At 62.8% G+C, this 57,671-nt stretch carries 48 protein-coding genes, 1 tRNA gene and 3 pseudogenes (1 of these 52 cut by a window edge); 28 read left to right on the forward strand and 24 right to left on the reverse strand.

Annotated features, from left to right (window positions below):
- The 5 genes from ACOGXC_RS00905 to ACOGXC_RS00925 all read right to left on the reverse strand — a co-directional run.
- Positions 1-708 carry the 5' portion of an alpha-E domain-containing protein gene (locus tag ACOGXC_RS00905; protein ID WP_419918861.1) on the reverse strand. Its footprint begins 348 nt before the window's first position, so only the first 708 of its 1,056 coding nucleotides appear in the window; the start codon lies at positions 706-708; its stop codon lies off the left edge, out of view.
- A 135-nt stretch (positions 709-843) separates the two neighbouring features.
- Positions 844-2,319, reverse strand: coding sequence for a circularly permuted type 2 ATP-grasp protein (locus tag ACOGXC_RS00910; protein ID WP_419918862.1), 1,476 nt, complete (start codon positions 2,317-2,319; stop codon positions 844-846).
- A 161-nt stretch (positions 2,320-2,480) separates the two neighbouring features.
- Positions 2,481-2,555 (reverse strand) — tRNA-Pro (locus ACOGXC_RS00915).
- 76 nt (positions 2,556-2,631) lie between these two features.
- A complete protein-coding gene (locus ACOGXC_RS00920) occupies positions 2,632-3,117 on the reverse strand; it encodes a CarD family transcriptional regulator (RefSeq protein WP_419918863.1) in 486 nt (161 codons plus the stop codon).
- Between the two features lie 18 nt (positions 3,118-3,135).
- Entirely contained in the window at positions 3,136-3,270 is a 135-nt protein-coding gene (locus ACOGXC_RS00925; protein ID WP_419918864.1) for a hypothetical protein, read from the reverse strand.
- Positions 3,271-3,497: 227 nt separating this feature from the next.
- Here ACOGXC_RS00925 and ACOGXC_RS00930 point away from each other — a divergent pair, with 227 nt between their 5' ends.
- Together ACOGXC_RS00930 and ACOGXC_RS00935 are read left to right on the forward strand one after the other, a co-directional pair.
- On the forward strand, positions 3,498-4,604 hold the full coding sequence (locus ACOGXC_RS00930) for a hypothetical protein (RefSeq protein WP_419918865.1): 1,107 nt from the start codon (positions 3,498-3,500) through the stop codon (positions 4,602-4,604).
- 238 nt (positions 4,605-4,842) lie between these two features.
- Positions 4,843-6,324, forward strand: a complete 1,482-nt coding sequence (locus ACOGXC_RS00935) for an ATP-dependent nuclease (protein ID WP_419920096.1) — start codon at positions 4,843-4,845, stop codon at positions 6,322-6,324.
- A 25-nt stretch (positions 6,325-6,349) separates the two neighbouring features.
- Here the strand turns inward: ACOGXC_RS00935 and ACOGXC_RS00940 are convergent, their stop codons facing one another.
- The 4 genes from ACOGXC_RS00940 to ACOGXC_RS00955 form a co-directional block, all read right to left on the reverse strand.
- Positions 6,350-7,039 carry a DUF429 domain-containing protein gene (locus tag ACOGXC_RS00940; protein ID WP_419918866.1) on the reverse strand — a complete coding sequence of 230 codons (690 nt, stop codon included), beginning with the start codon at positions 7,037-7,039 and terminating at the stop codon, positions 6,350-6,352.
- A 52-nt stretch (positions 7,040-7,091) separates the two neighbouring features.
- A complete protein-coding gene (locus ACOGXC_RS00945; protein ID WP_419918867.1) occupies positions 7,092-7,397 on the reverse strand; it encodes a type II toxin-antitoxin system PemK/MazF family toxin in 306 nt (101 codons plus the stop codon).
- A complete protein-coding gene (locus ACOGXC_RS00950; protein ID WP_419918868.1) occupies positions 7,384-7,635 on the reverse strand; it encodes a DUF6290 family protein in 252 nt (83 codons plus the stop codon). The genes ACOGXC_RS00945 and ACOGXC_RS00950 overlap by 14 nt, the downstream gene beginning before the upstream one ends.
- Before the next feature lie 202 nt (positions 7,636-7,837).
- Positions 7,838-8,533 carry a glutaminyl-peptide cyclotransferase gene (locus tag ACOGXC_RS00955; RefSeq protein ID WP_419918869.1) on the reverse strand — a complete coding sequence of 232 codons (696 nt, stop codon included), beginning with the start codon at positions 8,531-8,533 and terminating at the stop codon, positions 7,838-7,840.
- A gap of 79 nt (positions 8,534-8,612) precedes the next feature.
- Here ACOGXC_RS00955 and ACOGXC_RS00960 point away from each other — a divergent pair, with 79 nt between their 5' ends.
- Together ACOGXC_RS00960 and ACOGXC_RS00965 are read left to right on the forward strand one after the other, a co-directional pair.
- Complete coding sequence (locus ACOGXC_RS00960; RefSeq protein ID WP_419918870.1) at positions 8,613-8,822, forward strand: hypothetical protein; 210 nt, start codon at positions 8,613-8,615, stop codon at positions 8,820-8,822.
- A gap of 60 nt (positions 8,823-8,882) precedes the next feature.
- Positions 8,883-9,089, forward strand: a complete 207-nt coding sequence (locus tag ACOGXC_RS00965; protein ID WP_419918871.1) for a hypothetical protein — start codon at positions 8,883-8,885, stop codon at positions 9,087-9,089.
- On the opposite strand, the gene ACOGXC_RS00970 is transcribed toward ACOGXC_RS00965, so the two are convergent.
- Positions 9,060-10,079: a cyclase family protein gene (locus ACOGXC_RS00970; RefSeq protein WP_419918872.1), complete on the reverse strand. Its 1,020-nt coding sequence runs from the start codon at positions 10,077-10,079 to the stop codon at positions 9,060-9,062. The genes ACOGXC_RS00965 and ACOGXC_RS00970 overlap by 30 nt on opposite strands.
- 148 nt (positions 10,080-10,227) lie before the next feature.
- On the opposite strand from ACOGXC_RS00970, the gene ACOGXC_RS00975 reads away from it, so the two are divergent.
- The 4 genes and pseudogenes from ACOGXC_RS00975 (at position 10,228) to ACOGXC_RS00990 (ending at position 12,884) form a co-directional block, all read left to right on the forward strand.
- Positions 10,228-11,382, forward strand: a complete 1,155-nt coding sequence (locus ACOGXC_RS00975) for an ImmA/IrrE family metallo-endopeptidase (RefSeq protein WP_419918873.1) — start codon at positions 10,228-10,230, stop codon at positions 11,380-11,382.
- Positions 11,382-11,831, forward strand: a complete 450-nt coding sequence (locus ACOGXC_RS00980; protein ID WP_419918874.1) for a DUF4411 family protein — start codon at positions 11,382-11,384, stop codon at positions 11,829-11,831. Before ACOGXC_RS00975 ends, ACOGXC_RS00980 begins: the two co-directional genes overlap by 1 nt.
- Before the next feature lie 69 nt (positions 11,832-11,900).
- A pseudogene (locus ACOGXC_RS00985) lies at positions 11,901-12,116 on the forward strand (transposase); the annotation flags it as partial.
- 18 nt (positions 12,117-12,134) lie between these two features.
- Positions 12,135-12,884 carry an IS1595 family transposase gene (locus ACOGXC_RS00990; protein ID WP_419919999.1) on the forward strand — a complete coding sequence of 250 codons (750 nt, stop codon included), beginning with the start codon at positions 12,135-12,137 and terminating at the stop codon, positions 12,882-12,884.
- A gap of 444 nt (positions 12,885-13,328) precedes the next feature.
- On the opposite strand, the gene ACOGXC_RS00995 is transcribed toward ACOGXC_RS00990, so the two are convergent.
- Positions 13,329-14,660, reverse strand: a complete 1,332-nt coding sequence (locus tag ACOGXC_RS00995; RefSeq protein WP_419918875.1) for a DUF222 domain-containing protein — start codon at positions 14,658-14,660, stop codon at positions 13,329-13,331.
- A 103-nt stretch (positions 14,661-14,763) separates the two neighbouring features.
- Here ACOGXC_RS00995 and ACOGXC_RS01000 point away from each other — a divergent pair.
- From ACOGXC_RS01000 to ACOGXC_RS01025, 6 genes and pseudogenes are all read left to right on the forward strand, one after another.
- Positions 14,764-15,717, forward strand: a pseudogene (locus tag ACOGXC_RS01000) (type I restriction-modification system subunit M); the annotation flags it as partial.
- 118 nt (positions 15,718-15,835) lie between these two features.
- The gene (locus ACOGXC_RS01005; protein ID WP_419918876.1) at positions 15,836-16,861 is read left to right on the forward strand and encodes an HsdM family class I SAM-dependent methyltransferase; all 1,026 of its coding nucleotides are present in this window, start codon (positions 15,836-15,838) and stop codon (positions 16,859-16,861) included.
- Positions 16,861-18,210: a restriction endonuclease subunit S gene (locus ACOGXC_RS01010; protein WP_419918877.1), complete on the forward strand. Its 1,350-nt coding sequence runs from the start codon at positions 16,861-16,863 to the stop codon at positions 18,208-18,210. The genes ACOGXC_RS01005 and ACOGXC_RS01010 overlap by 1 nt, the downstream gene beginning before the upstream one ends.
- Positions 18,207-21,311 carry a type I restriction endonuclease subunit R gene (locus ACOGXC_RS01015; protein WP_419918878.1) on the forward strand — a complete coding sequence of 1,035 codons (3,105 nt, stop codon included), beginning with the start codon at positions 18,207-18,209 and terminating at the stop codon, positions 21,309-21,311. The genes ACOGXC_RS01010 and ACOGXC_RS01015 overlap by 4 nt, the downstream gene beginning before the upstream one ends.
- 201 nt (positions 21,312-21,512) lie before the next feature.
- Positions 21,513-24,278, forward strand: a complete 2,766-nt coding sequence (locus tag ACOGXC_RS01020; RefSeq protein ID WP_419918879.1) for a hypothetical protein — start codon at positions 21,513-21,515, stop codon at positions 24,276-24,278.
- A gap of 290 nt (positions 24,279-24,568) precedes the next feature.
- The gene (locus ACOGXC_RS01025) at positions 24,569-25,369 is read left to right on the forward strand and encodes a hypothetical protein (RefSeq protein WP_419918880.1); all 801 of its coding nucleotides are present in this window, start codon (positions 24,569-24,571) and stop codon (positions 25,367-25,369) included.
- A 117-nt stretch (positions 25,370-25,486) separates the two neighbouring features.
- Here the strand turns inward: ACOGXC_RS01025 and ACOGXC_RS01030 are convergent, their stop codons facing one another.
- Both ACOGXC_RS01030 and ACOGXC_RS01035 read right to left on the reverse strand, forming a co-directional pair.
- Positions 25,487-25,825 carry a type II toxin-antitoxin system PemK/MazF family toxin gene (locus tag ACOGXC_RS01030; RefSeq protein ID WP_419918881.1) on the reverse strand — a complete coding sequence of 113 codons (339 nt, stop codon included), beginning with the start codon at positions 25,823-25,825 and terminating at the stop codon, positions 25,487-25,489.
- The gene (locus ACOGXC_RS01035) at positions 25,812-26,048 is read right to left on the reverse strand and encodes a hypothetical protein (RefSeq protein WP_419918882.1); all 237 of its coding nucleotides are present in this window, start codon (positions 26,046-26,048) and stop codon (positions 25,812-25,814) included. The genes ACOGXC_RS01030 and ACOGXC_RS01035 overlap by 14 nt, the downstream gene beginning before the upstream one ends.
- A 109-nt stretch (positions 26,049-26,157) precedes the next feature.
- Between ACOGXC_RS01035 and ACOGXC_RS01040 the strand changes: the two genes are divergently transcribed.
- Together ACOGXC_RS01040 and ACOGXC_RS01045 are read left to right on the forward strand one after the other, a co-directional pair.
- Positions 26,158-27,246 (forward strand): acyl-CoA dehydrogenase family protein, encoded by a 1,089-nt coding sequence (locus tag ACOGXC_RS01040; protein WP_419918883.1) that lies wholly within the window; start codon positions 26,158-26,160, stop codon positions 27,244-27,246.
- Positions 27,247-27,295: 49 nt separating this feature from the next.
- Positions 27,296-28,630, forward strand: coding sequence for a sulfotransferase family protein (locus tag ACOGXC_RS01045; protein WP_419918884.1), 1,335 nt, complete (start codon positions 27,296-27,298; stop codon positions 28,628-28,630).
- A 154-nt stretch (positions 28,631-28,784) separates the two neighbouring features.
- Here ACOGXC_RS01045 and ACOGXC_RS01050 read toward each other — a convergent pair whose 3' ends face one another.
- The 3 genes from ACOGXC_RS01050 to ACOGXC_RS01060 form a co-directional block, all read right to left on the reverse strand.
- The gene (locus ACOGXC_RS01050; RefSeq protein WP_419918885.1) at positions 28,785-29,168 is read right to left on the reverse strand and encodes a hypothetical protein; all 384 of its coding nucleotides are present in this window, start codon (positions 29,166-29,168) and stop codon (positions 28,785-28,787) included.
- Between the two features lie 141 nt (positions 29,169-29,309).
- A complete protein-coding gene (locus tag ACOGXC_RS01055) occupies positions 29,310-30,284 on the reverse strand; it encodes an LLM class flavin-dependent oxidoreductase (protein WP_419918886.1) in 975 nt (324 codons plus the stop codon).
- Between the two features lie 105 nt (positions 30,285-30,389).
- Positions 30,390-31,502, reverse strand: coding sequence for an LLM class flavin-dependent oxidoreductase (locus ACOGXC_RS01060; RefSeq protein WP_419918887.1), 1,113 nt, complete (start codon positions 31,500-31,502; stop codon positions 30,390-30,392).
- 238 nt (positions 31,503-31,740) lie between these two features.
- Between ACOGXC_RS01060 and ACOGXC_RS01065 the strand changes: the two genes are divergently transcribed.
- From ACOGXC_RS01065 to ACOGXC_RS01075, 3 genes are all read left to right on the forward strand, one after another.
- Positions 31,741-32,676, forward strand: coding sequence for an alpha/beta hydrolase (locus tag ACOGXC_RS01065; protein ID WP_419918888.1), 936 nt, complete (start codon positions 31,741-31,743; stop codon positions 32,674-32,676).
- Positions 32,677-32,955: 279 nt separating this feature from the next.
- Positions 32,956-34,038, forward strand: a complete 1,083-nt coding sequence (locus tag ACOGXC_RS01070; RefSeq protein WP_419918889.1) for a DNA methyltransferase — start codon at positions 32,956-32,958, stop codon at positions 34,036-34,038.
- Entirely contained in the window at positions 34,025-34,795 is a 771-nt protein-coding gene (locus ACOGXC_RS01075) for a hypothetical protein (RefSeq protein ID WP_419918890.1), read from the forward strand. The genes ACOGXC_RS01070 and ACOGXC_RS01075 overlap by 14 nt, the downstream gene beginning before the upstream one ends.
- A 46-nt stretch (positions 34,796-34,841) precedes the next feature.
- Here the strand turns inward: ACOGXC_RS01075 and ACOGXC_RS01080 are convergent, their stop codons facing one another.
- From ACOGXC_RS01080 to ACOGXC_RS01095, 4 genes are all read right to left on the reverse strand, one after another.
- Positions 34,842-35,354, reverse strand: coding sequence for a hypothetical protein (locus ACOGXC_RS01080; protein ID WP_419918891.1), 513 nt, complete (start codon positions 35,352-35,354; stop codon positions 34,842-34,844).
- Between the two features lie 16 nt (positions 35,355-35,370).
- The gene (gene pucD / locus ACOGXC_RS01085; RefSeq protein WP_419918892.1) at positions 35,371-37,674 is read right to left on the reverse strand and encodes a xanthine dehydrogenase subunit D; all 2,304 of its coding nucleotides are present in this window, start codon (positions 37,672-37,674) and stop codon (positions 35,371-35,373) included.
- The gene (locus ACOGXC_RS01090; protein WP_419918893.1) at positions 37,671-38,186 is read right to left on the reverse strand and encodes a (2Fe-2S)-binding protein; all 516 of its coding nucleotides are present in this window, start codon (positions 38,184-38,186) and stop codon (positions 37,671-37,673) included. The genes pucD and ACOGXC_RS01090 overlap by 4 nt, the downstream gene beginning before the upstream one ends.
- A 130-nt stretch (positions 38,187-38,316) precedes the next feature.
- Positions 38,317-39,219, reverse strand: a complete 903-nt coding sequence (locus ACOGXC_RS01095) for an FAD binding domain-containing protein (protein ID WP_419918894.1) — start codon at positions 39,217-39,219, stop codon at positions 38,317-38,319.
- A gap of 195 nt (positions 39,220-39,414) precedes the next feature.
- On the opposite strand from ACOGXC_RS01095, the gene ACOGXC_RS01100 reads away from it, so the two are divergent.
- From ACOGXC_RS01100 to ACOGXC_RS01125, 6 genes are all read left to right on the forward strand, one after another.
- Positions 39,415-40,677 (forward strand): Zn-dependent hydrolase, encoded by a 1,263-nt coding sequence (locus tag ACOGXC_RS01100; protein ID WP_419918895.1) that lies wholly within the window; start codon positions 39,415-39,417, stop codon positions 40,675-40,677.
- A 69-nt stretch (positions 40,678-40,746) separates the two neighbouring features.
- Entirely contained in the window at positions 40,747-41,673 is a 927-nt protein-coding gene (locus ACOGXC_RS01105) for an N-carbamoyl-D-amino-acid hydrolase (protein ID WP_419918896.1), read from the forward strand.
- Between the two features lie 87 nt (positions 41,674-41,760).
- Positions 41,761-44,316: a molybdopterin cofactor-binding domain-containing protein gene (locus ACOGXC_RS01110; protein ID WP_419918897.1), complete on the forward strand. Its 2,556-nt coding sequence runs from the start codon at positions 41,761-41,763 to the stop codon at positions 44,314-44,316.
- 49 nt (positions 44,317-44,365) lie between these two features.
- On the forward strand, positions 44,366-45,463 hold the full coding sequence (locus ACOGXC_RS01115; RefSeq protein WP_419918898.1) for an amidohydrolase family protein: 1,098 nt from the start codon (positions 44,366-44,368) through the stop codon (positions 45,461-45,463).
- Positions 45,460-46,467 carry an LLM class flavin-dependent oxidoreductase gene (locus ACOGXC_RS01120; RefSeq protein ID WP_419918899.1) on the forward strand — a complete coding sequence of 336 codons (1,008 nt, stop codon included), beginning with the start codon at positions 45,460-45,462 and terminating at the stop codon, positions 46,465-46,467. Before ACOGXC_RS01115 ends, ACOGXC_RS01120 begins: the two co-directional genes overlap by 4 nt.
- A gap of 52 nt (positions 46,468-46,519) precedes the next feature.
- Complete coding sequence (locus ACOGXC_RS01125) at positions 46,520-47,980, forward strand: acyl-CoA carboxylase subunit beta (RefSeq protein WP_419918900.1); 1,461 nt, start codon at positions 46,520-46,522, stop codon at positions 47,978-47,980.
- Positions 47,981-48,044: 64 nt separating this feature from the next.
- On the opposite strand, the gene ACOGXC_RS01130 is transcribed toward ACOGXC_RS01125, so the two are convergent.
- From ACOGXC_RS01130 to ACOGXC_RS01145, 4 genes are all read right to left on the reverse strand, one after another.
- Complete coding sequence (locus tag ACOGXC_RS01130) at positions 48,045-49,223, reverse strand: leucine-rich repeat domain-containing protein (RefSeq protein WP_419918901.1); 1,179 nt, start codon at positions 49,221-49,223, stop codon at positions 48,045-48,047.
- A gap of 172 nt (positions 49,224-49,395) precedes the next feature.
- Positions 49,396-50,694 (reverse strand): 8-oxoguanine deaminase, encoded by a 1,299-nt coding sequence (locus tag ACOGXC_RS01135; protein WP_419918902.1) that lies wholly within the window; start codon positions 50,692-50,694, stop codon positions 49,396-49,398.
- A gap of 43 nt (positions 50,695-50,737) precedes the next feature.
- Positions 50,738-51,985: a PLP-dependent lyase/thiolase gene (locus ACOGXC_RS01140; RefSeq protein WP_419918903.1), complete on the reverse strand. Its 1,248-nt coding sequence runs from the start codon at positions 51,983-51,985 to the stop codon at positions 50,738-50,740.
- 31 nt (positions 51,986-52,016) lie between these two features.
- Complete coding sequence (locus ACOGXC_RS01145) at positions 52,017-53,537, reverse strand: pyridoxal-phosphate dependent enzyme (RefSeq protein ID WP_419918904.1); 1,521 nt, start codon at positions 53,535-53,537, stop codon at positions 52,017-52,019.
- Positions 53,538-53,834: 297 nt separating this feature from the next.
- Between ACOGXC_RS01145 and ACOGXC_RS01150 the strand changes: the two are divergent.
- The 3 genes and pseudogenes from ACOGXC_RS01150 to ACOGXC_RS01160 all read left to right on the forward strand — a co-directional run bounded on the left by ACOGXC_RS01150 (position 53,835) and on the right by ACOGXC_RS01160 (position 57,620).
- Positions 53,835-54,890, forward strand: a pseudogene (locus tag ACOGXC_RS01150) (BMP family ABC transporter substrate-binding protein).
- Positions 54,891-55,051: 161 nt separating this feature from the next.
- On the forward strand, positions 55,052-56,521 hold the full coding sequence (locus ACOGXC_RS01155) for an ABC transporter ATP-binding protein (RefSeq protein WP_419918905.1): 1,470 nt from the start codon (positions 55,052-55,054) through the stop codon (positions 56,519-56,521).
- 31 nt (positions 56,522-56,552) lie between these two features.
- Positions 56,553-57,620, forward strand: coding sequence for an ABC transporter permease (locus ACOGXC_RS01160; protein ID WP_419918906.1), 1,068 nt, complete (start codon positions 56,553-56,555; stop codon positions 57,618-57,620).
- Positions 57,621-57,671: the final 51 nt, after the last annotated feature.

Raw genomic sequence — 57,671 nt, forward strand, 5'->3', positions numbered from 1 at the left:
AGCCCCCAGGGGCGACGATTGACCGGCCCGCTGGTAAGCCTCCAGCGCCGATACCGACCGGAGGGTGAGAGCCATCTCGTCGTAGGAGGATCCGTCCAGCTCGGGGTATCGGACGCTGACCAGCCGGCAGGTCATCAATGCCCGCTCCAGCATCTGACCCAGCACCAGGAAGCGGTAGCTCTCGTCCTGGGACATGGAGGAGCTGATCACGCCGGTCATCGTCTGGCAGTTGGCCTGGATGAGGTCGAGGGTGGGGAACGGATCGTTATCCATGGCCACCGAGAAGTCGTCCCGGCGAAGCCGCAGGTGGAATTGGTTTATCTGCTCCCACAGCTCCGACGGGATCTGGTCACGCAGCGTTCGGAAGTTCTCCCGGGCGCAACCGACGCAGAACACGACCGATCCGGCCAGCGCCGGCGACGTCACCAGGCGGGTGGCCTCGGCCTGCACATCTATGCCCAGCCCCGCCTCGCTGCGCAGCATCGGCGGTGACATTGCCAGTTGCTCGGCCATGGACTGCACATCCTCGGTGGGGGCCGGCTCTTCCAGGCGAAGGGTGCGGGTCAGGTTTTGCATCCGGTCGATGGCCTGGGCCGGACTCTCCGCCACGGTGCTCAGCAGCGTGGCTCGCACCATCCGGGCGGTGTCCTCAGCCCGCTCCAGGTAGCGGCCGGCCCAAAACATGTCCTCGGCGTGCCGGGCCAGCATCAGTTCGGGGCTTTCTGGTGGGGTTTGCCGGTTGTTGGGTTCGTTGTGCGGTTGGGTGGGGCCGGCATCAGTTCGGGGCTTTCTGGTGGGGTTTGCCGGTCGTTGGGTTAGTTATCCGGTTGGGCCGGGCCGGCATCAGCTCGGGGCTTCCACGGGCTTGTTGGAGTCGTCCAGAACCCAGGTGTCCTTCGAGCCACCCCCCTGGGAACTGTTGACGATGAGAGATCCCTCTCGCAGGGCGACCCTGGTGAGCCCGCCGGGAATCACCTCCACCTGCTCGCCGCTCAGCACGAAGGGTCGCAGATCTATGTGGCGGGGCGCGAATCCGTCCCCGGCCCAGGCCGGTAGGCGGGACAGGTTCACCACCTCCTGGGCGATCCAGTTGCGCGGATCACTCATGATCTTCTCCTTGACCTCATCGAGCTGAGCCTCGGTGGCCTTGGGCCCGATCACGATGCCGTATCCCCCCGACTCGGCCACCGGCTTTATCACCAGCTCGCCCAGCCGCTCCAGCACCTCGGCCCTTTGCTCCGGTTCCCACAGCAGGTAGGTGGTGACGTTCGGGATTATCGGATCCTCACCCAGGTAGTAGCGGATCATGTCGGGTACGTAGGCGTAGACCGCCTTGTCGTCGCCCACCCCGTTGCCCACCGAGTTGGCGATGGATACCTGCCCCGCCCGGACCGCGGCCATCAGACCGGGCACTCCCAGGGTGGACAGGGGGTTGAACACCACCGGGTCCAGGAAGGAGTCGTCGATGCGGCGGTAGATGATATCCACCCGCTCAAGACCCCGGGTGGTGCGCATGGCCACCATATGGTTGTCCACCACCAGGTCGCGCCCCTCCACCAGCTCCACCCCCATGCTCCGGGCCAGAAAGGCGTGCTCGAAGTAGGCCGAGTTGAAGATGCCCGGGGTGAGTACCACCACGGTGGGGTCGTTGCCGCTGGCCGGCGGGGCTATGGAGCGCAGGGCTCTCAGCAGCGAGCGCCCGTAGTGGTTGACCGAACGCACCGCCAGATCGGAGAAGGCGGCGGGTAGCAGCTTGGTCATGGCGGCCCGGTTCTCGAGCACGTAGGAGATGCCGCTGGGGTTGCGCAGGTTGTCCTCCAGTATCCGGTAGCCCCCGTTGGTGCCGCGAACCAGGTCGATACCGGCCACCAGGCAGCGGGCTCCCCGCGCCACCTGCACGTTCATTGCCTCCCGCTCGAAGCCGGTGGAGGAGGTGATCAGGTGCCGGGGGACGATGCCGTCGTGGATCACGGCCTGCTCCCCGGTATATATGTCGTCGAGGAACCGGTTGAGGGCGGTGACCCTCTGGATCAGGCCCCGCTCGATGATGGACCACTCGCCGGCTTCGATGATCCGGGGGTACAAGTCCATGGGCCAGGCCCGCTCGGTGCCTTCCTCGCCCCCGTAAACCGTGAATGTGATCCCCCGGCGCAGGAATGACTCGTTGCCCCGCTCCTCGAGGGCCTTCACCTGCGCCGACGTCAGCCGGTCGAACCATTCCTGCACCGGCCGGTAGTGGTTCCGGATGTGCCCCTGCTGGTCCACGGCCTCGTCAAAAAATCCGGCAGCACCGGGAAAGGCCGCGCCATCGTTGGCCATGGTCGGCATTATAGGTTCTCGACAGGTTCTCGGAATCAATGCCGCGGGTTCATCGGCGTTGTTGCTTTACCGAGTCGAAGTGGGGGTTCATCGGCGTTGTTGCTTTACCGAGTCGAAGTGGGGGTTCATCGGCGTTGTTGCTTTACCGAGTCGAAGTGGGGTCGGGCTGGCCGGATTTGAACCGGCGACCCCCTGCTCCCAAAGCAGGTGCGCTGACCAAACTGCGCCACAGCCCGTAACCAGGTCAAGGTTACTGGGCCCCGCTGGGCGGGGGGAAGATTGTTTTCGGGGGGCTGGTGGGGCCCAGACCGGTCAGGATAGGGACAGGGCCTGGCCCACCCGGTCGAGGGCCTCCTCCTCGGATACGTTCAGCGAGAAGCTCAGCTCCGATACCAACACGTTGCGGGCCTTGTTGAACAGGCTCTTCTCGCCGGCCGACAGGCCCTTGTTCTGATCCCGCAGGGCGAGGTTTCTCACCACCTCGGCCACCTGGTAGACATCGCCCGACTTGAGTTTCTCCTGGTGGTTCTTGAAACGGCGGCTCCAGTTGGCCGGTTCTCGCACGTCCCGCTTTCGGAGCACCTCGAACAGGTCCTCCACGTCCTCGGTGGAGATGGGCCATCGCATCCCCACCTCCTCGGCCTTGTCCACGGGCACCGACAGCACCATCTCACCGTGAGCCATGCGCAGAACCAGGTATTCGGTCTTCTCCCCGAACACCTCTTTCATCTCCTTCTTGACGACGGTTGCCGCTCCATGGTGAGGGTAGACAACCTTGTCACCTTTCTTGAACGTCATTTCACTCCGCAGTGGACTCTAGGAACTCATGAAAGAATGCCACGACCGGCTGCGGTGGCGCATCTTGGCCCCAACTTTCAGGTCGCCTTCGAGCTTGGCCCGCAGGAGCCGCCGGCTGCGGTTGTGCATCCTGGCGGTGATTCGCAGGACCAATGATCAATATCAGCCTTGTGCTGTTTTGGCCTTGCGTGTCTGAGACGGTTGAGAACCCCGGGCCGGCAGGCAAGGATGGGTAAGGATGGCTTCGCTTCGTACCGAGATAACAGCTCACCCCAGAACCGGAACCGCTTCACAACGAGATGGGTAAGGATGGCTTCGCTTCGTACCGAGATAACAGCTCACCCCAGAACCGGAACCGCTTCACAACGAGATGGGTAAGGATGGCTTCGCTTCGTACCGAGATAACCGAGATCGTGACCGGGTTGGGAATGCTGGGCCTGGCTTCGGTGGATGAGGCGCTGGCCACCCGACCGGCGCAAATGGTGGGGGTGGGCGACCGTCACTACGACAAGCTTATCGCCGCTCGGGCCGCTGGCGAGCACGGGTTGCAGTTCGATGAGGCCTGGGCCAATGGGGTGGCCTTCGCCGCCGCCGATGAGGGGTTGCGGGATCGGGTGCCGCGGCGGGTGGAGTGGAAGGGTCCGCACCAGGCTCCCGCCTACGAGCAGGTACCGGCCGATCTGCGGGTGGATCATGTTTATCTGGTGAGTTGCAAGTACGGGTCGAGGCTGCTCCACAACGTGTCGCCGGCTCACCTGTTCGAGCGCCTGCTGGCGGTGCGGCAGGTCGACAAGCCCGGCAATTGGTACGCCCGAGTGGCTCCGAACGAGTATCAGGCTCTCTACCGGGCCGCTCGGGAGCATCTGGTCGGCCAGGGCGCTGGTGAAGGTCGGGGCGGCGGGCATGGGCTGGGCGCTGGTGAGGGTCGGGGCGGCGGGGATCGTGGGCATGGCCAGGGCGCTGGGTTCGAAGATCTGCCGCCCACGGTTACCGACTTGGACACCGACCTGTACAAGCGGCTTAAGGAGCCCTTCTCCCGGCGATGGCCCGATTCGCTCGTAGAGCCGGCTCGCTGGTTCTCGGTGGCGGTGTCGCAGGCCTCCGCCGAGCGTTGGTTGGCGGCGCTGGGGAGTCGGGCGACCCGGAGGGAAGAGGCGTTGTGGCGCCTGTTGCGGCTCCAGCCGGCACCCTATTTCGTGCTGGGCACCGACCACCGCCGCCGGCCGGTGCGCTACCGGGTGGGCACCCCCTGGGACTTCCGCCGGCAGTACGAGTTCAAGTCGTTCGACGTATGGCCGGAGGCCAGAGTGCAGCCTGTGGTGTGCTGGCGGGCCGACCTGATTGTCCGGGCCACCGGCACACCGGTGCATGTTGACGGCCATGTGGAGGTGCGCTGGAGCCATGGCCGCTTCCAGGGCTCGCCCGAGGCCAAGGTATACCTCAAAACCGCCCACCTGGAGACTCCGGGATACACCGAGCTGTCGTAGGGGTGTTCCCTCCCCGGTGTTTGTATCCCGTACCCCTGCCCCACACTGCCTCACCGAATGAAGAGCAAATCGCTTCCAGGAGCAATTCGCAGGCTATAATATGGGCCAAATTAACTCAACTTAGCCCCAACCCAGCCTTGGTACGGGCTGAGCACCCCAACCCAGGGAATATATTATGAGAGCATTTGAAGATAGGCTGCATAGGCTTTGGGAACAATTGCGGGGCAAGAAACCTCATATGCCTCATTTTCTGTCAGAGGTATACTTGGATGGGCTTCGGGGGATAAATGATCTTCGGATAGAGTTCGAGTATCCTGTGAGCGTTATTGCTGGGAGCAATGCAACAGGCAAGTCCACTATCCTATTTGCCGCAGCATGTGCCTACAAGGTGCCTGATGCTAAGCCTAAAGATTTCGTACCTTCCACCTTCTTTCCTGACTATCGTCCAAAGTCAGGAAGCCTCAGAGATGCTAGAGACGAAGTAGCTATTGTATTTCAATACAAAACTCCTGAAGGGCATCGTTCAATGCAGTGGGGGCGCAAGAACAGTTGGGGCCGTAGTTATATGGGCCGCAGAGGAGCTACCCAACCAGAGCGTAATGTCTATTTGAGAACATTGAGTGATTTGAGAGACCCTTCTGGTGTAAGCGGTGTCCTGAGCTTGTCAAGGCTTACTTCTCCACCTCAGCAAACAGCATTAACAGCTTCACAGATTAACTTTGCACAACAGTTACTACCTATGCAATACAATCAAGTATTCAATCTTTCTAGCGGTGAAAAAAGCTTATTGTTTGCAACCCTTCAGGGAGGAACAGAATACTCCGAATTGCATATGTCTTCTGGAGAACGGTCCATTCTTAGACTTTCGCAAGAGATCGCACAGCTAGAGGGAGCTCTTGTTCTAATTGACGAAGTTGAAGCAGGTCTTCACCCAGAACTCCAACAGCTTCTGATGCTACAGATACAGCAGCTTGCTCTTAGAAATAGTTTACAGGTAATTGTAACCTCACACAGCCCAGTTATTTTAGATTCTGTTCCTTCATCTGGTCGCATATTCCTGTCACGTAACGATGACGGGGATGTAATAGTGCAGCCACCCTATAAAGATATTATACAGGATGCCCTGTACGGTCGTTCTGTTGAGCAACTCAACATTCTTTGTGAGGATGATATTGCTGAAAGTATTCTCTACGGTATATTAGATTATATGATAACGAGAGGTCAAGTTAGATTGGATGCTATTCGGATTGGTAGAGATACAGGTGCAGATGAGTTTCCAACACATGCTAGGGCTTTGGGAAAGTTTGGCCCAGTAAAGAACTTTGTATTTATATTGGACGGTGACAAGGAAGATAGTAATATAGCAGACAAGATAATTGATTATACAAAGAATGAGCAAGGTGTCCTATATCTGCCAGGCAAAACTTTTCCCGAATCATGGGTGTGGAATAGGCTATCTGAATTTGATAGTATTTTTGGGATAACTAGGGCTATGCTGGCTGATAAAATACGTGGACTTGATGCACTTTACGACCCAGCTTCGGACTCACCGTCGGAAAAAGTAAAGTTCAAGTTGCGTGGTCTTGCTGACGAACTAAACCGCAAAGATGTCGAAATTTGCCGTGAAGTAGCTAAATTGGAGGCAGGAAGGGTAGGTAGCGACATTCAACCTTTGGTGGAGAAACTTACTGATATTCTTATTGATTGGCGCTCCCCGTAGTTGAACTGTAAAGGCGGGTTGCGGCTCAGGCGCTGATGGTCATGGGATAGCCGGTTTCGTCCACCTCGTCCTGGCCAAGACTCAAGGAAGTGCCGGTGGCCAGGCGGCGGGCGGTCCAGGCGGCGGCCGCCGCGTCCAGCAGGTCGTCGATGGCTGCGCCGGGCGGCGATGGGTGGGCGGCGGCTTCGAGGTTGGAGAACTGGGGGTTCAGTACGGCCCGGCGCTCGTCTCGTCCCTGCGGTTGGCGCTTGGACATCTCCATGGGTCGACCGGCCAGCACCGCCAGGCTGGTTTCGGGATGCACCTCGGCCGCCCTGGGTCGGGCCGGGGGCATCAGGTCGGCTGGGTTGAGTGAGGCTCGCACCTCCCGCACCTTGGCCAGCAGGTTGAACGCCTGGATGGACAGGCCTCGACCGGTGCTCATCCGGCTCAGGTGGTTGGCCTCCTCATGGTTGGTGGCACCGAGGGTGGCCAATGGTGGGGTCCAGAACAGCGACGACCGCCGGGGACCGAGCAGATCGCGGGCCTCCATGTCGGATTGCCGTAGTTCGGTGGCGGGTAGTCCGATGGGCATGTCCACCCCCAGAACCACCAGCTCCAGGGCTCGGGCTTCGGCCCACACCCCGGCAAACGATGTCTTCACCGAGAACGCCACCGGTGAGTCCGCACCGATGCCGGTTATGGCCATGACCCACCCACCCCGGGCTGCATCCACTCCCGCAACCAGTGTTTGCTCAGCGCTGGGTTTCAAATTGCTTATTTTTCAACTAGCAGCCAGTGGCGGATTTGAGGACTCGGCAGGCTTGTTCCATGCGGGTGGGTTCGAGTTGGGCAATCCGCCGGCGAAACGCCTCTCGAGGCAGGGTGTAAATGGTGTCGAAGTTGACGACGCAATCGGTGGGTACGCCGTCGCCCACGGTCAAGGCGAGTTCGGAGGTTACCCCCCTAACGGTTCGAGTGAGCGCGGCAACCACCACCGCCCCGATGCGGTCGGCAACGGGATCGCGGGTGAGCACCAACACCGGCCGGTCGCCTCCCGGGGAGCTTGCGAACCAGATATCACCCCGCTGCATCGGCCCAATCCGACCAGTCCTCCGCAGGCTCCCAATGCTGCCCGGCGGCCAGGCAAAGCTCTTCGGCAGCGAGGGGCATCGCCCGGTACACCTCAGCATCATGTTCAGCCTCGATTGCGTCGGCGTAACGACGCAGCGCCTCACGGATCATCTGCGAAAGGGCTATCCCTAGAGACTCCGCCACCTTCTGGATTCTTTCGGCTTCTGCGGGATCGACTCGGAAGCTGAGCATTGTCATACAAGTATAATACTACGTATGACATGTTGCGTGGCACTGCATGCTCGGAAGCGGGCAACCAGAACATCCACCAGCGGCTGACCTACCCACCCCGGGCTGCGTTCGCTCCCATGAGCTGTGTTTTGTTTGCTCAGCGCACTCGCCGGGGGACTGGCCCATCCCGCGGGTGATGGCTGCATCCACTCCCGCAACCAGTGTTTGCTCAGCGCTGGGTTTCAAAGCCGACCTCGAACATGGTGGGCCAGCGCTTGCCGGTTATCAGGAACGTGGCGGTGTCGGGTCGGTAGGCGATGCCGTTCAGCACGTCGTTGTTGTCGGTGCCGGCCGGGTGGGGGTTGATTATGGCTGACATGTCAGCCTCGGCGGCGACCGTGCCGCTGCCGGGATCGATAACCACGATTAGGTCGGTTAGCCAGACGTTGGCCCACACGTAGTCGCCCACACACTCCAACTCGTTGAGCCGATCCACCGGCTGCCCATCGGCATCGGTCACCCGGACCGAACCCAGCACCTCGAACGTTTCGGGATGCCGGAAGGTGAGCGTGCTCGATCCGTTGCTCATCACCAGCCGGGTACCGTCGTGGCACAAACCCCAGCCCTCACCGGCGTAGGTGAAGCCGCCCTCGGGATCCAGCGTGTCCCGGTCATAAACCCCGGCAACGCCCGCCTGCCAGGTGAGCCAGACGAGCCGGTCGTCCACGAGGGCCAAACCTTCACCGAAGTACTGAGGATCGCCAGCCGTCTCTCGCAGAACTCGCCCGGTGGACAAGTCCACTGTGCGCAGCACCGACTGCCCCCGCAGGCCGGTGCTCTCGTACACCAGACCGTCGTGCCACAAAAGCCCCTGGGTGAACGCCGTGGTGTCGTGGGGGTAGGTGGCGATAACCCGCCAAGCCAACTCTCCCGACCAGGATGGCTCTGGTGTTGGCGAAATGGTGGGGGTGGGTTCGGGTGTTGGTTTTGGGGTTGGTTGTGTGGTGGGTTCTTGTGTTGGTGGTTCGGGTTTAGTGGGGGTGGGTTCGGGGGTGGAGGCTTGCGGTGTGGGGGTGGGTTCGGGGGTGGAGGCTTGCGGTGTGGGGGTGGGTTCGGGGGTGGAGGCTTGCGGTGTGGGGGTGGGTTCGGGAGTGGCGGTGGTGGCTTCGGGAGTGGAGGCAGTGGCTTCGGGAGTGGAGGCAGTGGGCAACTGATCGGCGGTGGACTCGGTGGGTAGAGGTTGGACGCTGGGCTCGGTTGCCGGTGGTTCGGTTGTGGTTGTAATGGTTGGTGTTGCCGGTTCGGTTGTGGTTGTAATGGTTGGTGTTGCCGGTGGTTCGGTTGTGGTTGGTGTCGCGGTTTCGGTGGTGGTCGGCGCGCCGCGGCCACAGGTCGTCAGCAGAGCGATCGCGGCCAGCAGCCCGATTGCGATCAGAAAAGATCGCATGGGGCTACTTGATGGCTATGGGGTTGATGGGTGATCCCACAGCACCGGGGATGTTGAGCGGCGGGGCTACCAGCATGAACTCGTAGCGACCATCGTCGGCGCAGTCGGCCGCCAGCTCGTCGAGCACCCAGAACTCCCCCAGAGGCAAACCCCTGTCCACCAATGCACCGCAATGGACGGGGTAACGGCGAGCCTCGGGGTCCTCGGGCACCAGCACCTCGACACCGATGGTGTCGGCGGCCACTGCGGACACGTCATTGCGGTCGCACCAGGTGAGCGCATCCACTCCCAATCCCGGTGAACCGCCGAAGTACGCCTCTTGCTGGCCGGGGGTGAAGTTCGGATCCCACCGGGCCAGGTAGCCGGTGCGGATCAGTGCAATGTCACCGGATTCCACCGAGGTGCCCTGCGAGCGGATGCAGCGATCCAGCATCTCCGAGTCGATAACCGTGGCCGGCGCAAGCTCATCCAGCCCTTCGCTGCGGGGCAGGTCGAGCAGCACTCCCCGACCCACGAAGCTCTCCCGATGGTTCTCGATCCCCAGCACCGAAGCCCCGCCGTATGCTGTGATGTTGCCCGCCCAGTAGCCGTTGTACATCGTGTCCCGATACATGACGTGGCCGAAGCCGTCCCACTGGGTGGAGCCCTGGAGGGGCATCTGGAGCATGTCGTCGTTCCATTGGAAGTCGGGGTCGTCTTGGTTGTAGGGGGAGCCCACCACCTGGTCGGAGCCTGCCATCAAGAACCAGTGCAGCGGTGCCGGGCGGGTGTGAAAACGAGGGCCGCCGGCATCGATGGGCAGGGCCAGCGAGAAAACCCTGCCGGATCGCACCAGGGAGGCGGCCCGGATTCGCTGTTCGGGATTGATGAGGTTCTGGGTGCCGAGCTGGTCGTGCTCGCCCCACCGCCCCCAGTTGTTGGGCCCTTCGGGAACGTAGCCCCCCACGATCTTGCCCTCACCGTCCACCGTGTAGTCGGGGGCCGACCAGTGCTTGGCGTAGCGGGCGTAGCCGTCTCTACCCATTTGATTCGCCTCCTCGATTGCCGGGCTAGTGCCCGCAGGCTAGTTCCCTTGGGCTCCCCTTGTTGCCCCATCCGAGCCCCACCCGCCCGGAAGTGGTCATCGGATTACGTGGCCTCATCGGGTTGGTGACCGTGCGATACTGGCTGGTGTGACATTCCGGGTCGATGTGCCGCCGCAACTTTTGAGGTGGGCACGCGAACGGTCCGGCATCGACGAGGCGACCTGGACGGCGCGGTTTCCTCAGTATGACAAATGGCTGGCGGGCGATCCGGCACCAACATTCAAGCAACTCAACGACTTCGCACGTAGGACATACACTCCGATCGGCTACTTCTTTCTGGAGGAGCCACCTGACGAGACCTTGCCCATCTCTGATTTTCGTACCATTGGTGATCGACCCATTTCCCAAATGGTGTCCGCGAACCTCCTGGACACGCTGTATCGCTGCCAGTCTCGCCAAGAATGGTATCGAGAAAACCAAATTCTGAATGACGAGTCCCCTCTGGCCTTCGTTGGAAGCGCCACGATCGCGACTCCACCTAAGCAGGTCGCTGACGAGATGAGGGAACTTCTGAACTGGGGAAGGGACTCCCGCAAGAGACTTAGTAGTTGGAGCGCCGCGCTTGCGCTCCTCCGTGATAACGCTGAGGCCATTGGCGTACTGGTCATGATCAGCGGCATTGTCGGATCGAACACCCACCGAAAGCTTGATCCCGAGATGTTTCGAGGTTTCGCTCTTTCGGATCCGTATGCCCCACTTGTCTTTGTAAACAGTGCCGATTCTAAGACCGCACAGATTTTTACGCTCGCCCATGAACTAGCACATATTTGGCTCGGCTCTTCTGCACTATCCGATATGGATCCGGAATCGACGCGAAACTTTGGCGTTGAGCGCTGGTGCAATCAAGTTGCCGCCGAATTTTTGGTTCCCATGGATGAATTCGCCGCAGTCTACAAGAGACAGGTTGACATACGCGAGCAGCTCCAGCCGCTAGCAAAGCATTTCCGCGTATCCACACAGGTTATTCTTGGCCGCATACGCGAAATCGGAGTAATGACGTGGGAAGAGTTCATGTCTGAACTTGAGTACGAGCGTCGGCGAATAGCTCAGAGCCCATCGAAGCAAAGTTTGGGTGGTAATTATCACAATACTAAGCCAGTGCAGGTCAGCAAACGTTTTGCCCGTGAATTGATTGCTAGCACGCTTGAAGGCCGAACACTATACACCGAGGCCTTTTATTTGCTTGAGGTAAGGAAGACATCTACACTCCATAGCCTTGGCAAGAAACTGGGAGTTTTGTAGTGGCATATCTACTTGACACGGATGTGTTCATTCGAGCAAAGAACGACCACTATGGACTTGACTTCTGTCCGGCATTTTGGGACTGGCTTAAGATTACTAATGCAGCAGGTGTTGTTTACAGCGTTGATGCTGTCTACAAAGAGTTGATGACGGGTAAAGACAATTTGTCTGACTGGGTAGAAGCACACAAACGTCTCTTTATCATTACCTCTTCAAGGGAACTACTGGGGGTTCGCTCAGTCAATCAGTGGGCGCAGAAGTCGCAGAACTATGATATGGCAGCCAAAAATAAGTTCGCTTCCAAAGCTGACTCGTTCCTGGTCGGGCATGCGCTCGCAGGTGGACATACAGTGGTCACTCATGAACGTCCAGGCCAGAGCCGCAAGAAAATCAAGATTCCAGACGCTGCGATGGCCCACAAAATATCCGGGGCTTATATATGTGACTAGCCAAACTACTGTTGACCTGGGGAATTGGGCCACAGAGAAAGTGTCGCTTGTGTTGGTATAATAGTAAATATGGAGAATAATAAATCCTCGGGTAAAGGGCCGGGACGGTCGGGCAGGAAAGGCATTTCCTTGCCTCAATTTTTTCGACTCTTTCCCGACGATCAAAGTGCAGAAGCTTTTATAGAAGCGGCGCGGTGGCCGAACGGTGTGGCCTGTCCACGATGCCAAAGTGAACGGATCAGTCGTATAAGAACCCGCCAGCCGATGCCCTTTCGGTGTAAGGACTGCCGTAAGCATTTCTCAGTGAAGACCGGCACGGTGATGGCCGACTCAAAGCTCTCCTGCCAGACATGGTTGTTAGCCGTGTATTTGTTCAACACCGGGTTGAAAGGTGTGTCTAGTATGAAGTTGCATCGTGATCTTGGGGTGACGCAGAAAACGGCGTGGCATTTGGCGCACCGGATTCGTGAGGGGATGAAGGTTGACGATTTCCTGTTTGTCGGCCCGGTGGAGGCCGATGAGACCTATGTGGGCGGGCTGGAGCGCAACAAGCACCAGCACAAACGGATGAAAGCAGCAGGCGGCCCATCGGGGAAGGCTATCGTCGCCGGTGTGAGGGAGCGGACAACGGGTCGAGTTGCTGCCGGTGTGGTGGCTGACACCAAAGCTGCTACCTTGACCGCCGTGGTCACCGACCACACTGAGAGGGAATCTGTGGTGTTCACCGACGAGGCCCCCGGCTACCTGCCGTTGAACAGGGCCGGGTACAAGCACCACGCCGTTACGCATTCGACAGGTCGCTGGGTTGATGGGATGGCCCACACGAATGGGCTGGAATCCTTTTGGGCGTTGCTCAAGCGCGGCTATCAGGGCACCTACCACCACATATCGCCTGAACATCTCCACCGCTACATCGCTGAGTTCCAGCACAGGCACAACGAGCGTCCCAAGAACACGATTCAGCAAATGGCGGATGCGTTCTCCATGATGGAGGACAAACTACTAACCTATGACCGTCTAACCGCCGAGGGGGTCCAAGCGAATGCAGCCTGACTATCCCACAGAGGAAGAACTAGCGGATACGCTCCGAGCCGTGCTCATCATGCCACCCGACGCTGTGGACACAACCGATTTGGAGGATAGCGTCTAATGCGGAAATTATATACAAAGCTAACCACATCTGTTTTGACCAGGGCTTTTCTCTCTAACCAGTCAAAAAAATCCCAGGCCAGATGTAGTTTGGCTAGTCACATATATAAGCCCCAAATATCCTGCATAGATCCGTTCCAGATGCTGAGAAATATGGGGGCACACTTTGTGCTTTGATGTTAATCAACTTCAGGGGTTGTAAACCGATGAACGCCAGCCCCCAATCGTCTCGGCCTATTTCAGCCGCCTCCTAGATTGCTGGGTTTGTGCCCGCAGGCTAGTTTCGCCCGTCTATTTTTTGGCCTGTTTGGTTCCCGCTTGCTTGTTTGGGTGGGCTGGTGGTTTGGTTCAGCATTTTTGGGTTGGTGTTGGAGGGTTGCGTAGGATTGGTCGTAGCAGTAAGCGATCGTGTTTGTGGGGTTTGTTTTTGGTGGTGGGTTTGGGGGGTTGTTGCCAGGGTGGTCGTAGGTAGTAGCGGCGGGTGTCGGGGTGTTTTTCGACTGTCCAGTCGCGGTGGTGGACTTTGTGGTGGCAGTCCTGGCAGATGGTTACGAGGTTGTCAGCCTGGGTGGGCCCGCCGTGGTCCCAGTGTTTGATGTGGTGGCTGACGCACCATTCGGGTTGTTTGGCACACCCGATGCACCCCTGGTCGCGGGCTATGAGGGTGGCTTTGAGCTGGGGGCTGGGATGGCGCTGGCGACCCAGCGACAAGCACTGGAGGTCACTGTTGAAGATGCCGGTGAGTATCTCGGCGTCGCAAGCCAGCTTGCGGAACTCCTCGGCAGGTAGCGGGGTGCCATCGGAGAGGCGGGGCCTACCGAGTTTTTGATCGACCACATCGTAATCAGCCAGGATCAACAAACTGGTCGGCTGGGAACACTCAACAGCCCCACCGTCGCCGCCGGTGTTTTGGATGTTGCGGGTCAACAGCTCAGCGATGGCATCAGCTCGCCGGTGACGGGCCGTCTGGCGTTCACGACCGTTGCTGGCATACCAAGCCATATCGGTCTTATGATTCAAAGCGGCTCGGATGCGTTGCCCGGTGATGGGGTCGAAAAGGGCATGTAGGCACCACATGCCATCGTCTTGTTCGGTGAAAGACGCGGTGCGAGCTTTTTGCTGACGCTCAAGACGCTTGGAACCGTCATCGTCGGATAGTTCGTCTTGGTGTTCGCGCACCGTGCGGCGAAGCTGCTCAGGAGTTTGAGTTTCCGCAGCAGCCACCATCTCCTGTTCATCCATCGGCCCGGCCTTAGCCGCGTTCCCCAAAATACGGGCGTGCTCAGAAGTGATACGACTACCGAGCAACGCTTCGCGAGCAGCAGGTAACGCTTCCAACTGCTCAGCATCGCGGATCACGCTACGCGCCTTGCGCCCCGACTGGCGCAACCCCCTACGCAGGGTGTCAGCAGTGTCAAAAGCACTACTACGCCGCTTCTTCTCAGCCACCGCCTCAACCAAAAACCCATCCAAACGATTATGAGCATCACCAATCAACCGCAACCGAGCATCCAAACCAGCATCATTCAACCCGGCAACATCCACCCCATCCACATGCACACCCGAACCAGGCCCATTTTCTGCGATGGCCTGCCCACCCAAACCCGAACCGGACCCACCTGCCACAGCAGCCGACCCACCCGAACCGATGTTATCCCTGGTCAGAGCCTCAAACCTCATACCTACCAGTCTACCGGACACCAGTGACAGCATCGTTCGACCCCAAGCCTGCTAACGTTTTCGCTCAAGTGCCCCCCCTAACAAGTGTCCCCCGAAGGAGCCTATGAACGTTAGCGCCCACCGTCAGATCACCGACTTCATCTGGGGTATCTGTAATCTGTTGCGTGGGCCTTACAAGCGCAACGAGTACCGAAAGGTCATTTTGCCGTTGACGGTGCTGCGGCGCTTCGATTGCGTGCTTGCCCCTACCAAGCAGGCGGTGCTTGATGCTGATGCCGGATCTGAGGGTCAGGTCGGCAGCGTCCGGGACGCGCTGTTGAAGCAGGCATCGGGATATACCTTCTACAACACATCGCGCCTGGACTTCGGGCGGTTGCTGGACGATGCGGACAACCTCGCGGCGAACCTTGTTGCGTACATTGAGGCGTTCTCGGACAACGTCCGTGAGATCATGCGCTGTTTCGGCTTTGCGGTCCAGATCGAGCGCATGGCCGAGAAGGAACTGCTGTTTCAGGTCGTCAAGGAGTTCGCGGGGGTGGACCTGTCGCCCGGCCGTGTGGACAACATGCAGATGGGTTACATCTTCGAGGAGTTGATCCGCATCGGTGCTGAGCAGGCCAATGAGGAGGCCGGGGAGCACTTCACACCCCGCGAGGTGATCCGGCTCATGGTGAGCTTGCTGCTGTCGCCAGAACCCGACCTGGGCAAGGGGCACGTGGTCAAGACGATCTATGATCCGGCCTGCGGTACGGGTGGGATGCTGTCGGTGGCCGAGGACTACCTGCGCGAGCACAACCGGGACTCAAGGCCACACCTGTACGGCCAGGACTTCAACGACGAGGCGTGGGCGGTGTGTAAGTCTGACATGTTGATCAAGGGCCATGATGCCGATGGGATCATCCTGGGCGACTCCTTCACCGAGGACGGCCACGAATCCTGGACTTTTGACTACATGCTGGCCAACCCGCCCTTCGGGGTGGAGTGGAAGCAGCAGAAGCGCTTCATTGAAAGCGAGCGCAGAACCCTCGGTTGGGACGGCCGTTTCGGTGCGGGTACCCCGCGCATCAACGATGGGGCGCTGCTGTTTCTTCAACATATGCTCTCCAAGATGACACCCGTTGATTCCACTGCGGGGGGGGGGGGGGCTGGGTGCTGGTGGCAGCCGCATTGCCATCGTGTTCAACGGATCGCCGCTGTTCACCGGTGGTGCCGGAAGCGGAGAGAGCGAGATCAGGCGCTGGATCATCGAGAGCGACTGGCTCGAGGCCATCGTGGCGCTGCCAGACCAGCTCTTCTACAACACCGGGATCTCCACCTACATCTGGGTTCTCACGAACCGCAAGGAACCTCACCGCGCCGGCAAGGTTCAGCTCATCGACGGGCGGCAATTCTTCACCAAGATGCGCAAGAGCCTCGGCAACAAGCGCAACGAGCTTTCGCAGGCTCAGATCGATGACCTCACCCGGATCCACGGCAACTTCACCGATGGCGAGACCCGCGACCTAACCGACGAAGATCCGGTTACCCATCAGCCCCGCACCCGGCCCCGGGTGGTCAGCAAGATCTTCGACAATAACGATTTCGGTTATCGCCGGATTACCGTTGAGCGCCCGCTACGGTTGAACTTTGCCGCCGCCCCGGATCGCATCGTCCGGCTCGAAGATGAAAAGGCATTTCAGAAGCTCGCCAAGAGCAGCAAGCGCCCCGGTCCCGTCCACGACTCCGAGGTTGCCCAGGGCCGGTTCCGCCAGCAGCAACTCCGCGACTTGCTGGAGCGACTGGCACAGGAAAAGGTCACCGACAATCGCGAGATTTTCCTGGCCAAGCTGGAGCGGCAAGCCCGAGCCTCGGAAATACGCCTCTCCGCAGCCGAACGCAAAGCGGTGCTTGCCGCGCTGGGTGAACGCGATCCGCAGGCCGATATTTGCTACGACCAGGCAGGCCAACCAGAACCCGATCCGGAACTGCGCGACACCGAAACCGTGCCGCTTCACCAAGACATCGAGGATTACATGGCGAGCGAAGTTCTGCCCCATGCCCCCGATGCTTGGATAGACCACACCAAGACGAAGATCGGCTACGAGATCCCCTTCAACAGACACTTCTACGTATATGAACCGCCGCGCCCACTAGATGAGATAGACCGCGACTTGCAAGCGCTAGAGCAAGAGATAATCGGGCTACTGGCGGAAATTACGTGATGAGGTATCCATACCCAAATTATCGCGACAGCAGCGTTGAGTGGCTTGGCCAGGTTCCTGAGCATTGGAAGGAGTGCCAACTTCGTAATTTGTTGAGTGAGCCTCTCGAATATGGCGCTAGTGAAGCGGCAAGAATTGATGACCCTGGTTTTCCTCGCTATGTGCGTATCACGGATATTGACGAAATGGGATTTTTGAAACCAGAAACGTTCCGTTCCTTGCCTACAGAGATCGCGGCACCCTTTCTATTGAGAGAAGGTGACTTGCTTCTAGCGGGTAGCGGGTCTGTTGGTAAGGCCTTCTTGTATCGAGATGAGTATGGTCCATGTGCCTATGCAAGTTACTTGATACGTGCGAGGTTCGATAAACAATTGGCATGTGCCCCCTTTATGAAATACTTCACCGCATCTAAGGTGTATTGGCAATGGATAGAGGCGACGGCAATTCAGGCTACTATCCAAAATGTTAGTGCAGGTCGCTATGCGGCGATGAAATTGGCAGTACCTCCTCTCGAAGAGCAGCGAGCTATTTCTGCATATCTTGACCAAGAGACGGGTAAGGTTGATGTGTTGGTGGAGAAGAAGCGGTTGCTGTTGGAGCGGCTGGCGGAGTACCGCACGGCTCTGATCACTCGGGCGGTGACTCGCGGTCTGCCGCCCCAGGCTGCTCGTGCTGCTGGACTTGATCCGTCGCCATTTCTCAAGCCGTCAGGTGTGGATTGGCTAGGTGACATCCCCGAGCACTGGGAAGTGAAGCGGTTGGCCCATTCCGTTAGAAGATCGGATGTTCGGATTGAGCCCGAGGAGGCGCAGGGGGTCCCCTTTGTCGGGCTTGAGCATGTTTCGTCGTGGACGGGACACCTTTTGCCGCTTGATGATGGGTGGGCATCGGAGAGTCTGAGCAACTCGTTCAGGGATGGCGATGTGCTTTTCGCGAAATTGCGTCCGTATCTCGCTAAGGCGTTTCTTGCTGACTTTGACGGACTGTGTTCGACTGAGTTCTTGGTGTTGGAGGCTGTCGATCATTTGCCTGAGTACCTGTTGTATCTGTTGCTTACAGATGGGTTTGTGTCCATAGTTGACTCATCTACATATGGCGCGAAAATGCCACGGGCAAGCTGGGATTTCGTGTGTGGTGTCCATGTTCCGGTGCCGCCGGTGGGGGAGCAGCGGGCTATTACTGCGTTTCTTGATAAGCGCACTGAGCGGATCGACCGGCTTTGCTCTCGGGTTGAGGAGGCGATTGAGCGGTTGCATGAGTACCGGACTGCGCTGGTGACCGCAGCCGTCACCGGCAAGATCGATGTTCGCGAAGAGGTGAAGGCCGAGGCCAGAGGCATCAGCCGATGACAGATCAGAGGACGGAGCACGCATTCGAGTCGGCAGTCACCTCGATGCTGGCAGAGGGCGGCTGGCGGACCGGCGACCGGGCCGAGTGGGACGTTGAGCGGGCGCTGTTCCCCGAACGCGTGATTGCCTTCGTCAAGGCTACTCAGCCTGAGTTGTGGGCAGAGCTGGTGCAGTTTCATGGCGATACCCTGGCTGAGTCGCTGATGGAACAGTTGGTGCGCGAGCTTGACACCAAGGGAACCCTGGCGGTGTTGCGTCACGGGTTCCGTTTCTGGGGCAAGACGCTGAGGCTGGCGTACTTCCGGCCTGCGCACGGCTTGAACCCCGATGCGATGGCACGGTTCGAGCGCAACGAGTTGACCGTCACCCGCCAGGCGCAGTGCCATCCGGGCAAGGGTGACACGGTGGATATGTTGCTCGCGCTCAACGGGCTGCCGGTGGCGACCTGCGAACTCAAGAACCCGATGACCGGTCAGAGTTGGCGCAACGCAGCGGAGCAGTACCGGCGTGATCGCGACCCCGATGCGCCGCTGTTCCGGTTCACCAAGCGCGCCCTCGTGCATTTCGCGGCTGATTGCGACGAGGTACACATGACGACGCGCCTTTCCAAGAACAAAACCCGGTTCCTGCCGTTCAACCGGGGCAGCGCGCCGGGCGAAATCCGCTGCGGGGCCGGCAACCCGCACCATCCGTCGGGGTACCGCAGCGGCTACTTCTGGCAGGAAGTGCTTCAGCGTGAGCGCTTCCTGGACATTGTCGGCTCGTACATCTTTGTTGAGACCCGCACCGAGAAGGTCTACCGCAACGGGGGCGCACGCAACGAGACCCGCAAGACGCTCGTGTTCCCCCGCTATCACCAGCTCGACGCGGTGACCAAGCTCATCGACACCGCCCGCGCTGACGGGCCCGGACGCAACTACCTGATCCAGCATTCCGCGGGTAGCGGCAAGACCAACAGCATCTCGTGGTTGTCGCACCGCTTGTCGAGCCTGCACACCGCCGAGGACGAGAAGGTCTTCGACTGCGTGGTGGTGATCACCGACAGGCGGGTGCTGGATCAGCAGTTGCAGGAGGCGGTCTACCAGATCGAGCACGCCCAGGGTGTGGTCAAGGCCATCGACCAGGATTCCGGCCAGCTCGCCGAGGCCCTGGTGGATGGCACCAAGATTGTGATCACCACGCTGCAAAAGTTCCCGTTCGTGATGCAGCGGCTGCTGGCGATGGCCGTCTCGGAGGGCGATACTCCTACCGCAACGCAGGCCCAGCAGGCCGAACGGTGGCGGGAGCGGATCGCTCAGCGGAACTACGCGGTGATTGTGGATGAGGCACACTCCAGCCAGAGCGGCGAGAGCGCCGGCGAGATGAAGGCGGTGCTCGGAGCGCGCTCCCAAGCGGCCCGAGCCCAGGCCGGTGCCGATGGCGGCGACTGGGAGGACAGCCTCAACGCGGTGGTGGAATCACGCCGCGCCCAGCCCAACCTGTCGTTCTTCGCGTTCACGGCCACGCCCAAGGCAAAGACCATCGAGCTGTTCGGCACCCCTGGTGCTTCGGGCCGGCCCGAGCCGTTCCATGTCTACAGCATGCGCCAAGCCATCGAGGAGGAGTTCATCCTCGACGTGTTGGGCAACTACACCGACTACAACACCTACTTCAGGCTGCTGAGCCAGGCCGAGGGCGACCAGGACTTCCCCAAGCGGCGCACATCCCGGGAGCTGGTGAAGTTCATGCACCTGCACCCGCACAACCTCGACCAGAAGACGGAGGTGATCGTCGAGCACTTCCGCAACCAGATCCGCCGCCGCATCGGCGGCAAGGCCAAGGCGATGGTGGTCACCTCATCCCGGTTGCACGCAGTGCGCTACATGCAAGCCTTCCAGCGATACATCACCGAGCGCGGCTACACCGACATCCACCCCCTGGTTGCGTTCAGCGGCACCGTGACCGATCCCGACACCGGCGAGGAGTTCACCGAGCCGTCGATGAACATCGACACCGTTTCGGGCAAGACGATCAGCGAGGCCGCGCTGGCGGGCCGCTTCGATTCGCCCGACTACCAGATCCTGCTCGTGGCCGAGAAGTATCAGACGGGCTTCGACCAGCCGCTGTTGCAGGCGATGTATGTCGACAAGCGGCTTGATGGCGTGCAGGCCGTGCAGACGCTGTCGAGGCTCAACCGCATCGCTGCGGGCAAGTCCCCACCGTTCGTGCTGGACTTCGTCAACGATCCTGAGGACATTCGAGCCGCCTTCGAGCCCTACTACGACCAGACCCAACTCCAGGATCGCTCCGACCCCTACCAGCTCGACAGGCTCGGGCACGAGCTCGACATGGCTCGGGTCTACTACCGCAGCGAGGTCGAGGAGTTCATCAGGGTTTTCTACCGCCCGTCCCGCGAGCAGCGACCCGGCGACCACGCCCAGCTCGAGGCTGCGCTTCAGCCTGCGTGTGACCGCTTCGATGCGCTCGACGACGACCGGCAGAGCGAGTTCCGCGACCGGCTCAGCGCCTATGTGAGCCTCTATGCGTTTTTGAGCCAGATCATCCCCTACGCCGATGGCGAACTCGAGCGCCTCTACGCGTTCGGCAAGGCGCTGCTACCGCGCCTGCGTCCTGACCGCGAGGCTGTGCACCTGGCCGACGACATCGAGCTCGAGTACTACCGGCTGGAGCTGGTTTCGTCGGGCCATATCAGCCTCGGCGAGGATGACGACACCACGGTCAAGCCACCCACAGAGGTAGGCACCGGCAACCCCGAGGAACCGACCGCTCCGCTGTGGGAGATAATCGAGCGTCTCAACGACCGCTTCGGCACCAACTTCACCGAGTCGGAGCGCCTGTTCTTCCAGCAGATCCAGCACGATGCCATCAACAGCGAGGACATCCGCCGCACAGCCTTGGCCAACCCGTTCGACAAGTTCAGCCTCAGCATCCGCCCGAGGCTCAAAGGACTGCTGATCGAGCGCATGGCCGGAAACGACGCGCTCGTGACCCGAACCGTCAGCGACACCGAGTTCCAAGAGATCGTCTACAACTGCCTTCTGGAGTCCATCTTCGAGGCCATTACAACCGAACGCCACCAGCCCGACCGCCTGCCGGTCTGAAGACCCACCAGGTCGGGGAAGCCGTCAACGGGTCTGCCCGCCCGTCGGGAGGTCGCCATCGCCTCTTGGTGGTCGCGATGGGTTTTGAGGGGAGTACTTGCGGCGGGGGGGGGGGGGGGGTGATAGATACTATTTGGCGTGTTTGTTCGTTTTTGGCTGGGGCTTTGGGGTTCTGGTCGTTTTGGAAAAGGTGGTTTTGTGATGGCTGACCGGTTTGCTTCTGGGTGGGGGTTGCCTCGGTTTGGGGGACATCTGGTTTTGGTGGTGTTGTCGCTGCTGGTGGCGGGAGTGGCTGTGGTGGTGCCGGCGGCGGGCGCTGCGGACATTGCCAATGTTTCGGTGGACGCGCCGGTCGATCCGGACGCCGTGGCCCGCGAGGGGGGTGTGTCGCTGTCGTGGAAGCGCGGTGCTGAGCCGCGCAAGGGTTCGGGCTGTGCTACGTCGAGCTATGAGGTGTACGTGTATGACCGTTCGGGGGACACGGTCGCGCAGCGCGGCGTGGCGTATCCGGGCAGCGCCCTGGAGCTGGACCTGCCCGCCGGCGGCAAGTACAAGGCGCAGGTGTACGCGTATTCGAAGGAATGCAATCGGTGGGGTGCCGACGCGAAGGTCAAGTTCAAGACCGCTGCCGAGCAGGCGCAGCGTATGGGCGAGCCCCAGGGTCAGGCTCAAGGCGGCACAAGTACCGGTTCGGTGACTGCGACTCCGACACCCACCCCTACCCCCGCGCCGACTCCCACCCCCGCCGCGACTCCCGCGCCGACTCCCACCCCCGCCGCGACCCCCGCGCCGACTCCCACCCCTACCCCCGCGCCGACTGCGACCCCGGTGCCTGCGGTGTTGACGGTGTCGGTGGCTGACGCGGGTGTTGATGAGGGCGATAGCGACCGTGCGAGCCTCACGTTCACGGTTTCGCTGAGCGGTTCGCCGAGCCATGACGTGTCGGTGTTGGCATCCGCGGTGTCACCCAAAGGTCAGGCTACTGCGACGCGCTCCAAGAACAGCCCGGACCGCGACTACATCGGCTTCGCCAAGCAGAGCGTCGTATTTCCGGCCGGCGCAGCAGGGGCTCAGCTCACCCAGACCGTCACCGTCCAGGTGATCGGTGACACCACGGCGGAACCGGACGAGACGCTGATCCTGCGACTCAAGAGCCTGCGAACCTCAGACGGTCGGGTTGTGCTCGACGGCGGCCAAGACTCGCTCGAGGCCACCGGCACCATCCGCAACGACGACACCGAGGCCTACGGTGCCAGCACCAAAGACCCGGAACCCGCCAAGGAACCCGCCAAGTACGTGTCGGTGGCGGCCGGGTCGGACCATACGTGCGGGTTGCTCATGGACGGCACCATCACCTGCTGGGGCTCCAGGAGCGTCTCCTATTGGTCGGAGCAGTCGCAGAGCTGGGAAGTTGCCGGCTTGGATGCGCCTTCAGGCACATTTACGGCAATATCTGCTAGCGGGTCCCACACATGCGCGTTGCGCACCAGCGGTGCTGTCGTCTGTTGGGGAAGCAACAAATACGGCGAGACGAATGCACCTTCAGGCACGTTCACCGCCGTTTCCGCTGGCATCAGCCACTCGTGTGGGTTGCGCGCCGATGGTGGCATCACGTGTTGGGGAATCGACAAATACGGACTGTTGAGTCCGCCTTCAGGCACGTTCACCGCCGTTTCCGCTGGTCACCTGTACTCGTGCGGGTTACGACCCAACAACACTGTCGTGTGCTGGGGAGGAAGCCCTTATTTGGAGGTGACCGATCCGCCTGCCGGCCAGTTCACAGCGGTATCAGCAAGTGACTCGTATGCCTGCGGGTTACGCGCTAGCGGCACCATTGCGTGCTGGGGAGACAACGGGCAGCAGCACTCAAAAGGTCGGGTTGAGGAGGCTCCTTCAGGCACGTTCACCGCCGTTGCCGCCGGTGTGTCTCATGCGTGCGGTGTGAGATCTGACGGCGACATCGAGTGCTGGGGGAGCGAAGTTCATGGCGTATCGGATTCCCGCTCAGGTCCATTTACTGCTGTCGTAACCGGCGGATCGCATTCGTGCGGGTTGCGCACTGACGGCAGCATAGATTGCTGGGGCAACAACACTGCGGGGAAGGCGCGCCCACCTGGAAGCGAGCCCGATGACCCTCCGGAGAATCGCTTTACTGCAACATCGGCCGGTTATCTTCATTCGTGCGGGTTGCGCACCGACGGCTCCATTGCCTGCTGGGGTTCCGACTACAAGGGCCAGATCAGCAACATCCCGACCGGCAATTTCACGGCAGTGGATTCCGCGTATGAGTATTCGTGCGGGTTGCGCAGCGACGGCACGGTCACATGCTGGGGTACCAACCAGTACGGCATCGAGGATGAGCCGGCTGGCCAGTTCAAGGCAATTGCTGCTGGCATGACTCATGTGTGCGGGTTGCGCCCGAGCGGCACCATCGCGTGTTGGGGCAGCCGCTTCGGCGGTGAGCAGGATAAGCCGTCAGGCAAGTTTACGGCGGTGTCTGCCGGGGACGACTTCTCGTGCGCGGTGGGCACGAATGGCAGGATCACCTGCTGGGGAGATTTTGCCGTGAAGTCTCCCGCCGGACAGTTCACCGCTGTGTCGGCTGGCTGGGATCATGCTTGCGGGCTACGCGTTGACGGCACCGTTGCCTGCTGGGCACAACATCAGTACGTAGGCAGCGCGTTCGGCAATCTTGATCCCCCGGACGGCGCATTCACCGCTATCTCTGCCGGCGAATCTCATTCGTGTGGGCTGCGTACCGACGGTAGCGTCGAATGCTGGGGTGGCAAGAGCACGCATCCGCGCTTCCAGCACGACCAGACGGTCGAGCCGGAAGGCGAGTTCACCATGGTGTCGGCAGGTTCGAGGCATACATGCGCAGTGCGTACCGACAAGATCATCGTATGCTGGGGTGCCAACGACGGACTACAGTCGACACCCCCGGTGCCCCCCAAACCCGCCGAGTAACCCAAACCCCGAGCGCGTGCTGACCAGCGCTGTCAGTGGTTGAGCAGGGTTCTCACGATTGAGGACACCTCAGAACTGGTATTGGAGTCCACGGTTCCCAGCCTGTGCATGGGTTGCCCTCAGCTTCGGACCCGCTCTAGTGCGGACACATAGTGCGTAGTGCGGACACATAGTGCGTAGTGCGGACATGTAATGCGTAGTGCGGACACATAGTGCGTAGTGCGGACATGTAATGCGTAGTGCGGACACATAGTGCGAGCACACTGGTACAGTGTGAGCGCGTCGACGAGATGCACGCGGGAGACCGCGACGAGCTGCGGCACCTGGCGGCGGATATCCAATCCATCACCAAGGTGCGCTCACTTCCATTGGCCCTCGTCGGCGCCGGGCTGTCCGAAATGTCCTACACAGTGCTGGAGGACAAGAAGATGACCTTCTTCCACCGGTGTCTCAGGAACCCGATGCCGCCCATCGCCTTCGCTGATGCTTGGCGATGCCTTCGGCTAACGGTCAAGGAGGCTGGGGGAGTCATCCACAACGATGCCCTGGATCTGATGGCCTCAGCGGCCGCCGACAGCCTGCCGTACCGCCTCCAGAGTATTGGACATCATGCCTGGACACTGTCTGGTGCCCCGGACACCGAGATCGACAAGGACTCGGCATCCATGGCCGTGCAGCGAGCCGATGCCGACATCGCCGAGAAGATCGTCGTTCCCATGTGGCACGACCTCAGCGAGACCGACCAGTCTTACTTGGCGGCGCTCGCAGCGTGTGGCGGCGAGGCCATCCCCGCCGAGATCGCCAAGCGGTTGCAAGGACGCTCGAACCGGAGCCTGGCCCGTTCGGAACGGCGTCTTGCTGCCGTTGGCCATGTCCGCAGAACCAGCAGGGCGACCATCGCTCAAGCGGGCGTGCTGACAACCGAGGCTGTGGTGGCTGTCGCCGCTCGCGAGGCTGAGTACGAGATTCGCGCCACCGGTCTTTCCCCGCAGGCAGCCCGCCGCCAGAGGTGCAATGCCGAGATGCCCCGGGCCAAGGCAAGATGCGTTCTGCCCCGAGGTCACAGCGGAGGTCACCGATCCCGCATCTAGCCGCCTTACGCAGCCCAGCCCAGCCCAGCCCAGCCACGCACACAGCCGAGGTCACAGCGGAGGTCACCGATCCCGCATCTAGCCGGGCACCGGTGCTCGGTTGTTTGATCAGCGCTGTCAGTGGTTGAGCAGGGTTCTCACGATTGAGGACACCTCAGAACTGGTATTGGAGTCCACGGTTCCCAGCCTGTGCAGGAGGCGCTGTTTGCTGATGGAGCGGAGAAGTTCGCATTGGATGTAGCTGGTGTGTCGTAGACCGGTTTGAGCAGTGGCGGGGACCTCCACGTGTAGCGACAGCTCACGGAAGGTTGTGGTGAGGGGCACCACGAAAGCGACAGGAAAGCTCGCGCCGAAGAACTCGGGTGGGCCGAGGACAAGGGCGGGCCGCTTTGTGGCGGGCTCACCCGCATACGGTTTGCCGAAGTCAACGAGCCACAATTCGTCAATCGAGGCCATCGGTCACATGGGACGACTCCGCTTCGGTGTGGTAGCCGGCCCAAGCTTCGGGATCATTCCGCAGGGCGGTGAACTCTTCTTGCACTCGAAGGCCGAACCGTATGCGCCTGAGGGCTTCGGCGGCCTGGCGAACGGTCTCGGTGAGGCTATCGCCCGCGTCGGTGCTCATCTCTAGCAGGCGGGCATGAGTGTCGCGGTCCACGCGAATGGTTGTCGTGTTCATGCCGCTGACATTAGCCTGGCGTATACAAATTATCTACAATGTTCGCACCACGAATCGGTGGGATCGTCGTAAGTAGCCACCGGAAAATGGGGGATGACACACTGGTCTGGTGGATTTCTCCGTGCCGGAGCAGGAGCAGGCGGTTGCCGATCTGAGCCGCCGGATCCTGGGTGACCTGTCCACCCCGGAGCGGCACAAGCAGCTTGAGGCCGATGGGGTTGCTCAAGATGATCAAACCTGGAGGGCGCTGAGCGAAGCCGGGTTGGCCGGAGTCTCGTTGCCCGAGAGCTGCGGCGGGGGTGGTCTGGGGTTTCTGGCTGCCTGCCTGGTGCTGGAGGAGATCGGCCGGACCACCGCCAGGGTGCCGTTTCTGGCCCCGGTGGCGGCGATGGCGGTGGCCGAGTTCGACCCCCAGAATGCTTTGCTGGCGGAAATGGCCGGCGGGTCGGTGCTGGTATCGCCCGCTCTGGTGGAACCGGGCCGTGACCCCGCCGATCCGGCTACTGCGGCCGCCGAGGCCAGTGGCGGGGCCTGGCTGGTGAATGGCACCAAGCAGATGGTTCCGTTTGCCGACCGGGCCGGCTACTTTCTGGTTCCCGCATCGGTGGGGGATGGTGCCGGCCTGTTTCTGGTGGACAGCTCCGCCTCCTCGGTCGAGGTGGTACCCCAGCAGACCACATCGGGGCTCGTCGAGGGCAGGGTGGTGCTGGTCGATGCGCCCGCCCAGAGGTTGGGTGAGGGTTCCGAGCCGGTGGACTGGCTGGCGCAGAGATGCGTTACCGCGCTGTGCGCGGTGGCGGTGGGGGTGGTTGGTGAGGCTCTGCGGCTGACTGCGGCCTACACCAGCGAGCGGGAGCAGTTCGGCCGTCCCATCGCCACTTTCCAGGCGGTTGGTCAGCGGGTGGGTGATGCCTACATAGACACCGAGGCGATCCGGCTCACCACCCTGCAAGCATGCTGTCGGCTCGACCAGGGGTTGGAGGCGGCCACCGAAGTGGCGGTGGCCAAGTACTGGGTGGCCGATGGGGGTCGGCGGGTGGCCGATGCCGCCCAGCATCTTCACGGCGGGATGGGGGTGGATCGTGACTACCCGCTGTGGCGCTACTACGTGTGGGCCAAGCACCTGGAGCTGGCCCTGGGTGGAGCCACCGCCCAACTGCTGCGTATCGGCGACGCCCTGGCCGCGGGCAAAATCTGAGGGCGTGTTGTGATGAGCAATAGCGGGCACAATCTGAGAGCGTGTTGTGATGAGCAATAGCGGGTTGGAGGTTCGTGCCACCGATGGCCCGTCGTTTCCGGTGCTGGTGCGGGCGCTCAATGGCTATGGCCATGCTGCTCGCCGCATACGACCCCGCTACGGGCAACTGAGCACCGACACCCTGGTGCAAAAAGCTCAGGAGTCGGCCGGGCTGGAGGATTTCGGTCACAGCAGTTGGCGGGAGGGGTTCGAAATTCTGGTGGATTCGATCAATTCCGAGGGCAACTTGAGCCAACTGGGCCGGCTGATTCTGGGTGGCATTATTCAATCCACGCTGGAGATGCGGTTGCGGGTGCTGGATTGGGCCTCAAAGCACCCGCAAGTGGCCCAGGAGAAGATTGAGGCCCCAATTGTTGTTACCGGTATGCCCCGCACCGGCACCACCTTGCTCAGCAACCTTTTGGACCTCGACCCGCAGAACCGGTCGGTTCTGGCTTGGGAGGCCGGCGCGGTGGCCCCACCGCCCACCCTGTCGAATCATCGGGAGGATCCTCGCATTGCCGCCTCTGTCAAGGGTTCGGGCCGGTTGGCGAAGCTGGCGCCCAGCGTGCAGGCCATGCATCCGATGGCTGCCACCTTGCCCACCGAGTGTGTGTCTCTTCTGGGCGGTGAGTTCAAATCCGTCCATTTCGAGACCCAGGGCACATTCACTTCTTACGGCACCTGGTTCGAGAGCTGCGACATGGTTCCGGCCTACGAATTTCACCGGCTGTGCTTGCAGGTGTTGCAATCCACCATTCCCACCGAGCGGTGGGCGCTGAAGACACCGGGGCATCTTTGGCACCTGGATGCGCTCCATGCCGTTTACCCCGATGCTCGGGTGGTGTGGACCCACCGGGATCCGCTCAAGGTGGTCGGCTCGGTGGCCAGCCTCAACTCAACGCTTCATGCCACCAACACCGAAAAGGTGGACTTCTTCTCGGTGGGTCGCAACTGGAAGGACAAGTGCTTGCACGCGGTGACAGTGGGCACCGAGTTTCGGCAGCGGAGGGAATCAAACGACACCGAGTTCCGGCAGCGGAGGGAATCAAACGACACCGAGTTCCGGCAGCGGCTGTCATCAAACGACACTGTGTTCGACTTGCAGTACGCCGAGTTGATGGACGACCCGGTGGGTTCGGTGGAGCGCATGTATCAGCATTTCGACATGGAGTTGAGCGATCTGGGGCGGCGGCGGATGGCTGCATGGATGCTGGAGAACCCTCAGGATCGCTACGGCCGTCACCGCTACACGCTGGACCAATTCGGGCTGAACCCCGATGCGGTGAGCCAGGAATTCGGTGACTACATCACCCGCTACCAGGTTCCCCCCGAAGGCCGGTAGTTCCCCACGTACATGGTTTGCAGTTTCCAGTCCTCAGGGCCAGTGGAGTCCGGGGTAGGGGTCGGGATTTTGAACGGCCCACTGATGCAGGCGGCGGGCAAGGTTGTGGCCCAATGTACCCTTTCGGGAATAGTCGGTTTGTCAATCAGCCACCTCAATGCGACAGCAAGGTCTCGCGTTGTTCAATCCGGTGACGGATCTGCTCAGCGGCCTGCTCGTCCGCTTTGATTCGAGCGTCGATTTCCTCTGGGAAGGTGCAATAGAAATCTGCTGCCACTTGTACCAGGGAGACCGGCAATTCGAGTTCTTTTGCGAGGCTGTCAATGCGGGCCATGCCCTTGCCGGGCCACTGTCGCAAATCACGGATCACTTCCCAGACATCGGGCCCACCCACCAGCGTGGCTCGCCTACCTGTGGGCCCGGGCCGGTAAACTACGTCGGGAAACTGGCGGGTTTTTAGCCCCTCGTCGAGCAGCGTGCTTACCAGTGAAGTAGTTGATACGGACACGGCCTGGCTCTCGGCATCAAGGCGCTCCAAGAGTTCATGGTTCAAGCGAAATGATGTGGGACGGGACATCTTTCACCCCTTGGTGTCCATTTCTTTCCCACCTGCGAGTAGTAAAACTACACTACATCTGACTACGAAGTAGTACAAATCTTTTGCACGGCGTAGCCTGCTTCAGAGGTGGGGGAGCACCTCGGATTCGAACAGGCGGAGGTTTTCCCAGGCCAGGGCGGGGTCGAGGCCACCCATTAGGGGGTGGAACATCACCGCTTCCATCTCGCCCATCCCCCTGATCATCTCGATGGCCTCGGCCGGGGTGAGCAACTGGTGCATACCCATGGCCCGCAGCGCATCGGCGTCGCTCACCGGTTCATAGCCCGTGGCAGCCCCCGATTCGGCGGCCCACCGCCCGTAGGCGTTCATCTCGTGCAGGGCGTGGGGGGCGACCTTGGCCCAGGTGGTGTTGGGATCGTGGGTGATGTGCAGGTATCCGACCCCGCCGGAGGTGGCCGGTCCGGGATCGGGCCGGCCCTGTTTGATCACCTCGTCGCGGTAGTGATCCCAGAACTCGGGCATGGTGGGCAGGAACCCGTCGGCGATTCGGGCCGCCCGGCGGGCCGCCTTCTCGCCGCTGCCCCCCAGCCAGATCATGGGTCGGGGTTTCTGGTAGGGGGTGGGGGTGACCCGCACCCTGCGACCCCGGAACTCGAACGCTTCGCCGGTCCAAGCGGCCTTGAGGGTTTCCACCATCTCCTCGGTGAGGGCCACCCGATCCCGCATCCGCCGGCCGAACATGTCGAACTCCGATGGCACGTAGCCGGCGGCCACCACCACGCTGATGCGGCCCTTGCTGATGCGATCCAGCACGGCCAGGTCCTCGGCCACTCGCAGCGGGTCGTGCATGGGGGCGATCAGCGCGGCCAGCATGATGTGGATGTTCTCGGTGCGAGCGGCGATGGCCGACGCCAACGCCACCAGCGACGGCAGGTAACCATCGTCCGATCCGTGGTGCTCGGACAGCGTCACTGAAACGAAGCCCAATCGCTCCGCCCACTCCACCTGCTCGATGGCGGCGTGGTACAGCTCGTCCACCGGCACCGGGCAGATGTCGGGGCACCTGAAGTCGTAACGGATGTTCAAAAGCGCCATGGTCGTGCCTTCTACCCCTTTAGTTCTTGGCCAGCCCGGGTATCACGTGCTTGCCCATCCCTTCAGTTCTTCCGGAACTCGGGTATCACGTGCTTGCCCATCCCTTCAGTTCTTCCGGAACTCGGGGATCACGTGCTTGCCCATGAGCTCGATGGACGTCATCACATCCTCGTGGGCCATCTTGTACGGGTTGAGCAGGCAGAACAGCAGGTCGCAGCCCACCGCCTCGTAGCGTTTGGCGACCTCGATGCACCGGTCGGGGTCGCCCACCACCGCAGCCCCCGAGTCCCAGATGTAATCCATCGTGAGGAGACCCATCAGGCCCTCGTCACGGTTCTTGGCGGCATCGCCGGTGTACTGGTAGGAGCCGAGCTCGGCCACCTCCAGCTCGGCCAGGTAGTCGGCCACCGAGGCGATCAGCCCCCCACCGTACTTGGGGTACCAGACGAACGATTCCTCGGAGGCGGCCCGGGCCTTCTCGTTGGATTCGTTGCAGTGGACCATGGTGAAGGTGGCGGCCCGCTCGTTGCGGAACAGCCCCACCGGCTCGGTGCAGTCGGCCTGGCCCTTGCGGTAGGTCTCGATCCGCTCGGCCAGATCCTCGGGCGGCGAGCCCACGGTGAACGAGCACAGCCCGATGCCCCGCTTGCCGATCTCGTAGTGACCGGGCACCGAGCTGGTGGCTCCCCAGATGGGCGGGTGGGGATCCTGGCGAGGCTTGGGCAGCACCCGGCGCTTGGGCATCGACCAGTACTTGCCCTCGAACTCGTACTCGTCGTTGGTCCAGCACCCCACAATGTGCCGCAGGGCCTCGTCCCACTGGGCCCGGGTCTCGTTGGGGTGGATGTTGAAACCCTCCAGCTCGGCCCGGGTGGACGAGCGGCCGGTGCCGAACTCCACCCGACCGTTGCTGATCAGGTCGAGCACCGCCACCGACTCCGCAGTGCGCACCGGATGGTTGTAGGGCTTGGGCAGAAGCCGGACCCCGTATCCCAGCCGCATGTTCTCGGTTTTGGCTGCGATGTGGCCGTAGAGCACCTCGGGGTTGGAGCAGTGGGAGTACTCCTCCAGAAAGTGGTGTTCCACCGTCCAGAAGGAGTGGAATCCCATCCTGTCGCCCAGCACCGCCTGCTCGATGGTGTGCTGGTAGGCGTTGTACTCGCTGTCACGATTCCAGGGCCGAGCCACCGGGATCTCGTAGAACATCGCGAACTCCATGCCGTTCTCCTCGGGTTGGGTCTGGGGCGGTGGTGCTGCCGGCAAATATGCTAAACGGTGCGGCTTCCGGTTTGCGCATCCGGCTCGGTTGGGGTGCGGGTTGGGCAGTGGTGCCGGACCCGCCATTCGCAGTTCCGGTTTGCGCATCCGGCTCGGTTGGGGTGCGGGTTGGGCAGTGGTGCCGGACCCGCCATTCGCAGTTCCGGTTTGCGCATCCGGCTCGGTTAGGGTGCGGATCATGGCACTTGATTCGGTGGCCCAAGCCGTCATGGAGATGATGGAACAGAACGGGGTGAGCTTCGATGGCATCACCTCGATGACCGCCGGGGAGCTGCGCAACCGCATGCAACTCGGTGAGATGCCGGTGGAGGAGGTGGCCCGCACCGAGGACCGCACGATTCCCGGAGCCGATGGCACCGAGCTGCCGATCAGGATCTACTGGCCCGAGATCACCGAGGAGCTGCTTGGCGTGGTGGTGTTCTTCCACGGCGGGGGCTGGGTGATCGGCGGCATCGATAGCCACGATGGTCAGGTGCGTGAGATGGCGAACCGCACCGGGGCGGTGTACGTGTCGGTGGACTACCGGCTGGCCCCCGAAGCCCGGTTTCCGGCCGCGGCCGAGGATTGCTACGCGGCCACGCAGTGGGTGGCCGGCAACGCCGCCTCCTTGGGGGTCGATGCCCATCGCCTGGGGGTGGCCGGGGACAGCGCCGGGGGCAACCTGGCCGCAGTGGTGGCGCAGATGTCCCGCGACCGGGGTGGGCCCGCCATCGCCCACCAGCTTCTCGTCTACCCCTGCTGCGACATGGACACCAGCGCCTGGCCATCGCAGACCGAGAACGGTTCCGGCTACTTCCTGACCAGGGAGGCAATGGAATGGTTCTACGACCAGTATGCCGATGCCGCCGACCGTGAGAATCCCTATGCCTCCCCGATCAAAGCCACCGACCTGGCCGGTTTACCACCGGCCTGCGTGATTACCGCCGAATACGATCCGTTGCGTGACGAGGGCGAGGCCTATGGTCACCGCCTCCAGCAAGCAGGGGTGGCGTGTGAGATACACCGCTACAGCGGCATGTTCCACGGTTTCTTCGGCATGACCCTGGGCATACCCAAAGCAATGGAAGCGCAGGAAACCGCCGCAGCCGCGGTACGAGCCGGGCTGTCGCCATAATCAAACCGCGGTTGAAGGGGTCAGCCCGGTGCTCTTGTGCATCAGACCGTTGTGTCAGTGCAGAGCTTGCTCATCCCCTTGACCAAAGGAGCCTGACTCAGAGTCGGCATCACCAGCATCCCGCATCTGTCACCGGGTTGGAGTAAAGTTGTTGTAGGTCGCAGCTTCGTATCAAGCTGCTCAAGCATCCACCATAGTCATAGTGCGAGGTAAGGCATGGCATCGTTGTCAATGGGAGTCGACCGGAGATTGCCATTTACCATCCGTAGAGGAGAGGATATGGCTTCTGACAATGGTGATGATCAAATTTGGTCGGTGTACCGCGGTGATGTGATTGACACCTACGCGAACTGGCCCTCCCCATCAATCATTGTCTCTGATGGTGCTTATGGAGTAGGAGGGTTTCCTGGCGACCCGCGGACCCCTGACGACTTGGCAGATTGGTACGCCCCCCATATTGAAGCCTGGTCAAAGCATGCTCTGCCGTCATCCACATTGTGGTTTTGGAATACGGAAATAGGCTGGGCTACTGTGCATCCGGTTCTTTCCGACTATGGTTGGGAATATGTTCAGACCATTGTGTGGGACAAAGGCATTGGACACATAGCGGGCAATGTGAATGGTGATACAATCCGCCGATTTCCGGTGGTGTCCGAGGTTTGTGTGTTCTATCGGCGACGTCTAGAGTTTCCAACCCGAAATGGCGTAATGTCAGCTCGAGAATGGCTGAGATATGAATGGCAGCGGGCAGGATTGCCCTTGAATAGGGCAAATGAGGCATGTGGAGTAGCCAACGCTGCTACTCGCAAGTATCTCACCCAGGACTGGCTCTGGTATTTTCCTCCACCGGAGATGATGGAGCGGTTAGTAAGGTATGCAAATAAACATGGAATTACTAATGGTATACCTTACTACTCACTCAATGGTATTTCGCCAATTACTACTGATGAATGGGCTAAACTGAGAGATAAATGGCATCACGCTTATGGTCTCACAAATGTGTGGTCAACACCACCCCTCAATGGGCAAGAGCGGTACAAGGGGAACGGTATACGTTCGGCACCTCGAGTGTATAAGCCCGGTCGCAATGCTGCGGTTCATCTCAATCAAAAGCCACTGGAGTTCATGCACCGAATTATCAATGCTGCCACAGAACCTGGAGAAGTAGTTTGGGAGCCTTTTGGTGGATTATGTACCGCAGTAGTGGCTGCAGTTGAGACCGGTCGCCGTGGTTTTGCTGCTGAAAACGTGGAGCATTTTGCGGAGCTGGCCATTGATCGCCTAAACTACATTGTTCCTGGCTCGCGCTGCAAGGTTAGTGAGCAACAGAGCAATACAATCAGCAACGATGTCGGTTCCTGAGCCACCCTCACTAAACTTAGGCGATCCTCGAACTGAGCTTCGAGACCGAGTTCAAGATGCTTTATTAGCTCTTCCCAGTTATTTTGATTCCGCCACTAACATTGAAGGGTTGGCTGCCACAGATCTGTTTTCCCTCAATACCGTGCTGGGTGCGACTATTGAGGTGCAAGTGGTGCAGACGCTCAATCGGATGCGTGATGTCTGGGATCCCAACGACGAGTGGACTTTGTACCAGTTCTATCGGCAGGCACAGACATTTCCCGATGTGTTATTCAAACGTAGGAATAACACAGGTGGATATGATATTGCCCTAGGAGTTGAGCTGAAGGGCTGGTATATGCTGGCTAAGGAGCGCGAACCTAGCTTTCGATACTGTGTAACCCCGGGTGCCTGTTCAGATTGGGATCTTCTTGTGGTGATACCCTGGTATCTTTCCAACGTACTTTCCGGTGTTCCTAGGGTTTCCACTCCGACTTGTTGGTCGGCTAAATATATTGCTGAATATAGGAATTATTGGTGGAGCCATATTCGTAAGACTGGACAAGACTCCTCAATTGAGTCACCTTCGGAAGTTTTTCCTTATATGGGCCGAGATAATACATCCGATAAACCGGTAAAAGACGGAGGTGGTAACTTTGGACGAATAGCTCGCACTGGGATAATGGATGATTGGATTCAAGAAGTCTTGGCAGAGCCGCTAGCAGGAATACCTGCTGAAGCTTGGATTGATTTCTTGAAGCGACATGAGTCTATGTAGATATTTCTAGCTTTTCACAGCGAAGCGGAGATTATGATACTTAACTTTACTCTGAACCAATCTTTGGTACCGGCCCGCCCCATAGGTTGGGTGGAGCTTCAAATGGTACTAGTGTAAGTATGCTGCCTGTTTTCGGTTGGATAGCAACATATATGGATTCTGTATCAACCTCATACATGGCCATACTAACGTTATCATTTGCTGTTATCCAGGGTCCATCCAAGCTAGTGGTTTTACTCAGTCGAAGAATAGCGCTGACACCCCAAAGCTCATCTTCCACATACACTTTCCGGTGGTCTTCAATCGTGAATTGAACATCACCGACCACGACCTCAATATCGCTACTTGCCCGAATTGTTCTATCAATTGAGGTTATATCAAGTGTTTCAGTGGATTGCGATCCGGTGTTGGCACGGTTATCACTAACATGTACAGGCTGGTCACTGGATGGAAAGAGCGCACCGTTAGTTGAATCCAACAGGGTACCGCCTGACAATAACAAAGAAGCACCCGCGAATGCAATGCCAGTAGCAGCCAACACTACCCAAATTGATTTCATAACCTGGTGTTTACTTTTACCGGCTCATGGCGATGTCGGCGGGGTGGATGGGGATGCGGGGCAGATCCAGGCCGGTGGCGGTTCGCACGGCGGCGGCCACGGCGGCTGAGGACGAGATGGTGGGTGGCTCGCCTATGCCCTTGGCACCGTAGGGGGCACCGGGCTCGGGCTCTTCCACGAAGGCGGCGATGGTTACCGGGGGCATGTCCAGGGTGGTGGGGATCACGTAGTCGGTGAACGAGGCGTTGCGCACCAGACCGTTCTCGAGCACGATCTCCTCCATCAGCGCCAGCCCCAAGCCCTGGGCGATCCCGCCTTCTACCTGACCCACGGCCTGGGTGGGGTTGAGGATGCGCCCCACGTCCTGGGCGGTGGTGATGTCCCGCACCCGCACCAGGCCCAGGTCGGGATCCACATCGGCGATAACCCGGTGGGCGGCGCAGGCGAACGACACGTGGGCGTTGCCCTGCCCGTTCTCATCCAGTTCCTCGGTGGGGGCGTGGTGAAACTCCGCCTCGGCCTCATAGCCCGATCCGGCGGTTATCTGGGCGAGCGACGCTTCTCGCCGGCCGTCGAGCGTTGCCACCAGGCCGTCCCGCAGAACCAAGCCCTCCACCGGAACCCCCCAGCCGGCGGCCACTTCGGCCAGGATGTGGTTGCGCACCTTGCGGCAGGCGGCCTGCACCGCCCCGCCCGACATCCAGGTCTGGCGGCTGGCCGATGTGGACCCCGCGGAACCGATGGTGGCGGTCTGGGCCGGGGCCAGGATCACCTCGGTTACCCCCAACTCGGTACGGGCGATCTGCTGGGCCAGCGTGACGAATCCCTGCCCCACCTCGGCGCAGGCGCAGGTGATGGTGGCCACCCCGCCGGACACCCGGCAGGCGGCCGTTGAGTAGTCGTCGAAGCCCTCGGAGAACATGAGGTTCTTGAAGCCCACCGCGAAGCCCGTTCCCCGCACGATGTCGGTCGGGTTGGTGGTGCGACCCGAGCCTCCCGGCAGATCCCGGCATTCGTCGGTCACGGGTATTTCCGGGATTGGGGCCTGGCTGCACCGGCGGATCACCTCGGCCACCGGCAGCGTGCCGGTTATTTCCTGGCCGGTTATCAAACGGTCTCCCGGCCCCAGAGCGTTGAGCAGCCGCAACTCCACCGGGTCCATGGCCAGCGCGGCGGCCAGCTTGTCCATCTGCGACTCGTGGCCGAAGCAGGTTTGCACCGCCCCGAAGCCCCGCATGGCACCGCACGGCGGGTTGTTGGTGCGCACCGCCAAGCCCACGACATGGGCGGCGGGCACCTTGTAGGGGCCGGCGGCGAAGCAGGTGGCGTTGGCAATCACCGCCGACGACGAGGATGCGTAGGCCCCGCCGTCGAGCACCACCTTGGCCTCAACCTTCACCAGCCGCCCGTGATGGTCGGCGTGGTGGCGGTACCACATCTTGGCCGGGTGACGATGCACATGGCCGAGGAACGACTCGTCACGGCTGTAGACCATCTTTACCGGCTTGCCGGTGTGCAGGGCCAGCAGGCACAGGTGAACTTGCAGGGAGAGGTCCTCGCGGGCCCCGAACGCCCCGCCCACCCCGGCCAGGGTTATGCGCACCCGCTCCTCGGCGATGGCCAGGCAGGCCGCGATCTGTTCCCGATCCACATGCATCCACTGGGTGGACACGAACAGCTCCACCCCGCCGTCGTCATCGGGCAGGGCCATCCCCGATTCGGGACCCATGAAGGCCTGGTCCTGCATGCCCACCTCGTAGAAGCCCTCCACTACCACATCACCGGAGCGGCCCAGGTCGCCGTGGCGGATGGTCATTTCACGGATGACGTTGCCGTCGGGGTGGATGGGGGCGGCCCCGGGGGCAGCCTCGGGATCGGTCAGGGGATCGGTCACCCGGTAATCCACCTCGATGGCCTCGGCAGCCCGCCGGGCGATGTCGGGATGGTCGGCGGCCACCAGGGCCACCGGCTCACCCATGTAACGGACCTGCCCATCGGCCAGCACCGGCTGATCGGCGTGTTCCAACCCGTAGTTGAGGCGGCCGGGCACATCATCGGCCAAAAGCACGGCGTGGACCCCGGCCATGGCCAGGGCCGGTCCGATGTCGATGCCGGTGATCCGGGCCGAGGCGTGGGGTGAGCGCAAGGTGTGGCCCCACAAGAAGTCGTCGGCCCACAGATCGGAGGAGAAGGCGAATCGGCCCTGCACCTTCGGCCCCCCGTCGGGGCGGGGTGCATCCGCCCCCACCCCCGCCGAACCCGCTCGGGTGGCAGTCCCCACCCCGGCTTCGGTAGCGGTGTTGGAGAGTTGCGTGGTCATTGCCCGCCCCGCCTTCGCGAGGCTGCTTCGTGCACCGCGGCGATGATCCTGCCGTACCCCGTACAGCGGCAGAGGTTGCCCGACAGCGCCTCGCGCACATCGCCATCGCTGGGTTCGGGGTTGGCCTCCAGCAGATCATGAACCGCCACGATCAGCCCCGGGGTGCAAAAGCCACACTGCACCGCCCCCGCGTCCACGAACGCCTCCTGCACCGCCGACAAGCCGTCCCGGCCGTCAATTGTGGTGATCTCGCTATCCGCAGCGGTGGCACCCAGCCCCTCCACCGTGGTGATCTCGCGATCCGCAGCGGTGGCGGCCAGCACCAGGCACGAGCAGGTCAGCACCCCGTCCACCAGCACCGCGCAGGATCCGCATTCCCCCTCGGTGCAGGCGTTCTTGGTGCCGGTGAGACCCAGTCGCTCCCGCAGCACGAACAGCAGGCTCTCCGCCACATCGGGGTCGGTGACCTCGTGTTCGATTCCGTTGACGTTGAGGAAGTAGGGCTCAGGCATTGTCGTGTTCGATTCCGTTGACGTTGAGGAAGTAGGGCTCAGGCATTGTCGTGTTCGATTCCGTTGACGTTGAGGAAGTAGGGCTCAGGCATTGTCGTGTTCGATTCCGTTGACGTTGAGGAAGTAGGGCTCAGGCATTGTCGTTCCCGTTCATTCTGGTGCCTCCGGTTGTCGGGGAGAAGGCTCGCTCGAGGGCTCGGGTGGCAAGCACCCCCACGGCGTGATGCCGGTAGGCCGCGCTGGCCCGGTGATCGTCGATGGGCGAGGCTGCGGCCGCCACCCGCCGCCCGAACTCGGCCGCCAGTGCATCGTCGGGTGCGGTCCCGCCGTCCCAGTCGATGCGGTCGGCCACCCACGCTTCGGCATCCCGGGCCCGGGGGATGCCGGCGGCAACCGCCCCCATGGCGCAGCGCACCGTGCGGGCGTCGTGGTCGGCCACCAGGGCCACGCTGGCGATGGAGATGACCATGGCGTTGCGGGGGCCTATCTTCAGGAACTCCTGGTGCCCCCTGGGGCGGTCGAGCTCGGCCCGCACGATCAGCTCTCCCGGGGCCAGGACGGTTTGCTTCACCCCGATCACGAACTCGTCGAGGCTCAGCCGACGCTCCCCACCTGGACCGGTCACCACGATGCGGGCATCGAGAGCGGCCAGCACCGGCAGCGTGTCGCTCGCCGGAGAGGCGGTGGCCAGGTTGCCGCCCAGGGTTCCGGCGTTGCGGATGGGGGGCGAGCCCACGGTGCGGGCGGCCTGGGCCAGCGCGGGAGCGGCTTCGACCAGCATCGGATCGGTGAGCATCTCGGTGTAGGTGACCCCGCTGCCCACCGCCACCCGGTGTTCAAATACCTGCCACCGGCGCAGCTCGGGCACCCGGCTCACCCCCACCACCCGGTGCAGGCGGCGCAGCCCCCGGTTGATCTGCACCATCAGATCGGTGCCCCCGGCCAGCACCATGGCATCGGGATGATCGGCCAGCGCCCCCCGGGCCTCATCCAGGCTCCGGGCCACGATCACGTTGGGTTCAGGTTTCCCCATCGGGTGCTCCTTCAAAGCCGGGCCTCGTCCAGGCTCCGGGCCACGATCACGTTGGGTTCAGGTTTCCCCATCGGGTGCTCCTTCAAAGCCGGGCCTCGTCCAAGCTCCGGGCCACGATCACATCGCTCATCGCTGCGCCTGCAATTGTTGAGTACTCACAACGGGTAAAATCTAGGCGCGAGAAGGCGGTAAGTGGTGAGAGGGTCAACGATTACCGGAATCAGTATTGACGGTGAGGCCCTGGTCGAACGCTTGGCTGCTCTGGCCTCGGTCGGGGCGATCGGGGACACCGACGGTGCCTGCCGCCTGGCTCTGACCGGCGAGGATCGTGACGGGCGCAATCTGGTGGTGGCCTGGATGCACGATCTGGGCATGGATGTGAGCATCGACGGCATCGGCAACGTGGTGGGCACGCTGGCCGGGGCCGAGCCCGGTCCGGCGGTCATGTGCGGCAGCCACATCGACACGGTGCGCACCGGCGGGCGTTACGACGGCAACCTCGGCGTGCTGGCCGGGCTCGAGGTGGTCGAGGCGGTGCAGCGCTCGGGCATCATCACCCGGTGGCCCCTCGCGGTGGGATTCTTCACCGGTGAGGAGGGCTCCCGGTTCGCCCCCGACATGCTGGGAAGCCTGGTTTACACCGGTGGGCTTGCTCTGGAGGAGGCGCTGGACATCGTCGGCACCGACGGGGCGGTGGTGGGTGAGGAACTGGAGCGGATCGGCTACCGGGGCTCGGCACCGTGCCCGTCGCCACCGCCCCGCGCCTTTGTGGAACTGCACATAGAGCAGGGTCCGATCCTTTTCGCCGAGAGCATCCAGATCGGGGTGGTGACCGGGGTGCAGGGCATAAGTTGGAGCGAGATCACCGTGGCCGGGCAGTCCAACCACGCCGGAACCACTCCGATGGCCATGCGCCGTGACGCCGGTTTGGCTGCGGCCCGTGTCGCGGCGTTCGTGCACGACCTGGCCGGGGAGTTCGGCCCCCCGCAGGTTGCCACCGTGGGGCGGCTGGAGCTGCATCCCAATCTGGTGAACGTAGTGGCCTCGGATGCCGTTTTGACCGTGGACCTGCGCAACACCGACGAGGCACTTCTCCTGGAGGCCGAAGCACGCCTGGCCGCCTTTCTGGAGGATCTGGCCGCCGGCACCGGTACCGGCATCACCACCCGGCGGCTGGCCCGGTTCGCTCCGGTGGAGTTCGACCCCGAGATGGTGGCCCGGGTGGAGCGGGTGGCCGGTGAGCTGGGCCTGAGCCATCGCCGGTTGTGCTCGGGGGCAGGTCACGATGCCCAGATGTTTGCCCCGGTGTGCCCCACCGCCATGGTGTTCGTCCCCTCCTGGGAGGGCATCAGCCACAACCCGGCCGAGCACACCGAGCCCGAGCACCTGGAGGCAGGAGCCAACGTTTTGCTCCGGGTGATGCTGGAGCTGGCCGAAGTGGTCGAGGTTCGATCTTGAGGGGGAAAGCCCGGGAGTTGGAGGTTCGATCTTGATGCTGGAGCTGGCCGAAGTGGTGGAGGTTCGATCTTGAGGGGGAAAGCCCGGGAGTTGGTCGTGGGGGCGGCGCAACTGGGGCCCATAGCCCGCCACGAAACCCGCACCGAGGTGGTGGAGCGGCTGCTGGCCCTGTTGCACCGGGGCCACGAGCAGGGCTGCGAGCTGGTGGTTTACCCCGAGCTGGCGCTCACAACGTTCTTTCCCCGCTGGTGGATAGAGGATCCGCGCGAGCTGGACGGCTTCTACGAGACCGAGATGCCCTCGCCCGAGGTGGCTCCGCTGTTCGCCACCGCCGCCCGCCTGGGCATCGGCTTTTGCCTGGGCTACGCCGAGCTCACCCCCGACGGCCACCGCTACAACACCTACCTGCTCGTGGACGGCCGCGGTAACGAGGTGGCCAAGTATCGCAAGGTTCACATACCGGGCCACGAGCGCCACGAGCCGCAGCGCCCGTTCCAGCACCTGGAGCGGGCCTATTTCGAGCCGGGCCCGGAAACCTTCGGCACTTGGAGCGCTTTCAGGGGTGAGATCGGCCTAGCTCTGTGCAACGACCGGCGCTGGCCCGAGACTTATAGGGTGATGGGTCTGGCCGATGTCGAGATGATCCTGATCGGCTACAACACCCCCATTCACTACTTCCCCGACCCCACCCAGGATCCCCTGGCCGGATTCCACAATCATCTGGTGATGCAGGCCGGCGCGTACCAGAACGGAACGTTCGTGGTGGGTGTGGCCAAGGGGGGCATGGAGGAGGGGGTACGGAGCCTGGCGGAGAGCTGCATCATCGCCCCTTCGGGGGAGATACTGGCCCAGGCAAGCACCGAGAGCGATGAGCTTGTGAGCGCGACCTGCGACTTGAATTGGTGCGTCGCTTACAAAAAAACGCTTTTCGACTTCGCTCGCTACCGCCGCCCGGAGATGTACCAGGCCATAACCCGCCGCCAAGAGGTGCGATAATCCAACGTCACCTCTTGGTTGAACGTTGTGTTACAGCCCATAACCCGCCGCCAAGAGGTGCGATAATCCAATTGGAGGTGGATAGCCATGGCCAGGCTTACCGTCAACGGTGCAGTGGTGAATGTGGACGACGGCCACGAACACCTGCTGGCCGCGCTGCGCGACGAGTTGGGGCTCATGTCCCCCAAGGACGGGTGCTCGCCCAGCGGCCAGTGCGGCTGCTGCGCGGTGCTGGTGGACGGTCGGGCCCGGGTGGCGTGCCAGACCTCGCTGGGCAGGGCGGCCGGGTCCGAGGTGGTGACCCTGGAGGGGGTGGACCCAACCGAGCGGGACCGCATGGCCGATGTGTTCGCGGCCTGCGGTGCCCTCCAATGTGGATTCTGCACCCCCGGCATTCTCATCCGCACCAAGTCGCTGGTGGATCGCAAGGGATCGGAGCTGACCCGCCAGGAGGCTGCCCGGCATCTGGGCGGGCACCTGTGCCGATGCACCGGTTACACCAAGATATTGGATGCGGTGGAGGCGCTGGCCGCGGGTGAGACACCCCCGGCCCTGGTCCCCGGCGGGGTGGGCAGCCGGGGCATCAAGTACGAGGCTCGGGAGCTGGCTCTGGGCGACCGGAGCTACATCGACGACATGAGGCCCGAGGGCCTGCTGCACGCCGCCCTGCACCTGGCTGAGCATGCCCGGGCCGGAGTGGTGGCCATCGACACCTCGGCGGCCGAGGCCATCGACGGTGTGGTGGCCGTGTTCACCGCCGATGACGTGCCCGGCGAGCTGCGGGTGGGCATCATTCACAAGGACTGGCCGGTGTTCATCCCCGAGGGGGGCCGCACCTCCTACTTGGGCGACGTTCTGGCGCTGGTGGTGGCCGAGGACAGGCCCACCGCCCGGCGGGCTGCGCAGTCGATCCGGGTGGAATACGAGGTTCACACCCCGGTAACGAACCCGCTTGCCGCCCTGGCAGAAGGCGCAGAGGACGCGGTGTGGCAGCTCGACGGCAACGTCTTGTCGCGCTCGGCATACGCCCGGGGCGACGTGGACGGTGCGTTGGCGGCCAGCGCCCACACCGTTCACGAAGTGTTCCGGACCCAGCGCATCGAGCACGCCTTCCTGGAGCCCGAGTCCACCCTGGTGGTGCCCACCGGTGACGGCGGCCTGCACGTTTACTCCGGTGGTCAGGGAGTGTGGGACGACCGTGACCAGATCGCATCGGTGCTGGCTGTGAACCCGCAACAGGTCACGGTTGAGCTGGTGAGCAACGGGGGTGCGTTCGGCGGCAAGGAGGACATGGCCAACCAGGCCCAGACCGCGCTGGCGGCCTGGCTGCTGGGTCGCCCGGTGTTGTGCACGCTGTCGCGGGAGGAGTCGCTGCTCATGCACCCCAAGCGCCACCCCATCCGCATTGAGGCCTGGGCCGGTTGCGACGCCGCCGGCAGGCTCACCGCCCTGCGGGCCCGCATGGTGGGCGACTCGGGTCCCTACGCCTCGGTGGGCATGAAGGTGCTGGAGCGGGCCGCGGGTCACGCCAGCGGCCCCTACTCGGTGCCCAACATCGATGTCGAGGCGGTGGCCGTTCGCACCAACAACCCGGTGTGCGGCGCGTTCCGGGGTTTCGGGGCCAACCAGGCCCAGTTCGCCATGGAGGGGATCATCGACCGGCTGGCCGAGGCGGCCGGCCTGGACGGTTGGGAGATGCGGTCTCGCAACGTGGTGACCCCTGGGGCGATCTGGGGGCCGGGCCAGATAATGGACGAAGGGTCGCTGGGGGCACGGGCCTGCCTGGAGGCGATCAAACCGGCTTGGGACGAGGCTCGGGCGGCCGGTGGGGCGGTGGGCCTGGGTTTGGGTCTGAAGAACTCGGGCCTGGGTAACGGGTTCAAGGAGGTCGCCCGGGCGGTGGTGCGTCTCGACGACGACTTCCACCGGGGGGGCGGTGTGGAGGTGCGTCACTGCTGGACCGAGATGGGCCAGGGCATCCACACCGTGGTTCAGCAGGTGGTGGTGACCGAGTTGGGGGTGAGTGCCGAGCGCGTGCGGGTGGTGGTGGACACCACCAGGGAGCTGGGAGCCGGCCAGACCACCGGCAGCCGGGGCACGCTGATGGGGGCCGGATCGGTGGCCGATGCCTGCCGGGCCGCGCTCGGTGATGGTTGCCGGCCCGGGGTGGACTACTGCGGCGAGTACCGGGTGGACTGGACCAACTCGCTGAACGACGGGGTGGAGAACCCCATAATCCACTCCACATTCGGTTACGCCGCCCAGTTGGTGGTGCTCGACGGCGAGGGCAAAGTTGAAAGGGTGGTGGCCGCCCACGATGTTGGCAAGGCGGTGAATCCGCTGCTGTGCGAGGGTCAGATCGAGGGGGCGGTTCACATGGGTCTCGGGTACGCCCTCAGCGAGGACTTCCCCGCCGACGCGCATGGCCGACCCACCAACATGACCCTCAAGTCGCTGGGAATCCTGCGGCCCAAGGACATGCCGCCGGTGGACGTGATCCTGGTCGAGGCCCCCCAGCCCGATGCTCCCTACGGCATCAAGGGGGTGGGCGAGATTGGTCTGGTTCCCACCGCCGGCGCAGTGGCGGCCGCGCTGCGGGCCCACAGCGGAACGTGGCCCAACCAACTGCCCATGGGTAAGTGAGCCACCCCCGAAGCCGATGAGCGAACCGTCGGATGTTGTCCCGAAGCCGATGAGCGAACCGTCGGATGTCGTCTCGAAGCCGATGAGCGAACCGTCGGATACCATGGACGGGTTGAATGTCACTCCGGGGTTGGTGTGTGCCCACCACCACCTTTACTCGTCCTTGGCCCGGGGGATGCCTGCCCCGGCGCGAGCACCGAACGGTTTCACCGAGGTGCTGGAGCTGATCTGGTGGCGGCTCGACCGTGCGCTCGACCTCGACATGATCGAGTGGTCGGCCAAGCTGGGGGCTCTGGAGGCTCTGGAGGCCGGATGCACGGCCATCCTCGACCACCACGAGTCGCCCAACGCCATCGAGGGTTCGCTGGAGGTGATTGCCGGTGCCTGCGCCGAGGTGGGGGTGAGGGTGAGCTGCTCCTACGGGGTGACCGACCGTCACGGTGCCGACGGTGCCCGCCGGGGTCTGGCCGAGAACGAGCGGTTCCTGCGAGCCGGGGGTCGGGGAATGGTGGGAGTGCACGCCGCGTTCACCTGCACCGACGCCACGCTGGAGGCGGCCGCCGGGCTGGCCGCCGATCTGGGCACCGGCGTACACATCCACGTGGCCGAGGGTCCGGTGGACACCCCGGCCGCTCACCGGCTGGAGCGCTGGAGCGCAGACGACTGGTTGCTGGTTCATGGGGTGCATCTGCCCGATGATCACCGGCTGGCCGGCACCGTGGTGCACAACCCCCGCTCGAACATGAACAATGCGGTGGGTTACGCCCGCCCCACCCGGTTCGCCAACCCGGTGGCGCTGGGCACCGACGGTATCGGTGCTGACATGCTCGAGGAGTTCCGGGTGGCCTATGCCCGCAACCGGGAGCACGACATCACCGCCACCCCCGAGATCGCCTGGGAATGGCTGGCCCAGGGTTGGGAGCTGTTTCCCGAGGCCCGGGCCGATGTGGTCCGCTGGTCTTACGAGCCGGTCGCCCCCTGGCACCTGGCCTTCACCACCGGAGTGCGGGCGGTGGATGTGGTGGCCGGCGGCGAAACCGTGCTGGTCGGGGGAGTACCCACCCGGGTCGATCCACATGAGGTCCGGGCCCGGGCCGCCGAGGCCGCCGGCCGCTTGTTCACCCGCTTGGAGGAGATCGACCCATGAGTGCTTACCCGGTGGCCCTCTACCTTCAGGATGCCCATCCCCTGACCGATGCCATCGACTATGTCCGCTACGCCGAGCAGCGGGGGTTCGATGCGGTGTGGCAGGCCGACTCACGGCTGGTTCGGGAGGCCACCGTGCCCATGGCCGCGTTCGCGGCCACCACCCAAAGCATAAGGGTGGGCAGCGGTGTGCTCGATCTGTGGACCCGCAACCCGGCCCGGCTGGCCGCCACGTTCTCCACCCTGGACGACCTGGCCCCGGGGCGCATCCTGTGCGGGTTGGGGGCGTGGTGGGAGCCGCTGGCCACCAAGGTCGGGGTTGACCGTCGCCGGCCCCTTCAGGCCATGCGGGAGGTGGTGACGGTGGTTCGGGCGCTTTTGGCCGACGAGAACGTGACTTTCGCCGGAGACTACGTGCAACTCGACGGGGTGGAGCTCGACTACGTGCATCAGCCTCGCCGCCCCAAGCAGGTACCCATCTACATCGGGGCCACCGGCATGAGAATGATGGAGTTGACCGGGGAGATCGCCGACGGCGTGGTGCTCAACTACCTGGTGTCGCCCGATTACAACCGCCGAGCCATGGATGCCCTGGCCGAAGGCGCGGCCCGGGCGGGGCGATCGGTGGACGATCTGGACCGCCCCCAGCTCGTGGTGTGTTCCCTGGCCGATGACCGGGCCGAGGCCCTGGACGCGGCCCGCCTGCTGGTCACCCAGTACCTGGGCCAGCAGCCCCACATCATGGCGGCCTCCGGCGTACCCGAATCGCTGCTGGAGGAGGTCAACGCCCGGATCACCTGGCCGGCTACCCGCCGGCAGGTGGAGGCAGCCTCCACCGTGGTGCCCGACGAGGTGGTGCAGATGCTGTGCGCAGCGGGTACCACCGAGGAGTGCCGGGCCAAGGTGGACGAATACGTGGCCAGCGGAGCCACCTGCCCCATTCTCTATCCCCTCGGCCCCGATGTAAGGGCCATGATCGATGCCTTCTCGCCGCTACTAGCCTGAACGATATGAACAAGGGCCATAAGTGGTGGTCGTGGCTGGGGGAGCCGGGTCCATGAGCAACCGGGAGCAGTGGCAGCCCTGGCTGGAGGAGCTGGACCGGCGGCGGGTTGGGGGGGCCGCAATGGGGGGGCCGGAGCGGGTGCACAAGTACATGCACTCCCGGGGCAAGCTGGATGTTCGCCAGCGCATCGACCGGTTGTTCGATGAGGGCACGTTCCGGGAGATCGGCCCGCTGGTGGGCACCCTGGAGGGCATCGCGGCCGACGGGTTCGTGTGCGGCTACGGCCGGATTGATGGTCGACCGGTGCTGGCCGGTGCCGAGGACTTCACCGTGCTGGGCGGGTCGATCGGCGCCGGCAATACCGCCAAGCGCTACCGGATAGCCGAGCTGGCTGCCCAGGAGGGTATCCCGCTGGTCACGATGCTGGAGGGAGCGGGCCACCGGCTCACCGACACCGGGGGCAGCCGCTCGCCCGGCGACCTTCAGGCCTACGCCGACCTCAGCGGAAAGGTGCCCATGGTGTGCCTGGTCATGGGCGCCTCGGCCGGCCACGGTGCCCTGGCTGCACCCCTCAGCGACTTCGTGATAATGACCTCGTATGCCTCGATGTTCACCGGCGGCCCCCCGCTGGTGAAAGCAGCCACCGGTGAGGAGGTGACCAAGGAGGAGTTGGGGGGTGCCGATGTCTGCACCCGTATTGCCGGTTCGGCCCACAACGAGGCCCCCGACGATGAGATCGCCATCGACATGGCTCGCCGCTACCTGTCGTACTTTCCCTCCCGGGCCGGCGATCCCTCGCCCCGCCGTTCCGGCCCCGACACCGGGCCCCGGTGGGTGGAGGAACTGCTCGATGTGATCCCTCCCAACGATCGCCGCCCCTACGACATGCGTGAGGTGATCGAGCTGATCGTGGATCGGGACAGCTTCTTTGAGATCCAGCCCGCCTACGGCCCGGCCATCATCGTCGGTTTGGCCCATTTCGGTGGTCGCCCCGCCATGATCGTGGCCAATAATCCCTCACACCTGGCCGGGTCGGTGGACTCGGCTGCCGCCATCAAGGCCACCGATTTTCTGGAGCTGATTGGCAACTACGACCATCCGGTGGTGTTTCTGGCCGACAACCCTGGGGTCATGGCCGGCACCAGAGCCGAACGGGAGGGCATCCTGAAATGGGGCGGCAAGATGTACAAGGCCGAGCGCCGCCTGACCAATCCCAAGATCGAGATCACCATGCGCAAGGCGTTCGGTTTCGGCTCGGTGGTGATGGCCCAGAACCCGTTCGACAACCAGACCCAGTCGTTCGCTCTGCCCAGCGTGAACATGGCGGCCATGCCGGCTGAGCCCGGCGGTCGCTCGGCCAAACTCGACCCCGAGACCCAGGCCCAGGTGGAGCGCGATCAGCGGTCCGGCCCCTACCGCCTCGCCGGGCGGTTGGGAACCGACGACGTGATCGACCCCCGGGACATGCGCAACGCCATCCTCGATGCCCTAACCCTGGCCGAAAACCGCTAACCAAGCAACCACTGGCCCCTCCAGGGGGTATATCCAGTGGCTCTACGGCCCTCTTAACTGACTGTTATCTAGTATCTATAAATAGCACTTCGAGGTTGGTGAGTTGGCTGAGTTCGGCTGGTATCGGTCCCGTAATCTGGTTGCCTTCTAGCCACAGTTCTGTGAGGTTGGTGAGTTTGCCTAGTTCTTTTGGTATGGTGCCCTTAAGCTGGTTGCTCCACAGTGATAGTATTTCGAGGTTGGTGAGTTGGCCTAGTTCTTTTGGTATTGGTCCCGAAAGCTCGTTGTTTGATAGCCATAAACCTTCGAGGTTGGTGAGTTGGCCTAGTTCTTTTGGTATGGTTCCCGTAAGCTGATTGAACGATAGATCTAGGTATATGAGGTTGGTGAGTTGGCTGAGTTCAGTCGGTATGGTGCCCTTAAGCTGATTACTCCATAGCCATAGACCTGTGAGGTTGGTGAGTTGGCCTAGTTTTTTTGGTATGGTTCCCGTAAGCTGATTGAACGATAGATCTAGGGATGTGAGGTTGGTGAGTTGGCTGAGTTCAGTTGGTATGGTGCCCGTAAGCTGATTACCCCACAGTGATAGCAGTTCGAGGTTGGTGAGTTTTCCTAGTTCTTTTGGTATGGGTCCCGAAAGTTTATTGAAAGGTAGGTATATATGGGTTATTTTGTTTTTGTGGTTGGTGGTTATGCCGTGCCAGGTGTTTAGTGGTTTGTTGGTGAGCCAGTTTTGGTTGTTGGTCCAGTTGTCTCCGTTGGTGGAGTGGTAAAGTTTGGTAAGAACTTCTCGAGCTGTGGTTGGGTTTGTGGTTTTTAGGGTGAGTGGGGAGCTGGTTAGCCAGCGTCCGGTGGGGGCGTTGGTGGGGAAGTAGCGGGTTTGGGGTAGTAGGCGGTTGCTCCAGGTGTTGTTGGGTTGGGCTGTTTGGAGGGCGAATTCGATTTTGCCGTTGGTCAGCTTGCGGGCGGTGATGCGGGTGGTTGTGGTTTTTAGGGTGAGTGGGGAGCTGGTTAGCCAGCGTCCGGTGGGGGCGTTGGTGGGGAAGTAGCGGGTTTGGGGTAGTAGGCGGTTGCTCCAGGTGTTGTTGGGTTGGGCTGTTTGGAGGGCGAATTCGATTTTGCCGTTGGTCAGCTTGCGGGCCGCGATCCGTACCTGAGCTGGGCTGTCAGCGCTGGAAGAGTTCTGCGCTATTGCTGGGGAAGGGGCGATTGCCGTGGGTGCGGCGAGGGATAATGCGACCACGCAGACGCACACCAATCGCTTCCACATAACGGGGGGGGGGTGAACCTTGGAATTGCTTTGTACCTGCACTTTCAGTCCTCTTCCTTCTAGCTGGTAACACAAGAGGAGGCAACCATACAACATTTTTGACCGGGCTCTACGTCCGTTCCAGCCCGGTGCCGGGTGTTGCCGGTTAGTCCCAGAGGCGGCGGGCTCGGTGGGCGAGATCAGTATGGGCCTGGGCTAGATCGCAACCGAGCAGTTGGCTGTCCTGTATCACGGGGCGGCCACCGACATAGAGGTGGCGGACCCGGCGGTCGGGGCCCAGCACCAAACCGGCAAGAGGGTCGACCACATCGGCGATGTCGTCACCGGGCCACACCGCGAGGTCGGCGGTCATGCCCGGTTCGATGCGGCCCAGATTGCCGGCCACCCCCAAACAGCGTGCCCCGCCGGTGGTGCCCAGGCGGAGGGCATCGGCGGGCATGAAAGCGTCGGCGGCCATGGCCCGCAGCCTGGCGGCATAGAGCGATTGGCGCAGCTCGGGGAACAGGCCCCCCACCTCGTTGGACGCCACCCCGTCCACCCCCAGGCCGACGGGCACGCCAGCGGCCTCCAGGTCGGTCACACGGCATGTGCCGGCGGCCAGCCGGGCATTGGACGACGGGCAGTGGGCCACCCCCACCCCGGCGGCACCCAGCCGAGCAATCTCGGCATCGTTGATCCAGATGCCATGGGCCAACCACACGTCGTCGCCCACCCATCCCCACCGGTCGAGCTGCTCCACGGGCCGGAGTCCGAATCGCTTCAGGCAGTGATCCTGCTCGTCGATGGTTTCGCACAAGTGGGTGTGGAGCCGAAGCCCGTGCCGGCGGGCCAGGGCCGCCGATGCCTCCATCAGCTCGGAACTGACCGAGAACGGGCTGCACGGTGCCACCACGACATGGACCATGCTGCCGTCGTGGTGGCGGGCGATGATCCGCTCGGTGGAGGCCATGATGGCATCCAGGTCTTCCACCACATGGTCGGGGGGTAAGCCGCCCTTCGACTGGCCCAGATCCATCGAGCCCCGACCCAGGTGCAGGCGTATGCCCACGGCGGCGGCGGCCTCGACAATGGCGTCGAACACGGCATCGTCACCGTGGGGTACCAGATAGTGATGGTCGGCTGCCGAGGTGCAACCGGTGGTGGCCAACTCGCCCAGCCCGACCAGGGCGGCAGCGGCCACATCCTCCACCGAAAGTTTGCCCCACACCGGGTACAACTCCACCAGCCAGCCGAACAGGTCGCAGCCCACCGCCCGACCCCGAGTCATCCATTGATACAGATGATGGTGGGTGTTGGCCAGCCCGGCGGTGACGATGTCGCCATCCACGTTGACCACGGCATCACCGGGCCGAGGCTCGATGGTGCCCGTCTGGATGATGGTGTCACCGGCGATGGCGATGTCTCCAGGCCATCGAGCTCCCCTCAACACGGTTCGGGGGTTCATTGCTGGGCCCCGGTGAATGCAATGGGTGGTTGGGTTCGGGGGTTCATTGCTGGGCCCCGGTGAATATCACGGCGGGGGTGGTGGTGGTTGGGGGGTTGTCGCTGAGCAGCCCGGCCAGGCCGGCCGAGCCGGTGGGGCTGACGTTGATTCCGGTGGCGGCCCGGGCCAGGTCACAGACCTCGGTCACCAGCGACTCCGGGACCACCACCGGCCGGCCTCCGGTGGCGGCCATGGCCTCGGTAACTGAGGCCCAGTCGTAGGTCTCGTCGTCGAGGATACCGGTGGCCGCGGAGATGGGGGTCGGCGTCCACGGCCACATAACGGTCGGGCGCTGCCGCCGGGCCTCTTCCAACCCGCCCAGCTCGATGGTGCGCTCCCAGGCCCGGGCCAGGGGTGCGCACCCTTCGGCCTGCACCGCCATCAGCGCGGCCCGGATATGGGCCGCGGCCAATCCCTGGGCCACCGATGCGGCCAGCGCGCCCCCACCCACTTGTATGTACACCCGGTCGATGCCCGGGGCCTGCTCGGCCAACTCGTAGCCCAGTGTCCGGCCCCCGTCGATGGTGTAGCCGTTGTCCGGCCCCTGGCATCCGAAGGGAACGGCCCCGCGGCGGACCGCATCTCGGAACTTATGGTAGGAGGGGTCGCCCACCCCGTTACCGGCCCGGGGGCAGAACTCGACCACCGCGTCCAGCTCCCGCAGCCGGGCCACCGTTGCGGCCTCGGCCTCGGCGGGTACGAACACCGTTATTGGCCATCGTTCGGCGGCCGCCACCACTGCGGCCGCCACCGCGGCGTTACCGCAGGAGGCTATGGCCAATCTGGGTCGACTCGACCGCTTCCCACCCCAACCGCCCCGCCGCTCGCGCACCAGCAGGTGCAGCATCAGCCCGAACGTGTGGCGGGCCTTGTGCGTTCCCGACACGTTGCTGGTCTCGTTCTTAACGGTTATGCGGCGCGATGTGTCGCCGGCCCCGGTGCTACCCGTAACTGGGTAGTTGATCGAGAACTCCGCGCAGGGGGTTACCTCGAAGCCGTGACCGTCCACGCCGGCCACCGCGGCATCCAGCCGACTCACCGTGTCCACGAACCAGGAGTCCTCGCCGGCCTCGGCCCACGACCTCAGCATCCGGCGGTAGCGCACGAACGGTTGACAACTGCTGGTGTCCACCGACCACTCCGGCAAGGGCAGCCCCAGAACATGATCGCCGTCATCGTCATCTCGCCGGGGGCAGGCCCAGTCATCGGCACCGGCGATGGTGCCGCACGAGCAGGTCAACCCGGTGATCACATCACCCCGACCCGGGCGTTGAAGTCGGTGATCACATCACCCCGACCCGGGCGTTGAAGTCACGGATCAGCTCGTCCCATATTGGTACCAGATCCCTGAGGGCCAGCCAGAAGGACTGGTCCCGGCGGGCATCGAAATGAGCGAGATCCACTCCCTGCTGTTCCACCCAGGTGAAGTATCCCAGGTTGAACACCCGGTCGCGGTCGCGGTCGCCGAGTCTCAACAGATGGTCGGTGTCGGGGTCGGTGAGCCACCGGTCGGCCACCGCGGCGGCGTCGCTCGCCCCGAATTCGCCCCCGAAGGTGGAGGCGATGGTCTTGGCCCGCTCCGAGCCGTACAGCGCGGCCCCGTCGGTGGCCACGGTCACGATCACATCATCGGGACCGCAGCCCAGGGCCCGGGCCGTTCTGGCCGAGGCCAGCAGGTTGCAGATGGAGGACAACCCCAGATCGTCCAGATGGTCGATCACGTCCTCGCCCACCCCCCGCCGGGCCAGCAGCGCCCGCCCCTCGGGGGACGAGAACATAACCCCCAGCTCGTCGGTGGCCCGGTCGGACACCGCCACCACCACGTCGGTGTTGGTCACGTTGTGGATCAGCGGCACGTGCTTGTCACCGATGCCCTGAATGTTGTGCTCGCCGTAACCGTTGTACAGCAGCGTGGGGCATTCCAACGCCTCCACCACCGCGATGGCCGAACCGTGCCGCTCCTTGAGGGGGTCACCTGCTCCCAGGGTGCCGGCCGAGCCCGACGCGGCCACGAATCCGGCCAGCCGGGCCTGAGGGTGTGCGGTCCTGTAATGCTCCAGCACTCGCTCCACGGCACCGGCGGTGGCGGTCACGTGGCCCAGGTGGTTGCCGTACTCGCAGAACTGGTTGAGGATCACGTTGGTCTCATCGGCGGCCAGCGCGGCGCAGGCATCGTAAATCTCCTTCACGTTGCTCTCCGAGCCGGGGGTGCGGATCACGTCGGAGGGGTCAGATGTCCACCGCTCCAGCCACTCGAATCGCTCCGCCGACATGCCCTCGGGCAGAACCGCCACCCCCCGGCAGCCCATTATCCGGGAGATGGCAATACCCCCCCGGGCGTAGTTGCCGGTGGACGGCCACACCGCCCGGTTCCGGGTGGGGTCGAACTGCCCGGTCACCAGCCGGGGGGCCAGGCAGCAGTAGGCGGCCAGCACCTTGTGGGCCCCGATCATCGGGAACCGGTTGCCCAAGAGCATGATGATGGGGGTTTCCACTCCCGACAGCGCTGGGGGGACAACCACGTGCTCGGGAACGGCGGCCCGGCCTGCCCGGGATGCATCGTTGAACCAGTTGACCCGCCACAGGTTGGCGGCATCGGCGGCATCGGGATCAACCCCGGCGAGCGCCCCGCCAATGGCCGCGCCAATGGCCGGCGGGTCGGCCAGCTCGGCGAAGGTCGGTAGCCGGATGCCGACCTGGCGGCATCGCTCCACGGCCCGGTCGCGGGCGGTGGTGCTTATCACCTCGGTTTCCAAGCCGAACCCCCTGGGGGTGGTGGCGGGAGTGGTGGCAAATGTGGTCACGGCGGAACCTGTTGAATCCAAATTGAAACACGGTGTTAACCGAGTTGGTGGGAATATGTCGTCAACACAGGCTACTCTTTCGCAACTGGCTCTTTGAGCCGAATCCAAGGAGGGTAGATGTCCAAAAAATTGCTACTGAAGCTCGTCACGGTTGTGGTGGCGCTGACGCTGGTTGCCCTGGGGTGCGGCAACGATGATGATGCAGGGGCACCGGAGCCGACATCCGAACCCACATCGCAAGAAACAACGCCAGCCCCCGAGGCCGAGCCTCCTGAGGCTGAACCTACCGAGGTCGAGATGCCATCCGAACCAGCCGGCGATGACGACCCGCCCTACTACGATGTCGGCAGCGATTTCGTTGCCGCCTTCGTATACGTGGGGCCGGTTGGTGATGCCGGTTGGACCTGGGCCCACGACCAGGGCCGCCAGTTTGCGGAGGATCAAACCGGTGCCACCACCCTGTTCGTCGAGAACGTAGCCGAGAACGCCGAGGATTTCCGATCGGTGGCCGTTGACTTCATCGAGAACGAGGGAGCAGACATCATCTTCGCCACCTCCTTCGGCTACATGGACACGATGGCGGAGCTGGCCGAGGAGTACCCGGACGTGGTGTTCGAGCACGCCAGCGGCTACAAAAAGAACGACACCAACTTCGGCAACTACTTCGGGCGCATGTACCAGCCCCGGTACCTGTCGGGTATGGCCGCCGGGGCCATGACCGAAAGCGACAAGATCGGCTACGTGGCCGCTTTCCCGATTCCCGAAGTGTTGTGAGGCATAAACGCCTTCACGCTGGGGGCCCAGAGGACCAACCCCGATGTGGAGGTGCACGTCAACTGGACGTTAACCTGGTTCGACCCCGCGATTGAGCGCGACACCGCTTTGGCCCTGCTTGCTGATGGTGCCGATGTGATCGCCATGCACCAGGACACCCCCGCTTCAGGTATCGCGGCCCAGGAGAAGGAAGCTCGCTGGGTGTCGTACAACTCCGACATGAGCTCTTTCGCCCCCAATGCGTTCATCACCGCACCGGTGTGGGATTGGGGCCCGTACTACACCCGTATCATCGCCGCAGTAGCGAACGGGACATACGAGCCCGCGGCCTACTGGGGAGGCATGGAAGACGAGATAGTCGGTTTGGCCCCTCCGGCCGACGACGTTCCCGAAGAGGTCGTAAACGAGATGCTCGAGGTGGCGAAGCAGCTCGAGGACGGTTCGTGGGATGTGTTCACCGGCGAGATCAAGGATCAGGATGGCAACGTGGTGGTAGCCGAGGGCGAGACCATGGAGGACGGGGCCATGCTGGAGATGGACTTCTTCGTCGAAGGCGTGGTGGGCAACCCCTCGTCGTGACCTAGAGCCCACAGAACCGTTCGTCCGGCGCGGTGGTGTCCTCGCCTGAACCACCAGAACGCTTGGCTAGCCCACCAGAAGACGGCTCGCCTTCGGCGGGGGCATCTTCTGGTGCTCAACATGCGGTCTGGCTCCGGGGAATTGAGAAACAGTTCCCCGGAGTGACCGCTTGCGCCGGGGCCGACCTGCGGGTGCGTCCCGGCACCATTCACGCGCTGCTGGGCGAGAACGGTGCCGGCAAGACCACCATGGTGAACGTGCTCGCCGGCGTTTACCTTCCCGATGCCGGTGAGGTGTGGGTTGACGGCAAGCGGTGCTATTTCCGCTCCCCCGCCGATGCCATCGCCGCCGGAGTGGGGATGGTTTACCAGGAGTTCAGGCTGGTTCCCACCCTGACGGTGTCCGAGAACATCGTATTGGGGGCTGCCTCCCGGATGCTTCGCAAATCGGAGATCGAGGATCGCGTGTCCGAGCTTTCTGCGACCTACGGCCTGGTTGTCGACCCCACCCGGCCGGTGTGGCAGCTCTCGATGGGGGAGCGCCAGCGGGTGGAAATCCTCAAGGCCTTGTGGCGGGACGCCTCGGTGTTAGTGCTGGACGAACCCACTGCGGTGCTGACCCCCAATGAAGCCGCCGAACTGGGAGCGACATTGCGGGGAATGGCTGAGGAGGGTCGCTCGGTCATATACATCAGCCACAAGCTGGATCAGGTGGTGGCCTTCTGCGACGAGGCCACGATATTGCGCCGGGGCAAGTCCGTGGCCACCGTGGAGGACTTGCTGGACGTGGACTTGGCGGCGTTGGCCGCAATGATGGTGGGAGAGTCCCAGTCGGCCCCGGCGGATCGCCCTCCCAGCGGCGAGCCGGGCCAGGAGGTTCTCTCGTTGCAGGGCGTAAGCGCTCTCAATGATCGCGGCCTGCCGGCGCTGGGTGGCATAGATCTGTCGGTTCATGCCGGGGAGATGGTGGGCATCGTCGGTGTTTCCGGCAATGGCCAGAAGGAGCTGGCGGAGGTCATAGCCGGGCTACGAAGACCCAAGGAGGGCCGGGTCCGGCTGGGGGGTCGGGACGCGACCACGGCATCACCTGCCGAACGTTACGGCCTGGGCCTTGCCTACGTGCCCGAGGATCGCCTGGGGGTGGGCTTGGCCACCAAGATGTCGGTGGTGGACAACTCCATAGTCAGGTCTTACCGGTCGCAGCGCCGGGGGGTGTTTCTGGCCATGTCCAAATGCATCAAGTTTTGCCGGGACCTGGTCGAAAGGTTCGGGGTCAAAGTGGGTCGGTTGAACGATCCGGTAGCGGGATTGTCGGGAGGCAATCTCCAGCGATTGCTGCTGGGGCGGGAACTCGCCGAGTCGCCCGCAGTTCTGGTGGCGGCCCAACCCACGCGGGGGTTGGATGTGCAGGGGGTGGCCGCAGTCCACGGGCATCTGGTGGAGCAGCGCTCCGCCGGGGTGGGAGTGCTCCTGATCTCCGAGGACCTGGACGAACTGCTGACCCTGTCCGACCGGTTGCTGGTGATGTTCGAGGGTCGGATAATGGGCGAGTACACCCCCGATGTCACCCCCAGAACCATCCTGGGCGAGGCCATGGCCGGGCGGCCCCCCAGTATGAAGCTACCGAAATGATCCGTCCCGTTCTCGTTATGAAGCTACCGAAATGATCCGTCCCGTTCTCATGCGGCGCGAGCGGGTGGTGCCCGCCACCCAGGCGCTGGGTTTTGTCGCCGGAATCTTGATGGCGCTGGTGCTGGGGGCGATCCTGCTTCTGATCTCGGACCAGAGCCCGCTCAAGGTTTACGAGCGGATGTTCGACTCGGCGTTCCTGGGCACCGACTCGCTGTCGCGCACGCTGGAGCGGGCAACCCCGCTGGCCCTGACGGGCCTGGCGGTGGCGGTGGCAGGTTCGATGGGGCTGTGGAACATCGGGGCCGAAGGCCAGATGATGGCCGGAGCCACGGTCGCGACCGGCGTGGCCATGGTGGCCGACGGGCTCTCGGGTCCTGTGCTGCTGGCTCTCATGCTGGTTTCGGGCATAGCCGGTGGCCTGGTCCTGGCGTTGGGCCCGGCGCTGGCCCGGTCGCAGCTCGGGGTTAGCGAGATAATCACCACGTTGATGCTGGTCTACGTGGCCATTCGACTAGTGGAGTGGTTGCAGACGGGTCCGTGGAAAGACCCGAACTCGTTCGGATTCGCCCAGATCGAGCCGGTGCCCGCGCAGGCCTCGCTACCGGGCCTGTTCGGGCGGGTTCACATCGGAGTGCTCATAGCCCTGGGGCTTTTGGTGTTCTTCTCGCTGGCCGTGTCCCGCACCTCATGGGGCTACGAGCTGCGCCTGGCCGGATCATCAGCCGAAACCGCCCGCTATGCCGGTATATCCCTGCGCCGCAAGGTGCTGACCGCGCTGCTCATGTCGGGCGGTATAGCCGGCCTGGCTGGGGCGGTGCAGCTCACCGGGTCGGCTACCCGGCTGAACCCGGACTTGTCGAACGGTTACGGCTTTGCCGGGATCATCGTGGCTGCTCTGGCCCTCATGCGGCCATCGGGGGTGGCAGTGGTGGCCTTCGTGTTCGGAGCGGTGCAGGTGGGCGGCCAGAGCATCCAGACCTTGGGGGTCAGCTCGGCCATATCCGACATCTTGCAGGCCATGATCCTGTTCGGAGCTCTGGTGTCGGTGGTGTTCTTCAACTACCGGATCCGCTGGGCCAGGGGGGCTGCTCATGTCTGAGGCGGTTCTGATCGGGCTGTTCGTGGCCACCGTGCAGTTCGGCTGGGCCAG

Origin of the sequence: Candidatus Poriferisocius sp. (assembly GCF_965202595.1) — a bacterium.
Taxonomy (GTDB): Bacteria; Actinomycetota; Acidimicrobiia; order Acidimicrobiales; family Bin134; genus Poriferisocius.

What these genes read in the sequence shown, in the direction of transcription:
- ACOGXC_RS00910 (WP_419918862.1), bottom strand. Translation starts at nt 2,319, where the DNA reads ATGGCCAACGATGGCGCGGCCTTTCCCGGTGCTGCCGGATTTTTTGAC.
- ACOGXC_RS00920 (WP_419918863.1), bottom strand. Translation starts at nt 3,117, where the DNA reads ATGACGTTCAAGAAAGGTGACAAGGTTGTCTACCCTCACCATGGAGCG.
- ACOGXC_RS00930 (WP_419918865.1), top strand. Translation starts at nt 3,498, where the DNA reads ATGGCTTCGCTTCGTACCGAGATAACCGAGATCGTGACCGGGTTGGGA.
- ACOGXC_RS00935 (WP_419920096.1), top strand. Translation starts at nt 4,843, where the DNA reads ATGCCTCATTTTCTGTCAGAGGTATACTTGGATGGGCTTCGGGGGATA.
- ACOGXC_RS00945 (WP_419918867.1), bottom strand. Translation starts at nt 7,397, where the DNA reads ATGCAGCGGGGTGATATCTGGTTCGCAAGCTCCCCGGGAGGCGACCGG.
- ACOGXC_RS00950 (WP_419918868.1), bottom strand. Translation starts at nt 7,635, where the DNA reads ATGACAATGCTCAGCTTCCGAGTCGATCCCGCAGAAGCCGAAAGAATC.
- ACOGXC_RS00970 (WP_419918872.1), bottom strand. Translation starts at nt 10,079, where the DNA reads ATGGGTAGAGACGGCTACGCCCGCTACGCCAAGCACTGGTCGGCCCCC.
- ACOGXC_RS00995 (WP_419918875.1), bottom strand. Translation starts at nt 14,660, where the DNA reads ATGAGGTTTGAGGCTCTGACCAGGGATAACATCGGTTCGGGTGGGTCG.
- ACOGXC_RS01010 (WP_419918877.1), top strand. Translation starts at nt 16,861, where the DNA reads ATGAGGTATCCATACCCAAATTATCGCGACAGCAGCGTTGAGTGGCTT.
- ACOGXC_RS01015 (WP_419918878.1), top strand. Translation starts at nt 18,207, where the DNA reads ATGACAGATCAGAGGACGGAGCACGCATTCGAGTCGGCAGTCACCTCG.
- ACOGXC_RS01020 (WP_419918879.1), top strand. Translation starts at nt 21,513, where the DNA reads ATGGCTGACCGGTTTGCTTCTGGGTGGGGGTTGCCTCGGTTTGGGGGA.
- ACOGXC_RS01025 (WP_419918880.1), top strand. Translation starts at nt 24,569, where the DNA reads ATGCACGCGGGAGACCGCGACGAGCTGCGGCACCTGGCGGCGGATATC.
- ACOGXC_RS01030 (WP_419918881.1), bottom strand. Translation starts at nt 25,825, where the DNA reads ATGGCCTCGATTGACGAATTGTGGCTCGTTGACTTCGGCAAACCGTAT.
- ACOGXC_RS01035 (WP_419918882.1), bottom strand. Translation starts at nt 26,048, where the DNA reads ATGAACACGACAACCATTCGCGTGGACCGCGACACTCATGCCCGCCTG.
- ACOGXC_RS01045 (WP_419918884.1), top strand. Translation starts at nt 27,296, where the DNA reads ATGAGCAATAGCGGGTTGGAGGTTCGTGCCACCGATGGCCCGTCGTTT.
- ACOGXC_RS01055 (WP_419918886.1), bottom strand. Translation starts at nt 30,284, where the DNA reads ATGGCGCTTTTGAACATCCGTTACGACTTCAGGTGCCCCGACATCTGC.
- ACOGXC_RS01060 (WP_419918887.1), bottom strand. Translation starts at nt 31,502, where the DNA reads ATGGAGTTCGCGATGTTCTACGAGATCCCGGTGGCTCGGCCCTGGAAT.
- ACOGXC_RS01065 (WP_419918888.1), top strand. Translation starts at nt 31,741, where the DNA reads ATGGCACTTGATTCGGTGGCCCAAGCCGTCATGGAGATGATGGAACAG.
- ACOGXC_RS01070 (WP_419918889.1), top strand. Translation starts at nt 32,956, where the DNA reads ATGGCTTCTGACAATGGTGATGATCAAATTTGGTCGGTGTACCGCGGT.
- ACOGXC_RS01075 (WP_419918890.1), top strand. Translation starts at nt 34,025, where the DNA reads ATGTCGGTTCCTGAGCCACCCTCACTAAACTTAGGCGATCCTCGAACT.
- ACOGXC_RS01080 (WP_419918891.1), bottom strand. Translation starts at nt 35,354, where the DNA reads ATGAAATCAATTTGGGTAGTGTTGGCTGCTACTGGCATTGCATTCGCG.
- pucD (WP_419918892.1), bottom strand. Translation starts at nt 37,674, where the DNA reads ATGACCACGCAACTCTCCAACACCGCTACCGAAGCCGGGGTGGGGACT.
- ACOGXC_RS01090 (WP_419918893.1), bottom strand. Translation starts at nt 38,186, where the DNA reads ATGCCTGAGCCCTACTTCCTCAACGTCAACGGAATCGAACACGAGGTC.
- ACOGXC_RS01095 (WP_419918894.1), bottom strand. Translation starts at nt 39,219, where the DNA reads ATGGGGAAACCTGAACCCAACGTGATCGTGGCCCGGAGCCTGGATGAG.
- ACOGXC_RS01110 (WP_419918897.1), top strand. Translation starts at nt 41,761, where the DNA reads ATGGCCAGGCTTACCGTCAACGGTGCAGTGGTGAATGTGGACGACGGC.
- ACOGXC_RS01115 (WP_419918898.1), top strand. Translation starts at nt 44,366, where the DNA reads ATGAGCGAACCGTCGGATGTCGTCTCGAAGCCGATGAGCGAACCGTCG.
- ACOGXC_RS01120 (WP_419918899.1), top strand. Translation starts at nt 45,460, where the DNA reads ATGAGTGCTTACCCGGTGGCCCTCTACCTTCAGGATGCCCATCCCCTG.
- ACOGXC_RS01125 (WP_419918900.1), top strand. Translation starts at nt 46,520, where the DNA reads ATGAGCAACCGGGAGCAGTGGCAGCCCTGGCTGGAGGAGCTGGACCGG.
- ACOGXC_RS01135 (WP_419918902.1), bottom strand. Translation starts at nt 50,694, where the DNA reads ATGAACCCCCGAACCGTGTTGAGGGGAGCTCGATGGCCTGGAGACATC.
- ACOGXC_RS01160 (WP_419918906.1), top strand. Translation starts at nt 56,553, where the DNA reads ATGATCCGTCCCGTTCTCATGCGGCGCGAGCGGGTGGTGCCCGCCACC.